Genomic DNA, 54,679 nt, shown 5'->3' on the forward strand with positions numbered 1-54,679 from the left:
AAGTTTTTGAACGTAATCGAACAGCGCTTCAAAATTGGACATCGCACAAGTACTAAATAAAATCAAAAATAAATCTTTTGATTTTATTTCTTTAGTCTGCAGTCACTATTAAAAACCCCGCGATTTTGGTGACGAATGGTAAATTAATAACTTTAACCAAATCTTTATTTATGAATAAAATATCGCCTCTCTTTTTGTCAATAGTATTTTTGATCGTGGGAATTGCGGCTCGTGGGCAGCAAAAAAGCTTTGTGGACGTGGCCGGTCTGGATCCGCAGACTAAACCCGGTGATAATTTCTTCCGGTATGTGAACGGACGCTGGTATGACACCGCCAAAATCGCGAATGATCAATCAGGTGTGGGCTCATACTCCTTTATGAACATCCCGCAAAAGAAGCTATTGCAAAATATATTGGATAGTGTTTCAAAGGCTAAAAATACAAAAGGTAGTATCGAGCAGCAGGTTGGTGACTTCTACGAATCCGGCATGGATTTAGCAACGATTGAAAAACGTGGCTATCAGCCCGTAAAACCGATACTGGACAGAATTAATGCGATAAACAGTACCGCGTCTTTGCTGGCGTTTGTGGCAACTGAATTCAAATCCGGAAACCGGTCTATTATCAGCTTCGGTGTTGGGCCTGATAACAAGAACAGCGCGATCAATATCGCTCATGTCTATCAGGCTGGCATTGGCTTACCGGACCGGGATTACTATTTCAAAACTGATTCGGCTACACTCCATGTCCAGCGGGCCTACCAGCAATATATTCGCACTTTGTTTCAACTAACCGGCAGCGGCAGTGCTACAGCAGCCAAAGAGGCAGCGACCGTTTACGGTATTGAAAAGCAGCTCGCCACGTCACATAAAACGAATATTGAGCTAAGAGATGTCGAGGCCAATTACCATAAGTTACCGGTTGTCTCGATCGGCAAGACGCAGCCGGAGTTAGGCTGGCAAACCGAGCTTTCTAATTTAGGTGCGGCCACGGATTCGATCGATATGGCGCAACCCGCCTATTATAATAAGCTAGATACGTTGTTAAAAACCATTAGCCTTGATCAATGGAAGACTTATTTAAAGGCAATTACGCTGGAGAATTATGCAGAAACGCTCAGTAAATCTTTTTTCGATGCCTCCTTTGAGTTTAATAAAGTCTTAACCGGGCAGGCTATGCAGAAACCGCGCAGGCAGATCATGACGGAACAGGTGGACAGTTACCTGGGCGAAGCTTTAGGGCAACTCTATGTCAAACGATATTTCAATGAAGATGCAAAAAAACGGGTGCTGACCCTGGTGAACAACCTTCAAAAATCGTTTGAAAACAGGATCAATCACCTGGACTGGATGTCTGATAGTACCAAACAAAAGGCGAAAGAAAAATTGTACGCAATCATAAAAAATATTGGTTATCCGGATAAATGGCGGGATTATTCTAAAGTACAAATTAACAGAACGGCCTATTTTGAGAACATCATTGCGCTCAATGAGAACGATTTCCGGTTTCAACTGGAACAATTGAACAAACCGGTTGATAAAACGCAATGGGGCTTAGACCCGGCAACAGTTACAGCTTATTATAACCCGTCGGTAAACAAAATTGTCTTCCCGGCCGGTATTTTGCAGTACCCTTACTTTGATTTTGCGGCAGACGATGCCATCATCTATGGCGGCATCGGGATGGTCATCGGTCATGAGATGACCCATGCTTTTGATGACCAGGGAGCCCGTTTTGATAAGGACGGGAACGTTAAAAACTGGTGGACGAAGGAAGATTTTGAAAAGTTCAAGGCGAAAACCACTCAGCTGGCAGCTTTGTATAGTTCATTTACGGTGTTGGATACGGTTCATGTAAAGGGGGCGCTGACGTTGGGCGAAAATACTGCCGATAATGGTGGTGTGGCGATTGCTTACGATGCGTTCAAGATGACGGAGCAAGGCAAGGGTTCTGAAAAAATCGATGGCTTTACGCCGGATCAGCGTTTCTTTCTTTCAGTTGCCAGGATATGGCGGGTAAAAACAAGGGATGCATTTTTACGCACTTATGTGAACACCAATCCGCATTCGCCTGCGATGTGGCGGGTAAACGGACCCTTGATGAATTTTGAACCGTTCTACCACGCCTTTGACGTGAAGCCTGGAGACAAAAATTATAAACCTGAGGACCAGCGAGTAAAGATCTGGTAAAAGCGCCTGTCCTCTCCGACTTTTATCAAGATATCAATAAAGAGTTAGATGGAAATAAAAAAGGACAAATCAGCAGTAAATCTGATTTGTCCTCTAAAAGTCGGGGTGGCAGGATTCGAACCTGCGGCCTCCACATCCCAAATGTGGCGCGATACCGGGCTACGCTACACCCCGTCGGGGCTGCAAAAGTAAGATTTAATCTTTTCTCCGCAAATATTTTTTAAAAAAAGAATAGCTGAATTTTATGTTAACAAACCCCTCATCCGTTTACATTCTGATCTTCATTTAGTTACACGGCCAATGCCAAACTGATCACCTGCTTTAACTGCTTTACCATTGTTAAAATCCACCTCAACCATCTTCTCGCTACCTACATTATTGTTAAACTCGTCTTTAAGCGTGGTCAATATTTTACGGCTTTTTACATCAATAACCTCGCCGCTTGATGGGTATGCGTATTTTCCATCCAGGCTAAAAGTTATCCAGCCAGGCATATCCTGCAGCAGAATAGTGGTTAATTGCTGATAAGGCGCTTTTGCGCTAAAAACGTGCATACGCATATTAAACCCATCGCAAAGCCATAATTCCTTTTCGTCAGGAGTCAGGCCGATACCATGGCTCGGATTACCGTGGCGGCGTACCGGACCGGTGCTCCAACCTTCAACCTCAACATGTGCAATCTTTTTGCGGGTTTTTAAATCCCCAACCTCAAAACCAAGCAGGCTATCTACTGTAACGAATGCTTTGGTATCTTTTCCGTTAATGGTAAATGGCCTGATAAAGTTGTTGAACGGTCCTATTTTTCCGGCTATCTCGTTTGTCTTCGTATCAACAACCGTCAGCCAGGGTGACCCGATATCATCCAGGTAAACATGGTCGCCGGACAAACTATACAGTGTATTATGCGATCTTTTAAATCCATCAATCTTTTTAATAATATCCCCGGTTTTGCAATCTACCACGTTCCATATCTTTCCTTCCAGGTAAGGCAGATACATCGTTTTACCATCAGGCGATATCGCCATCCTGTCACACCCACCCAAGATCATTTTCTCCCATATTATTTTGCCCGTAGAAAGATCTATGCGCTGTAATGATTCCAACGTACTTATATAAATACTATTCAATGGAACGCTGGCTGCTATCCCCTTCACATTAGAAGGTTTGCCATTAGGATGAAAACCGCGCGTTCCAATCCGTTTCACAAACCGGTGACCATGACCCATGTCAAACACCAACAACCCATGCCCGCCATAGCCCATATAGTCACGAACTCCGGGTACGGCTACAAATAGATAATGGCCTGATAAAGGCTGATCTTTTTTAGTTGAGCCCTTCATTGCCACGAAAAACAGGCCAAGAAGAGTTATTGACAATGCAAAAAAACAGGTTTTGATACGCATAGGTTCGATGAGATAACTGATAACCAAACTTAATAAACCCGCTTTAAATAATCCAGCTTAAAACAAATTGCTTTTGGCTATTTCCTTTTTCATTGCGTTAAATTAACGCAATGGATTTGGACTTTTAAGCATTATGATTATCTTGTTGCACCAAATTATAAACTAAACATGCAACATCACACGTTGGCCTCCAAGCCACACTATCCTATTCTAGACGGCTTGCGCGGTGTAGCGGCCGTTATGGTAGTCATCTTCCACACGCTTGAACCGCTTTCTACCAGTCACCTCGACCTCATGATGAACCACGGTTATCTTGCTGTGGATTTCTTTTTCCTGTTATCAGGTTATGTTATCGGGTATGCCTATGACGACCGCTGGGACAAGATGACCATATGGGGGTTCTTCAAACGGCGCCTTATCCGGTTACAGCCTATGATCATTATCGGTATGATCGTAGGAGCAATACTTTTTTATTACCAGGACTCACCCAACTGGCCACTTATTCATACCGTTCCGGTGAGTAAGTTATTGCTGGTAATGGCTATAGGATGTACCCTTATTCCGGTGCCGGTATCATTGGATATCCGGGGATGGCAGGAAATGCACCCACTTGACGGTCCGGGCTGGTCGCTCTTTTTTGAGTACATTGCTAATATACTATACGCCCTGGTGGTGCGCAGATTTTCCAAAACACTGCTGACGATACTTGTCGTTATATGTGGCATCGCGCTGATTCAATATACAGTTACCAGCCAAACCGGGGACGTTATCGGCGGATGGTCGCTTGATGGTTTGCAACTGCGCATAGGCTTTACCCGCATGATGTACCCTTTCTTTGCAGGCTTGCTATTGCGGCGTATTGTAAAGGCCGGAGACATAAAAAATGCCTTTTTCTGGTGTACGTTACTGCTTGTTGTATTTTTTTCCATCCCACGAGTAGGCGGGGCAAAAAATCTCTGGATGAATGGTCTTTATGAGTCGCTTACTATTATTTTTATATTCCCTCTCATAGTTTACATTGGCGCCAGTGGTAAACTGGCAGGCCGGTTTGCAACAAAATCATGCAAATTTTTAGGTGAAATTTCTTATCCGCTTTATATAACGCATTACCCGCTTGTTTATACTTACTGGGCCTGGATATCCAGAAATAAGGTTACTACCTTTCCGCAAGCCGCACTGTGGGCCGTAGTAGTTTGGATATCAGCTATTACATTGGCATATTGTTACCTTAAATTTTACGATGAACCGGTAAGGCGCTGGCTGACTAAAAGATTTGGGAATGCTTGATAAGCTAACTCATTATAATCTCTGGAGAAATTAGCGAGATTCTAAATATAAAAAGCCTTGCAATGCAAGGCTTTTTAATGATTTGCGGTGAGGGAGGTAACAGAACCTATCATCCTATATATCTGATAGTTAGCAATCTATAGTTTTAAAGGCAAGTTTACTCCATAGATCACTCACCCTGATTTTGACTATTGCAAATCGTATTTCAAATATAAAAAATCTTGCCCTGAAATCAAAAAATTGCGCCTATTTTTAATGCTTTACTTCTTTACCCAATTGTTGGCTGGAATTCCGAAATTAAGGTTAATAAAGCATCTGTCGTCGTATTTAACACTGCCGTTTGCTTGCCTGTAACAAGCCCCTGAGTCATCACGCTGGAACCTAATGGTGCGGTATAATTTGTGGGTGCTCCTATTATGTTACCAAAGTTGTAGTCATCATAATAGTTGACTGTTAGCACTGTGCTGGGCCTCGGGTAACTGTTTATCTTGTAGCTTGTAGCGGTGTTGGTATAATCCCATATATCCCATTAGCTATACGTATAAACATTGGTTTTCAGTACATCCGGCGTTGCACTGCTGTTTAACAAGCCCGTCATTACTACCGTCCCAAGGCGTCATACTTTGTCACCATCCACTGACTGCTTGCCCGCAGGTTTGCATAGTGAGTTAGCACAGGCTAATCCAGTTTGTTGTAAACAATGTATTCCCAATCTTTGCCCGGTATTCTCTTTTGCGTTAGCCGGTTTCTCTCGTCATAACGGTACTAGTAACACAAATTATTCAATGTAGATGCCGACGGAGTTGTATTGTCTGCATTCGATTGTGGGCTCAATACGAATGCCAGGTACCCAGGTCATCATATACATAGTAAGTGGACAATATCTGCAGTACTGTAGGCACTGCCGTAGGCAGATAATTAAAGGTTCGCTTTAATACCACATGCCCTTCTTTGTCTTTATATTTTTCCACTGTGCCTGATCTGCCGCCTGTCCGGTTCTCGTTGTATGTTATTGTTACGTACAGTTGATTGGCATCATGACGATTTGCAAAAAATTGTTCGTTTTTAAATATCTTATGAAAAACTTTTACTAATATAAATAATCAGCCTTCGCTATTTGCTCCTTATAAATACCAAACGTATGAATGGCTACATAAGCTTTACACGATGTAATCCTTAACCGATATTATATTTGATAGCATTTTAATGCCAATATTACCTATTTCAAAAACCGTATTTGCCACGCCTAAATCCGTATTTATCGCTAAAACTGCCTTTACAAGGACTTTGTTGTTCTCTTTAAATGATTAGTCATAGTGAGGATTGTTGATTATCAGTAGCAGGTCTGCCTATTGTTAGTTGGTTCGATCGTGCAGGCCTGCTTGATTTTATTCTGCTCCCGGACCAACTCTTTTTTCTTTTACACAATTGACTTATTACAACTAATAACACAATTTATTGTCATTAATTCTAAGATTATGTTTTCCCACGTCAAAGAATTACAATTTAATGCAAAGGTGCGTACAGAAATTGGTCAATTTGAAAGGGAAATTTAAATGATTATGCAATGGTCGAACTTTGGCTGTCTTAAGCAGTTTGTTTAATATGCAACGATATTCCCTTCATCTACTTAAGGCGGTTGTGATCTCAATGATCATAACCGCTTTTTCATGCCGGCAAAAAGAGCCGCCGCAAGCTGCAGTAAATACATGGTATAAAAATGCACTTATCTATAACCTTGATGTTAAAACTTTTAAAGACAGCGATGGGGATGGCCGTGGAGATTTTAAAGGACTTATAAGTAAGCTTGATTATTTAAAGGAGTTAGGCGTAGATATGATCTGGCTGGCACCGTTTCAACCCTCGCCAGGTGAAGATGATGGTTATGATGTCACTGATTATATAAATATTGATCCCCGCCTCGGCAATTTCACCGACTTTCAGAATTTCCTTAATGAAGCTAAAAAAAGACATATTAAGGTCATTATGGATATGATCCTCAATCATACTTCAATACAGCATCCCTGGTATATTGAAGCGAGCCATCACCCGTCCTCTCCTAAACACAATTGGTATGTCTGGTCAACCAATCGGCCAAGTGACTGGAACGAGGGCATGGGATTTCCCGGGGTAGAAAAAGAAACATGGCGTTATGATAGCTCTGCTCATGCTTATTATTTCCACCGCTTTTACCATTTTGAGCCTGACCTCAATTTTCAAAACCCGCAGGTTATTGCTGAGGCCGAAAAAACAATGGGCTTTTGGTTGGACAAGGGTATTGATGGATTCAGACTTGATGCTGTTCCTTTTATTATAGGCGACCCGCGCAAGAGCACCAAAAAACCCGAGCACGATTATTCGATCCTGCATAAGCTGGCGGGTTATGTAAAAGTTCATTACCCATCAGCTATACTGCTGGGTGAAGCCAACATTACAGCTGATGAAGACAAAAAATATTTTGAAGGAAAAGACTATGGTCTACAAATGATGTTTAATTTTTATGCCAATCAGCACTTGTTCAGCAGCCTTGCCTCCGGAGATGAAAGGTCTCTGCAAAAAGCACTTGACGAAACCCGGCCTAAGCCAGCAAAAGCGCAATGGGTGTATTTCCTCCGGAATCATGATGAAGTTGATTTGGGCAGGCTTAGTAAAAATGCCAGGGAGCAAATAAACAAGCAATTCGGTCCGGACAGTAGCATGCAATTGTATCAGCGCGGAATCCGGAGACGACTTGCACCCATGCTTGGCGATAATATGGAGCGTTTGAGAATGGCTTACAGCTTACTATTTTCATTACCTGGCACCCCCATGCTACGTTATGGAGAGGAAATAGGTATGGGTGATAATCTGGCACTTCCTGAACGGATCGCCGTGCGTACACCTATGCAATGGGATACTTCTGCAAATGCTGGATTTTCAACAGCGCTCAGTCCTGTCAGGGATATGGTACGCCGGGGTCAGTATAAATACAGGATAGTCAATGTACAAAAAGAAGAAAGCACCCCCGGATCGCTGCTCAACTTTATAAAAAAGCTTATCACACTTCATAAACAATGTCCTGAAATCGGTTATGCTAACTGGAACATCATCAAAGCAGGTTCTGATCATGTATTTGCTATCAGATATGAAGTTAACGGCAAGCAACTAATCATAATGCATAATTTCAGCAGTCAGCCACAAAATGTAAAAATTGATTTGGGTGATAAAAAACGTTACCTGCTAACCGACCTTATGACAAATCAAAGTTTTTCAAGCGAAAACATTAGTTTGTCAGGATATGGTTATAAATGGTGCAGGTCCACTAACGATTAATTTCCGTTTTCCCCGGTCCTTTTAACACTACATTCTCTATATCCATAAGCCCGGAATCTTCTATTTGCTTTCCAATCAATCGGACAAATTCATCTTCTAACTGATGATCCGTGTCGGTTTTCCATTCGTTCTCATCCTGGTAAATAATAATGTTTGGTTGCTCAACCTGGTACACTTTTCTGCCCAGGTACGATTCAGGGGTTATGCTTATAATTCGCGCCTCCCCTTCATAATTAATTGTAATATAAAATTTCATAAGCCGAATAAACGAACAACGAATTTACAGATAGCGATTTACCTCATGAGAGTATAAATACGCAATTATTGGGTGTTAAACACTCGTTTTCAGTAAAAAGAAATCTGTCTTTTAAGCGGCTTGTTGATAGTTTGAGTACTTCACTTATGGAAAAAGACGATATACATTTGAGCGATTGGAGACGCATCTTATTCGGCCAGGCGCCGCCGGAGTTTTTATTGGAAGTTTTTATCCGTACGGCGGTGATATATATCCTTTTGCTTATTGTTGTCAGATGGCTCGGTAAGCGTATGAGCGGGCAGCTTACCATACTTGAGCTGGCAGTGATGCTCACATTAGGCGCAGTAGTAAGTCCCCCGATGCAGGTTCCTGACAGGGGGCTGTCACAGGGCGTTATTTTACTAATATGTTTGCTCGCATTACAGCGGGGAATTTCGTTAATAGGTTATTTAAATACCAAGTTTGAAAACCTGACACAGGGAAAAGTGAACCTGCTTATTAAAGATGGCGTGTTACAACTGGAGGCCATGAAAAATGAACGCGTTTCGCGCGAACAGATCTTTGCGCAGTTACGGTTGCAAAAGATATATAACTTGGGCAATGTGCAACGTATGTACATCGAAGCGTGCGGAATATTCAGCATTTATAAATCACCAAAATCGCAACCAGGTCTGCCAATACTTCCCAAAGACGATCATGATATATCTGGAGAATTGACTCACAGAGCCGATGTATTCCAGGACCAGATCGTTATGGTTTGCACCAATTGCGGATTTATACGACAAAACCATGAGTTTCAAACCTGCCCGCACTGCAAGCAAATAAAATGGCAACCAGCAATAATTAATAATTGACGATGCAGCCGTGGGAAATACATTTAAAAGATTGGCCCCGAATATTAGTCGGTGAAGTGCCCGCAAGCTTTTATATCGAGCTGGTAATTCGTGCAGTAGCGGTCTACTTATTGTTGATGATATCGATGCGGCTGATGGGTAAGCGCATGAGCGGGTTACTAAACCGCAATGAACTCGCTGCCTTATCATCCCTTGCCGCGGCAGTCGGTGTTCCGCTTGGTGCTCCCGACCGTGGTATCCTTCCGGCCTTTATTATTGCATTTATTGTCATCTACGTAGAGCGATGGGTAACTTATATCGCGTTCAAAAACAACCGCTTTGAACGTCTCGCGCTGGGTAATATCGATATTCTTGTAAAAGACTCGGTAATTGATATGAAGGCACTCCGGAAAACAAGGATCACACCAGAAAGATTGAAAGCCCAGCTACGCTCCCAGGGCATTAAACATTTAGGCGCAGTAAAACGGATGTACATGGAAGCAAACGGATCATTTACGATTATAAAAGAAAAACAAGCTAAAGCAGGTCTTCAGATACTACCAGTGTGGGATAAGGATTTCTATGCAACAATGAAACAATGTGATGAATTGGCATGCGGCAATTGCGGTATGTTAAAAGAAGACCCTGATACAAACGCAGTATGTCCTAATTGCCGGGCCCGAGAATGGGAGCCCGCAGTGCTTTGAAACATAAAATTTTTAACCCTGATCTGAATCATCTTCAAGCTGATCATGAGAAAAGAACAGGTATTTACCTATCGAAATTCAAGAATATTATTACTCATGGAAGGCCATTTCCTTTTCCTGGAAAAGATGCTGGATACCAAGAATTAAGGGTTGAATTTCATCGGTCTTCTCAATAACCATATCGCAACCAAAACGCGATGGATAATGTGTTTCCAGCACATAGTCTGAAAGCAGTATTACCGGGAGATGCTGAGTTTCAGGATCGCTTTTTACCTGGTGACTTATGGCGCCGCCGTTATGGTCGTTAAGGATAAAATCAATGATCAAAAGATCGGGGGCAAAAAGTTGAATAAGCAGCGTGGTAGAATACGGATCATCAATAGTATCAATCGTGTAACCTCTAAACGACAATTCGTGTTTAAGCATTCCGAGCAGATGCCTGTCGGAACTAACGATCAATATTTTCTTCATACAAAGTAAAAGGTTTTCAATAAATGCATAATTGGTTAATAAATAACCAATCAAATGCTATTTTGTTTAGCATGCTATCAATTTTCGCAAAATATCATCTATTATATTCAATACTAAGGCTTTGCAGATATTTGACAATTTTCGGTTTAAGTGCATCGCCGGGCAATTGCCATGTCCAGTTGCCATTAGCCGAAGAAGGCACATTCATTCTCGCCGAACTATCAAGGCCCAATATATCTTGTATTGGAATGATCGCTGTTTTGGCTGTTGATGCATAACACATCCTGATCATAACTTTATGAATGTTCTTTGAACTGACTTTTATGCCTGCATATTGTTGAATACGCTCCCTGGTCTTATTATCGATGTCATCCTCGTACCAACCTTTGATGGTATTATTGTCATGCGTGCCAGTGTAGGCGATGCTATTCGGAGTGTAATTATGCGGAATATATTCCGACACAGGCATGGCTTCGTCAAAAGCAAATTGCAATATCCGCATTCCGGGTAAAGCAAATTTATCCCGAAGTTGATACACCTTATCGTCTATTTCCCCCAGGTCCTCAGCGATAAAAGGGAGATCGCCTAATTCATCTTTCAACTTATTAAAGAAATCGTCGTCAGGTCCCTTTTGCCATTTTCCTTTTATCGCATTTTTGCTGCCGCCTGGCACTTCCCAGTATTCCGAAAATGCCCTGAAGTGATCCAGCCGAATCAGGTCGAAAAATTGCATGTTTCGTTTGATACGCTTGATCCACCATTCATATCCATTTCTTTTCATCGTTTCCCAATTGAATACCGGCATGCCCCAAAGCTGGCCCGTTTCAGAAAAATAATCGGGTGGAACCCCTGCAATTCTTTTAATCTGTCCTGACTTATCTAATTTGAATAATTCGGGATTTGACCAAACATCTGCGGAGTCGTAACTGATATAAAAAGGCATATCGCCAATTATTGCAATATCCTTGTTTTTACAGCATTGTTTAAATAACTGCCACTGTTTAGTGAATACAAATTGCAGCCATTTGATCTTGTCAATGGCAATTTCTTTACTTACTTCTTGCAAAAAGCGCTTATGCCTTAACTTGTACTCTTTGGGCCATTCGTACCAGGGCTTGTCATTAAATCTTTCTTTCAGATATTGATATAGAGCGAAGTCATCCAGCCACCAGGCTTCCGACTGTTTATAATTCTCAAAAACTTCATTAAATGAGCTATTCAGCGACTTAATATAAGCCAAATCGAATAATGACTTCTTTATCTCAGCAGCTACCTTAAAGTCGACTCCGCTTTTGTTTGATTGATGTTGTTTTAATTCATCTTCAGTCAACAACCCATCTTTCAAAAGCAATTCCGGACTAATCAATAAAGCATTTCCAGCCATTGCAGATGTTGCACTATACGGAGAATATCCCGCGCTTTTATCAATCGGATTAACAGGTAACATTTGCCAGTATCTCTGGCGACTTTTATAAAGAAAATCTGCAAAACGATACGCCTCCGGGCCAATGTCGCCAATACCAAATTGCGACGGCAAGGACGTAATATGCATTAAAACACCTGCACTACGATCATTCTTTGATCGTTCCAGTTGAACTAAGGCAAGTGGAAGACCGCTCAATAACTCGTCGACCGTCAAACTATTCTCATTGTACCCTTTTTTGTTGTCTAACAAACTTCTCCACTTTAATGGAGCTGTTTCTGGTAATACAATCCGGGTATCACGCCAATCAAACTTCATTAAATTAGAAGCTTGCTTGCAAATACTTGCAGTATGTAAAGGCAAAATTATCAGGTACCAATTCAGCTCAAAATGTCGGGCGAAAGCCAATATGTTTTCTTTGTATTTTCCTTTTACTTTTAATGGAAAATATTGCCCTTTTTCAAATGTTTCCGGGCCTGTATTTCTTATTTGCAATAACTTAGTGATCAGTGTTTGTTTGATCTGACCATTGTAACGATCGTCCCATAATTCCTTCCAGCCGTTGTTATTATTTAAATATTTATTCCTAATCTCATAATCCACCGCCCTGCGGTTATCTGGGTCGACCATACTCAAATCCCATAATTCGCAACCCTGGTAAAGGTCGGGCATTCCGGGACAGGTATATTTTAATACGACTTGCGCAAGCGAATTAATAACACCGAAGTCTGATACCCGCTGATGAAATGCTTTGAAGCTTTTTGAAAAATCGCTTTTGGGTTTAAGCAATTCTGAAACGAACTTCTTTGTTGCCGACTCATATTTTTCGTTGGGGCTTGTCCAGTTGGAATTTCTTTTAGCCTCACGCAATGCTTTTATAAGGTACTCTTGCAGCCTTTTTTCAAAGTTATCTTTAGACTGATCGGGCATTGGTTTTGCTCCAGCAATGGTTTGATAAATGAAATACTCATCGTTGATATCCGGGACGTTGTCAGTTTTTAAGGAACTATTTATTTTCTGCCACTTTTCAACCTGATCTATCCAATCTTCAGCTATATCGGTCAGCACATTTAGCCTGGCTCGTACATCCTCGCCCCGCTTAGTGTCATGTGTAGAAGTAGCATTCATAGACAGCGGCCATAACTGCTGCCGTTGAAGCATGATTTCGTTAAATTCTTTTAACTTGATTCCAAAAGATCCCGGGGAATCCCCCACTTCATTATGATCAATAAACCGGTTATAGGTATACATTAGCGTATCCTCAACACCCTTGGCCATCAGTGGCCCGGTAAACTGCATTAGTCGCTGATAAAATTTTAAAGCCCGTCCGCAATAATCAGCACTTTCAACTTTGGGTTTCAGCAACAAACAATTCTCCAGTACATCATTCACGCTGCTTAACAATGGATCATTTTCGCTGAGCTCTCTTAGAGTTGCCTCCAGCACTGCTGAGTCCTCTTCGGCTAAAGGCATTGTATTACCATAAAATCTATAGACCGGGCAACGAACAAGTATTGCCGCTATTGACTTTTTAAATATCTCAGCACCGATATTGCTAGTTTCATTATCGTCAGCCAGTTTTAGATCGAAAAACAGCCGGCAAAGATTATCCAGCTCACCCTGCATGCTGCTATCCAGTATGAGTCGTTTTTTTTCATATACCTGCTCACTTACCGGTCTGTGTTCCGGATCAATTGAACTATAGAATTTTGAGAATACTTTTTTGCTTTGGCGACAGGTAAATAGGTTATTTATGGTTGCTAAAAAATCATACCCGGTGTTGCCTTGCACCGGCCAGTCTGCAGGGAACTGCTCACCTTCCTCTAATATTTTTTCAACTATGATATAAGTATCTTCACCAGCCAATTCCCGCAGCCACTGCAGGTATAGTTTTGGATCATAAAGACCATCGACATGATCAACGCGAAGTCCCTGGAAAATGTCTCCTTTTATCAATTTTTTAATCAGAACATGATAGCGATTGAACACGCTTCTATCCTGCATATTGAGGCAAATGAGACCATTGACTGTAAAGAACCTTCTGAAATTGATCTGTTTATCAGTCTCCTGCCAATAACATAATTGATAATGCTGGTCGTTCAGCAACTGCCTTAATAAATCAGGATCAGTATTTACCTTTTTAATAAAAGAAGCTGCCTTTAAGTTGCCTTTTGTAAATTGCTTAGACAATCTTTCAATCGATTGTCGATTGATCGGGTATTGCTGACCGAAATAATCGAAAACCAATTTCTGTTGTCCTGCAATCTTTATTTCTTTTGCAGTTATAACTTCATCCAAGGGCTTACCAAGAAATGGCACCATTAACTTACCATCATATAAGAGGATGTCCCATAAAATATCAAAAACATCGGCATAGTTAGAAGTACGTCCGTTTTCAAGCACATCCATCAGCCATTTATTATCAGGATGAAATGCCATGTGATTCGGCACAATATCCTGCAGCCATCCTATGCCTGCATTTTTTAATTTTTTGCTGATCGATCTTAATTGCTGCAATGTCCCGATCTCGGGATTAATATTAAGCGGATTGGTGACATCATAACCATGCATGCTGCCTGGCACTGCTTCAAAAATGGGAGAAGCATAAATTGTTTTGATACCTAATTTGGCAATGTAAGGAATGATCTTCTCAAAATCAGAGAAGGTAAAACCCTTATGGAATTGAATGCGATAGGTAGAAACAGGATTATACATTGTTATAGGTGTAAATAATGATCGATTCGGGCTGAACAATAAAATCTTCGCCAATTATCACTAATTCGGGGTCGGTTGTTGGACCACCCCAAATAGAGTCAGATGAGTCAATAAGTTTTTGCCAGGGCTTTTTAGCGTCTTTTATGATAGTGGTTTGTCGCTCAGAGGAAAAATTCATCAGGCACAAAACCTCCTTTTTTTTATCCCATCGGTGTAGAGTCAAAGTTTTCGATTGTTCATCAAAATCAACCTTCATATTTTTTCGATCGTTTGATTTTAAGGCAGGGTTACTTTTTCTCAGGCGGATAAGTTCTTTATAATAATTGAACATTACCTGGTGATCTTCTTTTCGCAGTTCTTCCCAATTTAGTTTTGATCTGTTAAAAGTCTCTAACGATTGCGGGTCGGGAGTCTCTCCTTCACCGTGAAAATCCTTAAACTCTTCCCTTCTACCCTTTTGCACTGCCTTGATCAATTCCTTATCGCTATGGCTGGCAAAGTACTGAAAGGGTGAGCTTGCCGACCACTCTTCTCCCATAAACAGCAGGGGAAGAAACGGGCTTACTATGACAGCGCCAGCCATTAGCTTTTGCATTTCAAAACTCGCTAACGTACTAGTTCGCTCACCAAGCATCCGGTTACCAACCTGGTCGTGGTTTTGAGAAAATACTACGAATTGGTTACCTGTATTATTGGTTTTAGTGCCAAAGTTTTTGCGCCGATGCCTGGAGAATTGGCCGGTATAGACATAAGCATTGCTATAAGCCTTTGCTAAATCTGCAAGGCCATTAAAATCTGAATAATAACCATTCCTTTCCTGCCCGGCCGCTACGCGCAGTGCATGATGAAACTCGTCAATCCATTGCGAATCCATACCGTAACCATCTTTCTTTATTGGGTGGATATATCTTTTATCATTCAGGTCACATTCTACAATCAGGTGATATTGCTTATCTGTCAATTTCATTAACTGATCGACATTTTCTTTGATCTCTTTCAGTATATGTTTGGGGCTGAAGTCCTTAATGGCATGCACAGCGTCCAGGCGAAGTGCATCAATATGAAAATCTCTGAACCACATCAGCGTATTCTCTATAAAGAATTTCCGGACACCATCGCACCATGCATCATCAAAATTGATAGCATTTCCCCAAGGCGTTTTGTATTTTTCGGTAAAATAGGGCCCGAATTGCGACAGGTAATTTCCCTCAGGGCCTAAGTGATTATAAACCACGTCCAGCACAACTGCCAGGCCCTTTTGATGACATGCATTTACTAGCGCCTGCAAACCACGCGCACAGCCATAACTATTTTGAACAGCAAAGGGAAAAACGCCATCATATCCCCAATTCCTTTCACCGGGAAACTGTGCTATTGGCATTACTTCAATTGCTGTAACTCCGAGTTCAATCAGGTGATCCAGTTTTGAAATGATCCCTTTGAAATTGCTTTCAGGTGAAAAAGTTCCGGTATGCAGCTCATAAAAAACATAATCACTAAGCGGCAGATTTTTCCATTTGTGATCGTTCCATTGAAAATCTGCAAGATCAATGTATTGCGATGGGCCATGTACGCCATCAGGCTGAGATAAAGAAGCTGGGTCGGCTAGTTTTTTGTTGCCATCCAGCACAAAAAGATAATTTTCTTCAGGCTTGATAGTGTCGGTTGCTCCAGTCCAATACCCATAATTATCCCGTTGTAATGGAATGATTTTACCGCGCTCAGTTTCCAGCGCCGCTGACTTAACAAAGGGCGCCCAAAGCCTGATGTTTACCTCTCCATTATCAGCCGTATTTAGCCCGATATTTCGTCTATTCATGCTTCTTGAATCCATTTTTGATTAACTGATGCTGAAGTAATATCACAGATCTGCCATCAATTTTTATCGTCTCGTTAGCATGATATAATTGCTGGCCCTCTTCCTGGCTGTACTTTGCCGTATCGAATATGATGCGCCAGTCTTTGGCATATTCTTCGCCCGGCAATTTGTATTCAATAGCTTCCCCGCTGGCATTGAAAATGATATAAAAATTGTCATCTACCATCTTCTCCCCTTCTGAATTGACAGCATGCAAGCCCTGTCCGTTAAGGAATACAGCTATAGACTTTGCAAAATCCTGGTTCCAATGCTCCGAGGTCATATTTGAACCATCCGGCTGAAACCATGCAATATCCTCGATGCCGTTGCCTTTTACAGGTTCACCCCTGAACCAGTTTTTTCGTGAAAAAGCAGCATGCTCACGTCGTAAATGAATCAGCTTGCTGGTAAAATCTAATAGTTCTTTATCTGCATTATTCCAGTCTATCCACGATATCTCATTATCCTGGCAGTATGAATTATTATTGCCTTGTTGGGTACGGCCTATCTCGTCTCCTGCCAACAACATTGGTACACCTTGCGAAAGGAATAATGTTGCTAAAAAATTCCTCTTTTGCCTCTTCCTCAGCTCATTAATCACCTGATCATCTGTAGGCCCCTCAGCCCCATAATTGCACGATCGGTTATGACTTTCCCCATCGTTGTTGTCCTCGCCATTGGCTTCGTTATGTTTTTCATTGTACGATACCAGGTCAGTTAGCGTAAACCCATCATGTGCGGTAATAAAATTGATACTGGCAGTCGGCCTGCGATAATCCTGGTACAGATCGGCGCTGCCTGTAATACGGTTGGCGAATTCCCCCAGCATACCTTCGGTGCCATTCCAGTAATCACGCACACTATCGCGGTACTTTCCGTTCCACTCACCCCAACCTGGCGGGAATTTGCCAACCTGGTATCCTCCCTCGCCAATATCCCATGGCTCTGCTATTAATTTTACCTGCGAGATAACGGGATCCTGGTGTATGATATCGAAAAATGCACTTAGCTGATTTACTTCGTGCAACTCGCGTGCAAGTGTAGCAGCCAGATCAAAACGAAAACCGTCCACATGCATTTCCAATATCCAATAGCGCAGGCTGTCCATCATCATCCTGAGCACATTTGGCAAATTAGCATTCAGCGTATTGCCTGTACCCGTATAATCCATGTAATAGCGTTTGTTATCCTCTGTCAACCGGTAATAGGCTGCATTATCTATGCCCTTAAACGACAGGGTTGGTCCCATCTGATTACCCTCAGCTGTGTGGTTATAAACTACGTCCAGTATCACTTCAATACCCGCTTTGTGTAGTTCCTTCACCATGTTTTTAAATTCGTTCACCTGATGATTGTCCAATGCTGATTTAGTAGAATAACCTGCATGTGGTGCAAAAAATCCAAGCGTATTGTAGCCCCAATAGTTGGATAAACCTTTCTCTTTCAGATTGCGGTCGTTCAAAAAATAATGAACAGGCATTAGCTCAACAGCCGTGACACCCAGATTTTTCAAATATTCAATCGTAGTTGGATGTGCCAACCCTGTATAAGTGCCACGCATTTCTTCAGGAACGTCGGAATTTAGCATCGTAAATCCTTTTACATGAACTTCATAAATAATGGTATTGTAATAGGCGATATTTGGACGTTGGTCCCCTTCCCAATCAAATTCCGGGTCGATCACGACCGACCTTGTCATAAACGGAGCGCTGTCAGTCTTACTAAAACTCAGATCGTCCTGCTCGTTTCCTACTTCATAGCCAAATAGGGAATCATTCCAATCTATGGTACCTGAAATAGCTTTAGCATAGGGATCAAGCAAGAGTTTATTGGGGTTAAAGCGAAGTCCATTTTCGGGCTCATACGGGCCAGATACACGATAACCGTACAATTGAGCTGGTTCAAGATCAGGAACATAAACATGCCAAATGTGACCTGTGCGCTCAGTAAGTTCTATTTTCTCCAATTCGAGCTCATCAGCCGGAGTATGGAAAAGGCATAACTCCACCTTTTCGGCGTTCTCCGAAAAGATGGCAAAGTTCACACCCTTGCCGTCCCAGGTTGCACCTATCGGAAAGGGCTTGCCCGGATAGTAGATTTTTTTCATAGGTAGATTTTGATGTTATTCTTATTAGCAAATCAATTACCCGCGTGAATGTTTGAAACCATTTTTAAAAATTGCATTTAAAACATTCTGAAATCTAATAGGTTAAAAACAAGAAAGCCTTTTGTTAAAGGCTTCTTGTTAAATAGAATATGTCTTATTATTCAGCAGCGGCTTGCTCATTTATAGAACTCTCAGCCGCCTGGGTAAGCGCCTGGTCTGTAGCCTTTTCGTTTTCAAGCGTTTGGTTCAACAAATCAGCTACGTCTGTATGGCCCATGCACTCAGCGAATGTTCGCAAACTACCATAGGTTGCAATTTCGTAATGCTCAACTTTTTGGGCAGCAAGGATCAGCCCTGCATCACGGATCATAGTTCCCTTTTCTGTATCTTCCATAATTGAACCGGCCTCTTCGATCAGGCCTTTCATTGCCTCACAAGTTTTAGCTGCGGGTTTTTCACCCAGTAATTCAAACACCTGCTCAAGTCTAGCTACATGTTCCTGCGTTTCATTGCGATGCTTTTCGAAAGAAGCTGCAAGGTCGGGACTTGTTGCCGCTTTTTGCATTTTTTGCAGTGCTGGCACAAGGTGCTTTTCTGCCCAATAGATATCTTTTAATTCATCAACAAAAAATTCATGAAATTCTGAATCCTGCATTTTTCCGGTATTGCCGGTTTTTTTGTTTTGTGTTGCCATAGTAGTAGTAATTGTTTAAAAAATAATTGACTGTTAGTTTTATTAAAAATGGGGACCCGCAATTAAGCAAATCCCCTCCTCACTTTGAACGAACCGAACCGCTTACTTATGACTTTTTGAAGTCGAGCTGTTTGACTTTGACGAACCGCCTTTAGCGTTTTCTGATTTATTGCTAGCCTTTTTTGGAGACTCATTCTCCTTGCTGTGACTGTTTGATTTTGTAGTAGGCATAACTTTAAAATTTAATGTTTAACATTTGTTAGATAACTAGAAACATTAAAAACTATGCCGAAAGCAGATTAAAAATATATTAGAACTTAAATTTTTTAATAATTAATTATTTTTTATAGTCGATTGTATCTTTTTGAATTCGTGCGACTGGACAGTTGTACAGATAACATTACAAATAATTTTTTCTCAAACATTGGCAAGATCGGCTGTGTTTCTTATTTATGATCAATGAGATACAAATTAAAGGGAACGATATTTTTCCCGGCAACAAACTACCCGTAGTGCTATATAAGGGAATATTGAGTATTCCGGTATTATTTCCCGGAATACACGTGAAAAATATTTTCGAACGTAATAACTGGACAAATTCATGGGATTCGGGAATCTTTACCTACCATCATTATCACAGTACAACGCACGAAGTACTCGGTATTTACTCTGGCAGTGCGACAATTCAATTAGGTGGCGATGAAGGGCCGAAATTACTTTTAGAAAAAGGAGATGTATTAGTTATCCCTGCTGGCGTTGCACATAAAAACCTGGATGAAGAGGATGCTGTAGGTGTAATTGGCGCTTATCCAAATGGAAGAGATTACGATATGAATTATGGCAAACCAGGCGAACGGCCACAAACTGATGAAAACATCGCCGCATTACCAATTCCGGATACTGATCCCTTAGAAGGTGCTACAGGCGATTTGCCAAAAATCTGGCAGCGGAATAATGAATCAACGCAGGATAATAATGATCTGCGAAAAATTTATTCGGCTTCTGCCGGAAATCCGGGAGCAGATGATTATATAGATTCTGAGTAAAATAGAACGATGGATAAATTCCCGATAACTATAAAGAAAGAGGACGAGGTTTATCACTTCGATGTAGTTGACTATGTTCATCACACAGGAGAACACTGCCAGTTCGAAGTTTACCAAAACGGGCAGTTGGTAGCTTCATTTGAACCGGATGCACAGGACCATCTGCAGGTTTGCAAAAACAGCGGAAACCTTGACGAAACGCTGCTGCACCTGGTGGCCGATGAGATTGAAACTTATGATTGGTAAAGCTATGCCAATGCGCGCAATATGGACAGGGACAATTGGATTTGGACTGGTGAGTATACCAGTCAAGCTGTATTCTGCCGTTGAATCGAGCGAGCTAAGCTTTGATATGCTTGACAGCAGGGACCATTCGCGTATTCGGTTTTCGCGGATTAATGAGCGTACAAATAAAGAAGTTCCTTTTGACCAGATTGTGAAAGGATACAAACTAAACGACGAATATATTATCGTAGAAAAGAGTGACCTTGAAAAAGTTGCGCCCGAAAAGACCAAGGAGATCAATATTGAAGGGTTCATCGATCTACCGGACGTCAACCCGATGTATTTTGAAAAGTCATATTATACGGCTCCACAAACCAAAAACAATAAATCTTACGCACTATTGCTCGAATCTTTAAAAAAATCAAAGAAAGCCGGCCTGGCGAAATTTGTGTTGCGCAACCTGGAATCCCTTGTTGTAGTCTATCCGGTTAAAGATGTTATTGTAGTCAATACCATTCGTTTTGAACAAGAAATACGCGACACCTCTGATCTGAGTATCGATACCGATGTAAAACTTGCAAAGAAAGAGTTGGATATGGGTATTGCACTGGTCAATAGCTACGTTGCACCGTTCGACGTTTCGCAGTTTAAAAATGAATATCCCGCTGAGTTAATGAAGATCATCGAAGCTAAAGCCCGCGGTGAAAGGCCAAAGATCAAAAAGTTCAAACCCAAGAAACCAACCGGCGATTTGTATGATCAATTGATGAGCAGCCTTCAGATGCGGAAGGGTGCGTAGTAGATAATTAAATCAGTTTAATTTGTGCGTGATTAAGCTCTTCAATTAGTTTTCTGAAGAACTGGCTTTTGAAATCGGGTTCTACATAAATACTTTCAATCCAGATCAGGAGGCGCAATTCGACTGCGTTGGCAGATATGGAATTAATAAAGATTTCCTTTTCCCGCTGTTTAATCACATTTTCTGAACCATTGACAGCGTCGTCAATAATTTTGTACACCGCATTTAAATCTGAGGTCATGTCGACTTTAAACAATATTTCTGATTGAACCCATGCCGAATTAATCGTCCAGTTGGTGAAACGGTTAGATATCAGGTCACCGTTAGGAATGATCACTTCGGATCCTTGTTGTGTTAGCATTTTGCTGGCTCGTATGCCGATATCCTGAATTCTTCCCTTTTTATCAGCAAGCTCTACGAAATCACCGATTTGGAAGGGCTTTTCAAAAATCAGAATGATGCCGGAAACAAAATTATTAACGATGTTCTGCATACCTAAACCAATGCCAACGCTGAGCGCGCCAAGTACTACCGTCAATTTATCGATCGGAATTCCTGATGCAGTTACTGCAAGCAGTATGCCTATAACTGCTACGAGAAGACGCAGCAAGGTTAGTTTGGATCCCTTGTGCTCAACATGATCACTAAATGTTATAGACTTTTCGCCGAAAACGATTCCAATGTGTTTCTGCAGTAAATTTGATATATACAAGATCACTGCAAAAAACAACACATTTCCTAATGTAAAGCTTACACTGCCAAAACTGTGACGTTTGACAAGAACCTGGTGAATGAATTCAAATACGCCGCCAGCGATACTTAGATTGATCAGGAAGACCAGAAGCCAAAGTATTACAGAAACAACAGATAAGGCCCTGCGAAAAGAAACCCTTGTTTTGTTTACACTGATCCGTGAGAAAAAACCTTTTGTACATGCACTGACTTTGATCTGAAGTTCGAGTGCATCACTAAAAACTTGTATAAAAACAGCAAGTCCAATGATTTGCGTAAGCCCAACTATTGCGGCAAGACTGTAAATTTTTGCCAGGCTTACACGGCCGAATATGTTCAATAATATTGCCACCGCATTCAGCAATTCATAAATAAAAACAACCGGTCGTACAAACTTGCCAGCAATGCGTGCTTTTTTTATTTGGACAGTTAGGCGTAAGCCAAGATATAAGGATACTACGTTCATGGCTATCAAAAGCAACCGCATAAACACTGCTTCGTGAACGGCGGCGCCCGCAACAACGATCAGCAGGTATAGTATTACAATAAACAGCCAATAACGAAACTGCTTAGGCAACAGCTTCCGGCTAAACAAGATTGTAAGCACAGCCACTGACAAAAACTGGATGAGCTCGATATAAGGTGAAGGGGCATCCGGCTCGAATATAGGCACAACGTTCAATAATACGACTATTGCCGGAATGACCGGAACGCGATCCAGGTATACAAATTCAGGTGGACTCAGCTTTCCCCGTGCGGTTAGTTTATCGGCCTTTCGGAAATTGAAATATACCCAAAGAAAAAAGAGGGTGCCGAACATAAAAAGCAATATGCGATTTTCCCAACTAGAGCTTAAAAAATACCCAAGAATCTTTTGTTGACCCGCGTAGGATGATTCAAGCAGCGTACCAACGCTTTCCTGGCGACTTACCTGAGGCGCATCCCAGATGTAAGGCGATTCTTTTCCGATAATACTTTTACCGGATGCTTCAAGACGTTCGCTTATGTTAGCTTCTAAACCAGTCACGTCAAGATATACCGCTGAAACTGCCGCCAGCAAACGACTTACCGTATTCAAACTCGCGGAGTTAGCTTTACCTGCGGCCTGCAGCTTTAATTTGGTATCGATGAGTTGCCCTGTATAAAGCTGCTTCCCGGTGGTGTCGTGGACGTTAACAGATAACACAGATAACAATGTATCGTTACTTAACGCAACCACCTCTTTTGACAGGCGCTGCAAATCATTACTGACTTTGCTTAATGATTTTTGCCAGTTAAGTAATTTCTCCTCAGAATTATTGAGTATCAGGTTGTAGCTAACCAACGTCTTCGGATCAATAGTTTTTTGTGGGAAACGAACGTCCGCTTTAATCGGCGCAATATCATTACGGATATCAGCAAGATCGGCGCGGACCTCAGCAGATCCATACCCCCTTTGGTTCGATGCATTGATCTCTGTGATAGCAGCCTGTGCTTTCTGAAGCTTGAACAAGAGCGTATCAGGAATACTTTGTCCCGAGTCGTTCTTCAAGGTCACCTTGCCAGGCGTTTGTGTAAAGGCACGCCTAACACCGCCTGTTATAAACAAGCCGGTCAATATTAAAACGAAAGTAAATTTGCGCATATAAGCCTAACAAACAAGCTTAATTTCTGTTGCCAATCTTCGCGAACACTGTGTTAACATGGTTGGTAATCAATCTTCCAATATGTCTTCAAAATAATAACGTATAGCTGGAAAATATTTACCGAGCAACTTCCAGCCAAAATGTAAAATCCAAACAAGTAAACCGATAATAGCCGCAATGATCAGTGCCATTATAAAGCCTGTTTTGAAGGAAAGCTCCATCAGTCCGCAGCCGGAAAGTGAAAAGAATGCAATAAAGCCTGCAAGGATTAATAATTGTTTTTTCATAGTCAGGTGATTTCCTGAATAACAACATGCAACCAAAATGGTTGATGCGGAAAATACCTGGAATTTCATCAGATATAAGACAACCACCAGTAGGAATGCGACCTTTTATAATTACCATACCATTTACATGGATAATACAAAAGGACAATCACCAGCCACCAAAACAAGTATACTGCCCATAACGGAAATCCGAATCCGGCAGCCTGCCAAACTAACGGGTTTCCGTCAGATTTAAAACGGAGACCTGAAAAAATAATGAGCAAAAAGTTCAGCAAGCGGAGCAGGCAAATATGAACGATGAAATAGAAGTAAGGTACATTACCATATACGCGGCATATATCGCTTAATCGGTTATTCCACTTTTCAGCAAGAGAAAGAAAGATCATGACCGGACCTAGTGTCATACAAAAAAACAGCAAAGAAGGCGGTTGTTTAGAGGCATTTAGAAAAGACAAAAACGTGTGAGCAGCATTCCTTTGCGTAGACCATGGCTGTGGATCGCCATAACTATTAATGAGCCTGAGGACAATGAATAATATACAAACTGCCACGCCTGTCCGAAGCAAAAATGTTTGTCTTTTCTTACTGTCATAGCCTGTCCGGTACAATGCCCCAAAAACATAGCCCAAAAGCACAGCACCTGACCAGGGAATAAAAGCATATAATTGAACGATGGCGTGGTTACCGCCAAGTGGAATAACTGAACCGACAGCAGTAAATAGCATCGTGATTGGAACCCCAATGCCTGTTTGGGGCAACGGAATATAATCCAGTACATTGTGCCCGAAAATAATGATCAGTGAGATTGCCGCAATAACCCTGGCATTGAGCTTTAATAACAACGCAAGTAATATCATACCAAAGCCAATGGCTGATAACACTTCGAGCACGAACATATGATACAATGGATCAAATGAAAACAACAAGCTTATCAGAACCAGGTCGGAAAGTATAAGCCAGGTACCGCGTGTAAACAAAAATCGTCGTAACTCAGCAGGTGTTCGTTTTTGTCCCGCAAGAAAAACTGACACACCGCTAAGGAATACGAATGTCGGCGCACAAAAATGGGTTGTCCACCGCGTGAAAAACAAGATAACCGTTGTAGTTTGCATGTTCAGTGGCGATGGACCGGGAAAATGTAAGAAATCCCGTGAATGATCAAGCGTCATGATGATCATGATCAGCCCCCGTACGATGTCAATAGAATGAATGCGTTGTTTCATGCTGCAATGTGATTTGACTGGTTCAAGTCGTCGTCCCTCTTTACGTCTACAATATACAACAAGTGATGCTTTAGTAGTAAATGATATAATAACAACTCACAGGCAGAAAAATAGCTATGCATATAATTATCAGAACTTTTTGATTGTACAACTTGTTCATTCGACAATGAAGCCTTTGAAGCTCATTTATCAAACCATGGTAGACACGCTCAATCAGTCCCAGCTCATAAGCTATTTTGTGGACCATCTTAACCGCATTTATTGCGCAAAGGAGCATATCGTCGCGCGGTTTCCTGTGTTTGCGAAGCATGCCAGCTTCAAAGACATCCGTTATGCAATTGAAGAGACTGTAGAGGATATAGAAAAGCAAATCGAACGGATGCGACACATCTACAAATTACTGTCCGTTCAGCCTGAAACAGGGCCTTGCCTTGGCCTTACAGCTTTGCTGGATGAAGCCGCGGCAGCTATTAAACAAGAGACAGATGACATTATGTTGCGTGATATGGCCATTTTATTTTATCTGCAAAATATCGAAAGTACCGAAGTAGGATCATTCCAGGTGTTAAAGATGGTGGCCAGAAAAATCGGTAATGAAGAGATCAATCAGCTATTATTGGAAAATTTTGATGAATCCCGGGACGACCGTAACTTACTTTTGCAGTTGACTGACAAATATTTGCCGAAAGGAATTTGAGCGCCCCGCTTAGTTCTCCATTTATGGGTCTATGGATGTAGACGGACTATTTATTTATATGATCCTTACGTATTTATCTCATATCATTCAGGTATTTTACGCACAAACATCTGCTGCCGGGTTCGCGTTCCTTCTTAATAGTCAGTTTACAATAAACCTTTATGAAACCACGTAGAAATTTAAGCAGCAAGGAGGCGGGCATCAGGTGAATTCATTCGCTGTTTCGCCTTGGGCCGTCGCAGTTCAGTCCTTTGTAGATAATACAGATAATTGTTTATATCGTAAAAGCTGCAAAGATTATCAATTTGACATTTTTTGTACTCCCGATGTGTTATGCATCGCGGTGAGGGGGCCTAGAACTATCCAAATGTTGTTGACGCCAGTTTATTCGCCAGACAGCGGATTGGTTCTCAAAATATTAAAGGAGGATAAGGGCGCATTGCATGTAAAGCTTCAATCAGCCATTGGAAAATTTGACGTCACGATCAACTGGCCCGACCAGGATTTTAGATCATTGCGCTACACTACCTTGTTTACACCAGCATCAGATCTGTTCATCCCTTTCTGGCCAAAAGACATCGTTGTGAAAGGCGAAGGTTCAGTTCCCAAAGGCGAGATATTGGTTCAACAAGTTGGTACGCGATCAGGTATGCTGTATTGTACTTTTACAAAGCCGCGCGGTGGCTCCTTCCTATATCTTCAGAATCTCACCGCGCTGGCAGATTATTGCCAGTTAACAGAGACATCTGTTGCCGCTTCGGTAACCGGACGGTGGCCTGAGATGGGATTTTCGTTACCTCCCGCGAACAAAAAACCGTTGCCGTCCGGGAAAAAAATAACAATATCTGATGCAATTGTAGTTTTCGATCCGAAGACCCCAACGGATGAAGGAACGATGACCCGGCAGTTCCTTGACCTGCTTGCAAATGCTTATCTCCTATTGCCAAAACCGGAAACCAAATTTCACGATTGGCCTGACATACTCGGCAAGGGGCTTAAAGATTTGCTCGATAATTCAGGATGCTGGTCCCACGTAAAAGGCAGGGAATATTTTAACGCATACGTATCAGATTACAAGACTCCCCCCGAAATTATGGTACAGTTGGCGGTTATCCTGCCGTTATTAGATTACCAGGAATGGAATGGACAAAAGATACCGGTGATAAATGAGGTAAAAAATAACCTGTCGGAATTTTATAACCCGAAGCTAAAAACGGTGACTCGCTGGCTTCCAGCTGCTAAGGAAATGCTGGACGGCGGGGAAGAACAGAAGAACCCCAATGTCATGGATTCCTGGTACCTGCATCACCCGCTGCTTAACTTATCGCGGCTTGCCATTAAAGCAGATGAGACAGCAAAGAATCTATTTTTCGACTCGATTGATTACGCGATTAAAGTTGCCAGGAAATTTAATTATCAATGGCCGGTGTTTTACCAGATGGAAACTCTGGAAGTGATAAAGCCGGAAACCGTTCCGGGAAAAGGCGGCGAAAAGGACGTGCCAGGGGCTTACGCGCATGTCATGTTACAAGCGTACGAGCTCACGAAAGACAAGCAGTACCTCGAGGAAGCTGAAAAAGCGGCACAAACATTAAAAGGCATGGGCTTCGAATTATTCTACCAGGCCAATAATACCGCATTTTCAGCGGGTGCTATGATCAGATTATACAAGCTAACCGGCAAACAAGATTACCTCGATCTTAGCTACTTATGCCTTGTTAATCTGTTTCGTAACTGCAGATTATGGGATTGTAACTATGGTTATGGAAAGCATTTTCCTTCATTCTTTACATTGTTTCCGTTAAACGATGCGCCTTATACTGCGGTATATGAGGAGCAAGAGGTTTTCTGTGCGCTTTACGATTATCTCGAGCACGCTGAAGGTGTCGACCTGCTGCCATCAGCGATGTTACTAATCTGCGAATATGTTCGTTACCTGGTAAGTCGAGCGGTGTACTATTATCCAACAATGCTGCCAAAGGAAATGTTGGCTAACAAACAGCAAACCGGCGAATTAGACCCCAAACTCTGGATCGCTTTGGAGGATTTGCACGATGGCTGGGAAAAATGCGGACAGGTGGGACAGGAAGTTTACGGTGCCGGCAATGCATTTGGGATTCTTCCGAGATTATACTATCGGATCAGCGGTGACGATTGGCTGATTTGTTGCGACTATCCTCTTGCACAATATAAATGCAAAGGCAAAAAGGCAACGTTCCACATTCATGGAGACAGCCGGCTCACTTGCCGCCTGTCTATCGTTCCAAATAAACAACAGCAATTGCCTGAAATTACGATCAAGTCAACTAGCCAAGAACTACCATTAGAAGGTAATTTATTTAAAGACGGTCATCTGGAATACATTATTCCCGGGAATCAGGATGTTGAAATAACCTGGAAGAGTTAGTTTATAATAACAAGAAATTACAACTATTTCTTGCGCATATTGGCCTTTTCCTTCCCGGTGTCCATTTTGTCGGTGTCGGCAGGTTTACCTCTGTCGAGCAAGGTGTCCTTATTACTGGCATCACCGCCGAGGGTTGTAGTTGTGTCTCTTTTACTGTTAGCATTATTTCCGGTACAAGCTGACATTCCAGCGGTGACCAGTAATGATATGATCAGGATATAAATTTGCTTTTTCATGCAGACAGGTATTTAGTTAATCGTTTATATATTAACCCTTATCATGAGCAAACAGTTCCCCGTATAAACACCTGTTTTTAAGAGAAAAATACTGCTTTTTCGACTTATCAACCTGTCTTTTTTGATTCAGGCTCTACGCATACCCATTCCTTTGCCGTGTGGAATTCTGAGATAGAATAACTTGATATTTGCCCATGAAATAAAGGCCTTAATACTTCATAAGCACGTCTCACCCATTTTTCATTTGACACAATCGCCATGCGTTCGCATTTATAACTTGTTTTCATACAGTCAAGTAAAGCTTCAACGGCCATCAGTCGGCAGGGATGTCTCTACCAATACCAGGAAGTTAACGCATTGAAATTCCCTGGTAACTTCATCCGCACGTGTTATCACTATCTCCTCATATTGTTTCCTGCTTACATCACCCTGGGCTTTATAAGCAGCAACATAGGGCGGAAATCCTTTCAATAATTCAATCATAATATTTAACTAACAACCGCGATTTTGTTTAGGTTTTAGCCGTTGCGAATAGCATAGAATCAAAATTGAAATCAATAATGTAAATAGAAACAGTATAAGATTATTATGGTTAATTTAATTAAAGGTGTGCTTGTAAAAAATCACCATAATATTAAAAACCTTAATTTATGATACAATCGCGGGATAGTGTAAAAGATATATGGGGTGAGCGAAAGCCTTATTACGGAGAGTGGCCGGAAAGAGTCGATCAAAATCTTGATGCAGAGCCCGATAATTGGGTTAAATCTGCCTGCGTATTGTGCTCCAATGGCTGCGGTTTGGATATCGCTGTTAAAGACGGCTGTATTGTAGGTGTAAGAGGCCGGGCTGAAGACAGGGTTAATCATGGCAGGCTCGGGCCAAAGGGGCTTCATAGCTGGGTGGCTAACAATAGTCAGGAACGACTTACCAAACCATTAATCAGAAAAGAGGGTAAGTTGGTAGAAACCACGTGGGAAGAAGCGATGAACCTGATCGTCGCAAAGTCCAAAGAAATTATAGCCAAACAGACCGGCCTCGGCATTGGATTTTACACATCAGGGCAGTTATTCCTGGAGGAATATTACACATTGGGTGTTATCGGAAAGGCAGGCATAGGAACCCCGCATATGGACGGTAATACCCGTCTTTGCACCGCCACCTCTGCAGCAGCGCTGAAGGAGTCATTTGGCTCAGATGGCCAGCCCGGATCGTACACGGACCTTGATACTGCGGATACCATCCTTAATTGCGGGCATAATATAGCATCACAGCAAACGGTATTATGGAGCAGAATATTGGATCGATTAGCTGGCCCGAATCCTCCGAAGATTATCGTCATTGATCCCAGGACTACTTTTACGGCCGAAAAAGCGACGGTCCATCTTGCTCCGCGTGTAGGTACGAATATCCCGGTTTTAAACGGGCTGCTGAATTTGATTATTCAATCAGGCAATATTGATCAGGATTATATAGATCAGCATACTGTTGGCTATGATGAACTGGTTAAAGTTGTTTCAAAATGGACGCCTCAGCGCGTAGAAGAAGTAAGCGGTGTACCTCAATCTAAATTAAAAGAAGCTGCTGCCCTGCTTGCGCAAACAAAGACTTTAGTTTCGACCGTATTGCAGGGATTCTACCAGTCAATGCAGGCGACTGCCGCCTCTGTACAGGTTAATAACCTGCATTTGATCAGGGGATTGATCGGCCGCGACGGCTGTGGAATTTATCAAATGAATGGCCAGCCCACCGCGCAGAATACGCGCGAGTGCGGAGCGGATGGTGATTTGCCTGCCTTTAGAAACTGGAGCAATCAGCAACACGTTTCAGACCTTGCCAGGATATGGAATGTGGAGGTAGATAAAATTCCGCACTGGGCGCCGCCAACACATGCCATGCAAATATGGCGCTATGCTGAACAGGGGTCGATAAAATTATTATGGATCAGCGGGACAAACCCGGCGGTATCGATGCCGGAACTGGCACGCATAAGAAAAATACTGAACAAGGACGATTTATTTGTTATTGTACAGGACGCTTTTATGACCGAGACCTGTGAACATGCCGATATTGTATTACCCGCCGCCATTTGGGGCGAAAAAACCGGTTGTTTTACCAACGTTGACCGCACCGTTCATATATCGCATAAAGCGGTGGATCCGCCGGGTGACGCAAGGTCTGATCTTGATATTTTTATAGAGTATGCACGAAGGATGGATTTCAGAGATAAGGACAATAAACCCTTGATAAAATGGACCGATGCCGAGGGTGCATTCGAAGGTTGGAAAGCATGCAGCAAGGGACGCCCCTGTGACTACAGTGGAATGAGTTACGAAAAATTAAGCGGGGGGAGTGGTATACAATGGCCCTGTAATGAAAAATATCCAAACGGGCTAAGGCATTTATACATTGACGGCACTTTTAACACCAATATCGATTATTGTGAAAGTTATGGGCACGACCTGGAAACCGGGGCCGCTGTTACAGAACAAGAATATAAATTACAAAATCCTAACGGGAAAGCGTTTATTAAAGCAGCTGATTATAAACCACCCCATGAACTGCCTGACGACGACTACCCTTTCATGCTGACGACGGGCAGAGTAGTATACCATTTTCATACACGCACTAAAACGGGACGGTCAAAAGAACTGAATGAAGCGGCGCCGGACGCCTTTGTACAAATATCGGAAGCAGATGCTGCCGGCCTGGGTATTGCAGATGGCGACATGATAGAAATAGAATCGCGCCGTGGAAAAGTCATTGAACCCGCAAGGATCGGGGATATAGAACCGGGCCTGGTATTTATCCCATTTCATTATGGCTATTGGGACAAGCCAGGGCGTTTGCGGGCAGCGAATGAACTTACTATTACTGAATGGGACCCTGTGAGTAAACAACCTCATTTTAAATATTCTGCAGTAAAAATCAGAAAAGCCGGACAGGGAATTTTAAATAAGATAGAAAATGTAATTGAAGATGTCGCAACAGCAGTCAACTTAAAATTGTAATTATAATGCATATAGGTACCTACATACAATTAGTTCATCAAAGTGAAAAGGATTTGGCAAAGGCTTTTCATTACGTTGCTGAAGCTCATAAGGCGGAGCCTGACATCTTTGGAATGTCTAACACATTGGCAGGATGGTCAGAGGAATTATATAACAAATTACAGCCTATGACGGAAAAATATGGAAAAGAGGATGATTCCGAAGCCGACCGTCTTCTTCACGCTTTTTTCGATCAAAAGCGAAAAGGTTCACTTTCGCTTTTACAAGACCTTCAGGATCTTTGGTTAATGGCCAATGAAGCTAATGTTTCCGCCATCATTCTCGGGCAGGCCGCCTTTGGTTTAAGGGATGAAAACTTAATCGCGTTATGTGAAGAAATTGAGCAAAAATCAAAACGACAGGCTGCCTGGCTGCTGACCAGGATCAAATCGTCTGCGCCCCAAACATTGATTGCGGCCAGTTGAATGAGGACTAGTACTAAGCGACTTTATTATTTCTGAAAAAATTGTTATTTAGTCGTCGATTCATCCAATAAAATTTGCTGTAGCTTTTTAGTAGCCGGACCGGTAAGCACTATTCCGTCAATATCGTAACGGGCTCCATGACAGGGGCAATCCCATGTTTTTTCTGCATTGTTCCAGGCTATGATACAACCGGCATGGGTGCACACCGGATTTAGTGTATGAAGAAGGCTATTCTTATCTCTATATACAGCGATCTTTTTGCCATCCACTTCAAGCACTTTCCCACTATTAGGAGCAACTTCCGCCAATGAGTCCACAGATTCTATAGCTAAACGGTCAGCGACGAAATGATAGGCTACATCCGCATTTTCTGAAACGAATTCGCTAAAACCAGCAATCGGCTTTATCCTGGAAGGACTAAACAGATCTGCATATGGGTTTTCTCGCCCTGATATAAGATCAGCCAGAATTTTTGCTGACACAGTTCCCAGCATCATACCATTCCCATTGTAGCCCGTGGCACAATAAATACCTTCGTCTGAAAATGGAATTTGGCCCACATAAGGCAACCCGTCGGCAGGTATGTAGTATTGAGATGACCATTTGTATTCGACTGACAACACATCATAATATTGACGTACATATTTTTCCAATTCCTCGAAACACTTTTCCGGCTGTTCGTGACCTGTTTTATGATCGTTACCGCCGACAAGCAGCAGAGGCTGACCATCTATCACATGCGTTCTTACATAATGGTAAGGTTCCTGCATATCGTAAATCAACGCATCGGGATAAGCGCCATTAAGTTTTACAGCAATCACGTAACTTCTGTATGGGGCGCATTCAAAGTTGAATACGTTGATATTCGGCGGCAGATGAGTAGCATAAATGACATTCCGGGCACGAATATTTATAGGAGCAGCAATGTGCATATTGCCTTCCTCTGTCAATTTATCAATCGGTGTATTCTCTAAAATTATACCGCCTGCTGCCTCATAAGCTTTTTGCAATCCCTGCAGATATTTCAAGGGATGGAATTGTGCTTGCCCGTCAAACAGCAATGCCCGTTGGTATGCAACCGTGTCGGGACATTTTGACTATAGACCACTCTTACATCAGCCTTCAGCGAAGATTTATATATACCATCTAACTGCTTGGTTTGATCGTCATTCTCCGAATAAATGTACCCGGGCTTTTCTTCATAATCGCACTCAATTTGATACGACTTTATATTTTCCCTGATCAGGTCGATCCCTTCCTGGACTGCTTGCGCAAACAATTTGGCTTCTGCTTCTCCGAAATCGCTTTCGACATCTTTATAAGTAGCATCTGCAAAAGTGTTAATATGTGCGCTTGTTCCACCGGTAGTACCAAAACCAACCGAATGCGCTTCGGCTATTATCGTTTTTTTGCCTTCGGTTTGCAGGAGCAATGCGGCTGTCAGGCCTGTGATCCCGGCGCCAATAATAAGACAATCATAATCTGCGGTTTGAGGTAATTGATCAACAACGTTTAAACCTTCATCGATCTGCTGCCATGGGCTTTTGCAGTTCCCATCTCTTGTATTAATATTTATCATATTAATTGGACAGATAAGAATGGCTTTTAGTTTTCCAGCACTTGCTTTTTAATGAATGTAATAGTCGATTCGGGCAGCGTATCTCCTGACAACTGTCGGATGTTACCACCATCTTCGATTTTTAGTCGGGCATCAAACATTTCATCGATTGTAACATCCAGTAAAGCGCCTCTTCTTCTGACGTAGCATTATAATTCACGTCCGGCGTAGCTTATCGAAAATAAGTGAGCACTTATTTTATTTGTGTTGATTGAAGTGTCCATAATTGAGATCTATTTAAGTTCTGTTACTGTGCTGGCCGCGATACGCAGCCGGCAAAGCGCCATTATTTTTACCATCTGGTGTTTCAAGTGGAGCGTGGGGAGCAGATTGTTCTTCGACAGTGTTTATACCAGCCTGCATATCTGCCTGAGACAATTCATCTTTAGAGATTTGTGTATGCTTAGTCGTATTTTTATTGTTGTGTCTTTTCATTTAATTAAAATTAAATAAGTTAGTTACTGCAACCGAGTGCCATAGTCTGAATTTAGCACGCTGCAAGTCCGAGACAGTTATATAATACTGAAACTCCGTTTGCAGTACGTGACTATATTTTTCTGCTATAGTTGTACTTTCTTCCGCCGATATCTTCTCCCCTGTTCATTGAACAGACGTGAATTAAAGCAGTTTAACAGATAAATACGTATTTTAATTGCGTATTATACTGTGTTTGAAATGCTCACTTACCCGAAAAAGACTATTAGCAGCATAACAGGCTCGGCTGGCTTGTTGCATCATGCGTAAGATATGTGAGGTAATTCATCAAGACATTAAAATAACGGTCAGAACATCTCGATGTCAAGGTTGTTGAATCTTTCATGGAGCGTTATTTTTCAGGCACCAGCAATCTTGTCCTGCCAGTTAAGAATAAAAGTTATTTTCCCCCAGAGTTTCAAAATCAAACACGGCTAACTTATTATGCCTCGTTGTTCAATTCCATCGAGATCAATGCCAGCTTTTACCGAATGCCCATTGCCCGTACCGTAATCAAATGGTCAAATGAAGTTCAAAATAACTTTAGGTTCTCCTTTAAACTTATACAACATGTAACACATATGCAAAAACAGCAATTAGATATGCGGCCTATTACCGCATTCATGACTGCTATCAGCGCAATCCACAAAAGAGGCTGTTTACTTATTCAGCTACCTCCAAAATTTGGACCGGATATTATGCAATTGACAAATTTATTGGCTGAATTACAGCATTATGATTGGCCGATTGCAATTGAGTTTCGTCATCCAGGTTGGTATAATACGCAGGTTTTTGATCTGCTTACTCAATTTAATGCTGCAATGGTATTGCACGACATGCGTAAATCAGCCGCACCGATGATAAATACTTCTGAAACACATGTCTATATTAGATTTCATGGCCCGGAAGGTGGTTATCGGGGAAGTTATCCCGATGATTATCTCTATGAATATGCAGGTTATATTCATGACTGGGTTTCTGAAGGTAAAGACGTCTACTGTTATTTTAATAACACACTGGGAGCGGCAGTCCAAAACCTGCAAACCCTTGATCATTTTGTCGAAATCCTTTAAACCAGACAAATGTACGCCCGAATACACGCAGGGAGATGCCTGTCCCGGTTCATCCGGATGTGGCACGATATTCGTATTTCGCATAATCTATCAAAAAGAAAAACATTATGTCAACAACAACCCATGCAATAGGCGTATTGAACGACCTGATCGAATTAAACAATGACCGTGTAGCCGGTTTTGAAAAAGCAATTGCAGACATTAAAGATGAGAACATTGACCTGAAGGAGCTTTTTCAGCGATATGCTGAACAAAGCCGCCGGAATGGGCAGGAATTAGCGGCGCTCGTTGGCGATGCAGATGAAGTTGAAACCGGAAACAGCGTAAGCGGCACCTTACACCGCGCCTGGATCGATGTTAAATCTTTATTTGGTGGGAGTACCCGCGAAAGTATTCTTTCAGAAGCAGAACGCGGCGAGGACGCAATTAAAAAAGCTTACCAGGATGCCCTGCGTGATGGCGAACTGCCTCGTGATGCTTATGAAACGGTTAGAAATCAATCGATAGAGATCAATTCAGCACACGATCAGATCAAGGCCTTGCGCGACAGCGCAAGCATTTAAAACAACTAAGTGTTTCCAAAAAGCCGCATTTAAAATGCGGCTTTTTACTTTCTTTTCAGTTTTGTGCCGTTAGGCTTAGTTACCTTACTTAGTCTGCCGGCTGCATACGATTTACGGGCATTGAATGCTATTAGTTTGGCTTGCTGATTCTCTTCCGCTGCGTCGATCGAATGGGTGCAGGTGATATCGTCTTCTTTTTCAGCAAGGTCTGAGAGCTGGATATAAAAGCGATAAAGCTGATCCAGTTCTGCCTCACTCAAATCCTCGATGTTAACCATACGGTTACTAGTGCCTTGATGTGAAGCTATCAATTCATTGAGTTTTAGATGTATTGCTTTGGAATCCTTATTCTGTGCTTTCTGGATAAGGAATACCATCAGGAAAGTAATGATGGTTGTACCGGTATTGATCACCAGTTGCCAGGTTTCCGAGTAATGAAATACCGGCCCGGTCACAGCCCAAAGAATCACTGTTGCAGCAGCAAGAATGAAAGCCGCTGAACTACCTGTAGCTGTTGTGGCCCAATCGGAGAAACGTTCAAAATAATTCTTTTTCTTTTTCATACTCACTATCAATTATCGTTCACTATTGCTTTTCGTTTACGTTGCTTATTTACACTGTGGCTTTTTAAAAAATTGTAGGTTAGGCTAAAGCCCATATATTGAGCGCTCCGACTATCGTTTGTCCCATCGACAAACATATAGCCCTGCGTGACAGCAATAGCGACATTTGCGCTGATATTAAAATTGATGCTATTGCATATCTCGGTCATCAAGCCTTGTTTGGCGTTGATAACATAACCGCCTCCAAGGCATAGCGCTTCCGCGAAACGCCCTTTTGAGAAAACATTGATTGTCGGGCGGAACTCAATATAGTGACAAGTATCCTGGTATTTGGACGAAAGCAACCCGGTAGAAATGCCGATGTCAAATATGCCATAAGTGCGCCCAAATTCTATGGCCGGTGCAAAGCGTTTTGCAAAGCCACCTTTGGCATTGACAAATACATTCGTGTTGAAAGAAGCATAATAATATCTGGGCTCCTTGTTTTCCTTCGATGTATCTGATTCGATAGTCGTGTCTTTCTTAGCCACATGGCCGACCAGCACGGGCTTTGCAGTTGCCGGGATATTTTGCGCTGCTACAGAAAGCCCTAATAAAATAATTAATAAAGTAAGGTATATTCTCATTCCGGGTGATTTTCGTCTATATGGCGGTGTAATTGTTGTATATCAGTCGTTTCCTTCATTTCTTCCAATTCAGGATCCTTTTTATCAATGCCCATCTTTTTTTGTATCTCATGCAGCATCTCCAGCATTTTTGTGATCTCGGTCTCTGCTTTTATATTGATCTCAAATTCTACTTGTTCTCTTACTTTTTCAATCCTGCGCTGCCGCTTTTGGCTGATCAAAACACAAACGGAAAGGATGATAGCAAAGATGGATAATACGCTATCAAGTCCATTGAATGGAAAAGGGTCAAAAGGCCGTAGTATTGGTAACCAGCCAAGATTCCAGGCAAGATAAAAAATAAGGAACAGCAGGCTAAAAACAAGGAATCCAACACTTCCGAAAAAATCAGTAATAGTAATAGCTGCCCTTTCGAGCCAGGTTTGCCTGGTTTCAAGAGATGATCTGATCTTTTCGCTACTGGTTTTTCTTCGCATAAAAAGAATATTTTTATCAAATCAGGTACTTTCCTGAGTATTTATACTAAAGCCTTTGTCTATTGATATCCTTAAGTTTGTTAGTGATTTTGCGTTTTAAAATTTTTAAGATTTGGTTAAGAGCCCCGATACGCGAGATAGAAGGGCTTAGTTTTATCTGGTTAATTCACTACTTACTTTTACCGATCTCATGCTTTGGCGGTACTAAGCTTACATTCTGAGCTTCTTCTTTTTGCTCGATATGCACTGCAAATTCTGCCGGTTCAATACGCACGCCGTAAAAGTCTGCATAAGCCCTGGTAAACTCAGCGCCGAAGTAAAGTATGGCCGATGTATAATAGATCCATAAAAGAATTACGATCAGAGATCCAGCAGCGCTATAAGTTGAACTTGTTCCTGATTTGGCAATATAGATACCAATCACCAACCTGCCAATCATAAACAATATTGCCGTAAAAATTGCGCCAGGCCGAACGTCCTTCCATTTCATTTTAGCATCAGGAAGTACCTTGAAAATCACTGCGAATAGTATAGTTATTACCACGAAACTTACTATCAAATTCACAAGGTTGAAAATGACCACTGTAATATTCGGCAGAAATGTTTTTAATTTATCACTTAGAGCAAGTAATGCTCCATTCAAAATCAGCGAAACCAATAACAAAAACCCCAGCGTAACAATCATCGAACCTGATAACAGGCGGTTCTTAATCAGCTTGACCCAAGCCGCTTTCGGTTTAGGCTTTACCTGCCAGATCAAGTTAATGGACTCCTGTATTTCACCGAATACGGTTGTTGCCCCGACCAGCAGGGTAATGACGCCTATGATAACTGACAATGTTGATTTGCCCGAGAGTTCAATATGGGTGATCATATCCTGGATCTGTTTGGCCGAATCAGCACCAACGATACCGTTAATCTCCTCAAATAATCTTCCCTGAATTGCATCCCGACCAAGGAAAATTCCTGCCAGTGAGATTATCAGCAATAATAGCGGCGCCAATGAAAATATAGTATAATAAGCTAGTGATGCACTATATTTTAAAGCCAGGTCATCAATAAACCCATTCATCGCCGCCTTCAATATGGTAAAGCCGTTTTTGAAAGCTGACTTTGTAAAATAAGTCTTGATTGCATCCATGACTATCGTTTAAAGGTAATTCTGCTTTAATCACTCGGAAGAAATGACAGAGGCTGCATCTTCAGATTGCCCTGTTGAACTTGAATCATTTATTGTGATGCCGGGCAACTGTATGCGAATTTTTCCATTTGAAAACTCTGGGGCAAATTGTTTCCTGAGTTGTCCCTCGATTTCTTCTTTAAAATAAGGGCAACAAACTTTAACAATGGCTGTTTCGTCCGCCATAGACGTAGAAATACCCATATGGTGAATAAAACAAAATTCGCCGGACAGTTTTTGGCTGATTTGGAAAGATAGTAGCATAAATAAATGTTTTTTAACTGCCTATTCAACAGGCTTATCCAGCTTTTGTTTAAAGCCAAGAGGAGATTTTATCTTTTTATGAAAATAACTTAACTACAAATATTATGCTTTAACCCCATTAGCTAACGGCAGACTAAACCAAAATGTACTGCCCTTGCCCAACTCGCTTTCGACACCCATTCGGCCGCCATGTCTGCGTACAATTTCAGCACTGATAAACAAACCTAAGCCAAGACCAGGGCTGTTGAAGGGTGATTTTTCCGCCTGATAATAACGTTCGAAAATACGGTGCAGTTTGTCCGGTGGGATGCCCGGACCACAGTCGGTCACACTGATCTTAGCCGTTCGTCCTTGCCTCTGGATACGCAACTTAATGTCCTTAGAATCCGGTGCATATTTTACCGCATTATTCACCAGGTTAACGATTACGCGGTCAATCGCGGCTTCATCGGCGAACACATTTAAGTCTTTATCGCCTGTAATAACTAAATTGTGTTTTGTAGTAATACTGATATGATTACAGCAACCATTGATCAGCTCAAAAACCTTCACACTTTTTTGATTCAACGGAAGCTGCGCCTCGTTGATCCGCCTGACATTGAGCAGGTCATCCACAAGTGTGCTCACCTTATGCATGCTTTTGTTAGCCTGCCGGATAAAATGGTGAAATTTTTCGCTGGTGCGATCATCCTTTGTACGATCAATAAGTTGGAGAGATGCCTTCAAGGCAGTGAGCGGGCTCTTAAGTTCGTGGCTTGCAATACTAATAAAATCGTCTTTTTCCTGTTGTAATTTTTTTAAGTTGTCAATTCCGGCAGCTATTACTGCCCAAAGGTCTGCTTTATTACTATCGCTGTAAAGTGGTTGCAGCCTGACCAAAAACCATCGGTAGGTATTATCTTTTGCCCTTAGCCGCGTTTCAAGCTCTCCGGGTTGATTACCGGCAAGTATTTCGGTAAGGCAGTTTAACATTTGCTGAAGATCATCCGGATGAACTACATCCTGCCAATCTAAAAGTCTGCTTTCAGAATTGGGCAAGCCTGTATAGTCGCACCAGCGTTTGTTATAAAATTCCGTTCTTCCGTCACGGGCCATCGTCCAGGTAATTTCAGGCAAAGCATTTAATATTGACTTAAAGCGCTGCTCGCTGGCCTTTATTTCCCTGGTACGTAAGAGCACCTTCATCTCGAGCTTTTCGTTCATTTCCCGCAGGCGCAACTGAGATTCAGTCAGCCGCTGATGAGCTTGCTTAAGTTCTTCATGGAGCCTTATTTCCTCCTCTCTTGCGGCTTCAGCATCTTTCCTCATTCTTTCATTTTCAGTCACATTTAGCAAAGTGCATAATAGTAAGGCGACGCGTGAGGCACCGACAATAGGGGTAACAGTTATTTGCCATGATGATCGCTCCGGCTCTCCGGCTGGGCCAGAGCTCTGAAAGTGAAGAAGCGGCAGGTCTACGTAACTGCGTGTTTTCACCGCTTTATTAAGACTGTTCTTTAACACGCCAAACTGCGCATCGCTTTGTTGGTCAAAAGGTTGAAAAATATCGAATATGCTACGACCAACAGTACCGGAAAGATCTCTTCCGGTAACTTTTTCAAATTGCTGATTAAATTCAATAAGCGTATAAGCAGGAGAATCAGCCCGAAGAATGCAAAGCGGAGTGTTCGCCTGTTGAAAAACAGTGAAAAACAGCGTGTCGCTCAAAGCACCGTCAGTCTCCACAATAACACCTTTATATAAAGAAACATATGAGCCCTGTTAAGGTTTTTTCAGGACATGAATGATTGTTCCCATTATCGTACAAATAATCTAAGTGTACTTATGGTTTTAAAGTATTGTCTTCTATTACATCCGCTTTTGGTGTACGCAAAATGCGAAGAAGCAACCACGCGAGGCTTGAAAATAATATGGCTGTGAACACACTCTTTGGCTTTTGAATATCGTTCAGATTCATTATCGTTCCTTTATAGTGCAACAAGCCACACTTTACCTGGTTCTCAAAAGATCATTACGTCAAATACGGGTTTTCAACGTTTGAAATACGTGTTATTCAGAAAAGCTGATTGGGATATACCCGCATTGAAACCAGTACTCTCAAATACTTGTTAATCTAACATGAAAATACAATCACAAACTCTTCAAATCCGAAACTGTAATTGCCTATCCTATCAGAAAAAGAGGGTTCATATTTGTCTGATTTTGTTATGGCAACGTTGATTGAACGCTTACAAACATTCAATGCACCATTATTGCCTGATATGGTGCAGCGAAAATACGATGCCCTGGCAGAAAACCCGTTCCGTTTCTTCAGAGGCACATGCCATTTGTTTTATGAAGATCTGGCCGCGGCTTCTCCTCTGCCCCTTTCGCCACACGCATGGATCTGCGGTGACCTTCACATTGAAAATTTTGGCAGTTATAAGGGTGATAATCATCTGGTTTATTTCGATCTCAATGATTTTGATGAAGCCGTGCTCGCACCTGCTGCCTGGGAACTGGCAAGAATGGTAACCAGCATCTGCGTAGCTTTCGATACCCTGAACATTGATGCAGAAGTGTCGAGGCGAATGATGAACTTATACCTCGACAGTTACGCACGTACACTGGCTGAAGGTAAAGCACGCAGTATAGAGCCCCGCACCGCTAAAGGTATTGTTTGCGATTTCCTTGAAGCGGCAGCTGCAACGGGTTACAGGCACTTATTAAAAAAACGAACAGTGAGTAAGAAAAAGACCTTATTATTGTCATTAGAGGATGAACGGCATTTCAAACTGGATAAAGATCTGCGCCGCGAGCTTGCCGCACACCTTCAGGAATGGGTGGCTGAAAGCAGTGACGGCCCTTATCATTACAAAGTAAAAAGCGCTGTATTCAGGCTTGCAGGGACCGGTAGCCTCGGCGTTAAACGTTATCTTTTCTTGCTCAAAAGCACTAACACTAAAAATCATTACTTACTTCTTGACATGAAAGAATGCAGGCCACCTTCACTACTGCCTTATCTTCCGGTTCAGCAGTTGCAATGGAAGGACGATGCCGAACGGGTAACACAAATTCAAAAAAGGATGCAATATGCACCTGCCGCTCTGCTCAGTACGACAGTATTCCGCGATACGCCATTTTTGATCCAGGAACTTCAGCCAGTTAAGGACACAATAAAGTTCAAGCTTCTAAAGGATGAATACCGCAATCTTTACCAGGTTATTGACGATATGGGCATGCTGACGGCCTCGACCCAGCTGCGTAGCGGTGGTATGCAGGGCTCGTCAAACATTGATGAATTTATGGCCTTTGGCAAAGACCGTGGTTGGCAACAGGCGGTAATTGATTACGCATTTAGCTATTGTGAACAAGTAAAATCCGACTACGACGAATTTTGTAAATCGAAAGAGTTGCTTCAAAATAGTTGAAGCAACTATATTAATTTCCAGCATTTGCCTTATCATGCACAATACGTGGTCCTTTATTACTGTTTGCTGTTTCGTCAAGTGCTATACGCTCGTGTTGGTATGGAATCTCAATGTTCCGAAAGCCCACCTGTGTTAGCTTATCAGCAAAATGCTGCTGGACGGGATATTCCCCATGTACCAGGAATATTTTTTTCACTTGTGCAGGATCCTGACAAGATAAAAATTCCAACAGGTCTTCGTAATCACCATGCGCGCTCATGGATTTGATTGACCTGACCTCGCAATCCACGTTATAAGTCCGGTCAAAAATATGCACCGTTCTATCCCCTCTTAATAACTGACCACCCAGAGATGAAGGCTCGCAATAGCCGACTATTAATATCGTATTTCTGCTGTTTTCAATATTGTAACGGATATGATGTCGTACACGGCCTGCTTCTGCCATACCCGACGCCGAAATAATAACGCAAGGTCTTGGATCCGTGTTTAAAGCTACTGACTCGGCAGTTGAAGCAACGAAGCGCAAGCCTTTAAAGCTGAAAGGATCCGCATCTATCTTCATTGTTTCGCCAACGGCACGATTAAATTCCTCCGGATGTTCCTTTAGTATTTGGGTTGCCTGGTCTGCCAGCGGACTATCGACATAGTATGGTACATCCGGAAGCCTGCCCTGCAATTCAAGTGAGTTTAAAGCATATAATATTTCCTGTGTGCGTCCTACACTGAAAGCCGGGATAATAACCTTACCATGCCGTATTGTACAGGTGTGCTGAATGATATCATGAAGTGCATTTTCTATTGGCTTTAAATCTTTGTGCAGACTATCACCATAAGTAGACTCCATGATAATATAGTCGGCCTGCAAAAATTTCTGAGGATTCTTTAAAAGGATGTCGCCATATCTGCCGACATCCCCGCTATATGTTATTCGTGTCTCTTTTCCGTCTTCAATAATTGAAAGATGTATCGCAGCGCTTCCCAGCAGATGGCCGGCATCAGTAAAAAGCACCTTAACATCATTTGTAAGGTTGTATTGCTCCTTGTACTCTAATATCTTAAAAAGCCGTAATGCAGCCATGGCGTCATCTTCCGTGTAAAGCGGCTCAACACCAGCCTCCTTTGCATCCGACTCCTGGATCCTTGCCGCATCTGCCATCAGAATGCGCGCAAGATTCATCGTCGAAGGTGTGCAAACTATATGCCCGTTAAAACCCTCGGCAACCAGCCTTGGAATCAAGCCGCAGTGATCGATATGTGCATGTGAAAGAAGAAGATGGTCCACCTTTTTTGGATTGAATCCAAAATGACCATTAAGATCATCAGCATCCCGAACGCCCTGGAAAAGCCCGCAATCAAGAAGAATATTTGTACCGTTTTTTAGCTGAATGAGGTGTTTGCTTCCCGTAACCTGTCGGGCAGCTCCGTGAAAAGTGATATACATATGTAAGATTTATAACATCCGTATCGATAAAAAGTTCAGGCGACAAGCACGAATCTGCCATTAAAAAATATCCTCTTCGCGAAACGGGATAGGGATACGTTTATTGCAATTTTTTTTCTTTTTTGAATTAAGCAACAGAACTCATTACTACTATGAATAAGTGGTGTTTTGAAACGCGGTTCTATCACCTTCTGAACATTTTGTTGCTGTCTTTGTTATTATCCATTCATGACCCTCTCAAACGATTCATCAAATACTTCAAAACAAGCCATTAAGGAACAGGAAGGCCGGTTCCGCGCATTGGTTACTGCCACATCTGACATCGTTTACGTAATGAGTCCCGATTGGACAATCATGCAACAATTGGATGGCCGCGGTTTTTTGTCGGACACTTCTGAGCCGATCACGAACTGGCTGGATAAATACATTTATCCAGCGGATCGGCCAATAGTAAATGCTGCCATTACGGAAGCGATAAAGGCAAAAAAAATATTTCAGTTAGAGCATCGTGTAATGCGCGCTGATGGCACACCGGGCTGGACACTGTCGCGGGCTGTACCTATCATGAACGAACATGGTGAAATCACCGAATGGTTCGGTGCAGCAAGTGACATTACTGAGCAGCGGCGAACCCAGGAGGCTCTGCGCCAAAGCACAGAGCAGGCCGAACAGCAAAAACGATTATACGAAACAATCACTGATAGCACACCGGACCTCATCTATGTATTCGATTTAAATTACCGGTTTACGTATGCTAATAAATCGCTTTTGGCGATGTGGGGAAAAACCTGGGATACAGCTATTGGTAAGGGATTGCGGGAAAATGGTTATGAAGAGTGGCACGCGCAGATGCATGAACGCGAGATAGACCAAGTGCGTACAACGAAAAGCCCGATACGCGGGGAGGTATCTTTTCCGCATGCTAAGCTTGGCCGGCGCATTTATGACTACATCTTCACCCCGGTGTTGAATGAGCAGGGCGATGTGGAGGCGGTTGCCGGTACAACACGTGATATTACCGAAATACGGATTGCAGAAAAGGCCATCTCTGAAAGTGAGCAGCGGTTCCGGACATTGGCAGAGGGTACAGATATTCTCATCGCCGTTGGAGACGAAAACGGGGCAGCCAGTTATTTCAATTCGGCCTGGGTAAATGCCACCGGCCGCTCAGTGTCGGAACTGGTTAAATCGGGATGGACGGACTTGATCCATCCTGATGATAAGAAGCAGGCACTGGCAAGTTTCCGGGCAGCACTTCAAAAGACCAATTCATTTGGCTGGGAGTTCCGCATGGCCGACCCATCGGGGCAGTATCGCTGGTGGATGCTCAAAGGGGTCCCCCGTTTCCATAACGACGGAACTTTTGCGGGCTACATCAGTTCGTGTGTTGATATAGACGCTAGAAAAACCACGGAGCGCAAATTGTACGAGCTGAACGATGAGTTGGCAGCAATGAATGAGGAAATATCATCTACGAATGAGGAATTAAGGGCAACCAATGAAGAATTGGCTGAGAGTGAGCGTAAGCTACAGCAGCTGTTGGATGAGCTGCGATTGGGTTATGAACACGGCGCCAAGCTGGTGGCGATAGTCGAGTCATCAGACGATGCGATCATTGGCAAAAATTTGGAAGGAATTGTGACCAGCTGGAACCGGGGAGCTGAACAGGTCTTTGGGTATACTGAAGCAGAGATGATCGGAAAATCGATCCTGACGGTAATCCCTGAAGACCGGCAGCACGAGGAGCCTATGATCCTTGGGCGACTTCGTAATGGTGAGAAGATCGATCATTATGAGACTATTCGACAAAGGGCAGACGGCAGCCTCATTAATGTGTCGCTGACTATCTCTCCGATAAAAGATAAAGAAGGCCGCGTGATCGGGGTTTCTAAAATCGCCAGGGATATTACAGAACAGAAGCGCAATGAGCAGCGCAAAAATGACTTTATAGCCATGGCCAGTCATGAGCTTAAAACGCCGCTTACCTCTTTAACAGCTTTGATACAGATGGTGCAACAAAAACTCAGAGATAGTGCTGAGCCTTTCGTGTCACAGGCGTTGGCGAGAGCTAACATGCAAGCAAAGCGAATGACCAGCCTTATCAATGGTTTTCTCAACGTTTCGAGGTTGGAATCGGGTAAACTGGATATTAAAAAGCAAACATTTGATCTTTCCGAATTGGTTGCGAGCGAAGTGGAAGAAGTGCGGCTGACGGCTTCAAATTATGTTTTTACATTGGTAGCCGACGAGGCGTTAACCGTGTTGGCTGACAAGGAAAAGATCGCTTCTGTAATCACCAATCTTCTCACAAATGCGGTAAAGTATTCGTTGAAAAATAAAATCATTACGGTGCGGTGCGTTGCTCACAATGGGGAAGCCCTTGTAAGTGTTGAGGATAAAGGGGTTGGCATAAAGGCGACCGATCTGCCACGTGTATTTGACCGTTATTATCGGGCAGAAGGCGAACACATGAAACAAGTGTCGGGGTTCGGTGTAGGTTTATATCTGAGTGCAGAGGTTATCAGGCATCACGGCGGTCAAATCTGGGCAGAAAGCGAGGCCGATCAGGGCTCAACCTTTTACTTTACATTGCCTTTGCAAGATAAGTAGTAAGTGGATGTTTGGATTTCCCTCATTTATTGCTGAATCAATTAATTTTCTGACTAAATTCTTATTTTAAATCAGGAACAAACCTCTTTACTACCATTTCCAAAATCATTCAAATCAAACGGTTTTGCGATATAGGCATCGGCACATGCGTACTGAGAAAGTTCACTTAATGCGTTCATTGCAGACACCAAAACTACAGGGATATGACTGGTCGATGGATCGGCTTTTAAGTTCCTGCAATAATTAATACCATAGCTTTACCTGCTTATTCTGTAAAAGAATGTCATCCGATAAAACATGCTGTAAATCAATTTACTACATTATTTCCTGTGAGTCATTTTTCGGAAAAAAACTCAATGAATTACTCACTACTTTTTTTCCAACTACGCACATATTTTGAGTAATTTCTGAAATGAAAAAGCAGGTCTATTTTATAAAAAACTGATTACCAATGAATTATAAACAATGCTAGTTTCAGGTTCGAGTGAAATGAGGGCGTAAAAACACCAAACTAAAAACCCTGTAAATCAACGATCTACAGGGTTAAAAACTCTTCGGCGGTGAGGGAGGGATTCGAACCCTCGGTACAGTTTCCCGTACGTCAGTTTAGCAAACTGATCCTTTCGGCCTCTCAGGCACCTCACCTTTTAAACAAGAAATCCCCGTTTTTGGGACTGCAAATATAGCGATTCGTCTAAATCGGCAAAAAATATTTTCGGTAATAGTTGAATAAGTTGATTGAGTTGGATTAAGTTGACTGAGTTATAATAACTTGTGTTAATCAAAATAAATTAATTTGCTGATTAATAGTTTAACTTAATCAACCAATCAATTCAATCAACTACTTAACTAACACACTAATAATCCATACGAACGTGGTAAATACTGCCCAGCATCCGCTTGAAGATAGTCTTGATAGTCTCAATATCTTTTAAGGTGATATTACTGTCTTTCAGCTGATCCTGGTTCAGTTTATATTTTACAATACGGTCAACCAGGTCGCTGATCGATTTTTCGTCTGGTTCACGCAAGGAACGTGAGGCGGCTTCAACCGAATCGGCCAGCATCAAAACACCGGTTTCTTTTGAATAGGGAATTGGTCCCGGGTAGCGGAAAATATTTTCATTAACGAACTTTTCAGGGAAGTTTTTCAAAAACGACTGGTAAAAATAGTCGACCCGCGTATTACCGTGGTGCGTGCGGATGAAGTCAATGACAATTTCTGGCAGGTTGGCTTTTCGTGCCATCTCAATTCCCTTACTTACGTGGCGAATGATGATCTGCGCACTCTCTTCGTAAGATAATTTATCATGCGGATTAAAACCCGGGCTCTGGTTCTCAATAAAGTACAATGGGTTTTCGATCTTGCCAATATCATGATATAATGCTCCTGCCCTAACCAGCAATGCGTTACCGCCTATAGAGAAAATCGCGTTCTCAGCCAGGTTGGCTACTTGTAGCGAATGCTGGAATGTTCCCGGAGCTGTGAAAGCAAGCTCGCGTAATAACGGTGCATTCGTATTGGTCAGTTCGATCAGTGTAATATCGGATGTAATAGCGAATACCTTTTCAAAGGCGTAAATTAATGGATAAGCTAACAATGTAAGTAAAACGCTCACAACAAATGGTACAAAATCTGTCCAGTCGATGGTGCTGAAACTACCTTCGCGAATAAATGATATGCCCAAAAATGCCAGGAAATAGCCAAAAGTGATGATCACTGCCGAAATCAGGAATTGCTCGCGGCGTATCAGGTTTTTGATGCTATAGATCGATACCATACCTGCTGTGATCTCGAAATAGGCAAACTCGAAGCTGTTGGGCACAAAGAAACCTGCTACCAGAATTACCAGGATATGTATATTGAGTGCCAAACGTGTATCAAACAATATCCTGATGATGATAGGTACAATACAATAAGGGATGTAATACAGGTTAGGTAATTGCAGCCTTATAGCCAAGGACAGAGAAGCAAGCATCGCTGTAACAACCAATAAGATCAGGCATACCAAACGGTTATCTTCATAAATATCACGGCGGAACAAATATAGGAACACTACCAGCAAACAAATAACGATCGACACCAACAGAAATTGGCCCAATAGTACCAAGCGGCGATCCCCATTCACACGTGCATTATCCTCAAACGCTTTTTTAAATGATTCCAGCTTTTGATAGATAACATCATTGATCACCGATCCTTTGCCTACAATCACCTCCCCCTTTTGCACCATACCGCGCGTCTGAGAAAGTCCTTCGAGGGCTTCTTTTTCAAGTCGTGCAGTAAGTTTATCATCATATTTGAGGTTGTTTTGTAAGCGATCCTGTATCAGATCGAGTAAAAAAGTTTTATCAATATCCTTACGCCTGCTCAATTGCTGATCACAATAAGCCAGAGCTTTTTCTTTGGTGTACAGGTCGGCAGTATTTTTATCTGTAGCAACGTTTTTGTTCAGTATCGTTATCGGGTAATTCTGTTGAGTTTGCTGATATTTCGGGTTCAGGCTTAAAATTCCTTTATCATATATCTCTTTCAGGATATCTCCGCCAAGGTTTAAATAAGTTTGCTTCTTTTTATCATTAATACCCGAATCATGCCATTTTATTTCGAGGTCATTTTTGAAGCCGTCTAGTTGCGCCTGTTCCAGATCGCCATCATATTGGTAAATCGGGGTTATGCTGTGTAATGCTGCACGCTGGTCATTCTCAATTTCCTGCTGTGTTTTAAGGATGGCAAAATTATAAGGAGAAATCAGGTCCTTTTGTGTCCAGATGCGGCCTCGGTCATATTCATACCTGAATTTGGCCTGCTTTGGGAGGGTAAAAACAATAAGGCAAATACTGGCGGCCATCATCAAATACTTTACATTATCCGAGTATTTGCGCAGGAACGCCTTCTGGCGGGTATTCGATAGTTTAGCCATTGAATGAATTAACCGTTCAAAAATACGTTTTTTGGTTGATTGGTTGGTAATGGTTGAAGTAGTTGTAGAAGTTGTATTGGTTGTAATAGTTGATTGAATTGATCGAACAACTTAACTTTAATCAACCACTTAACTCAATCAACTACTTAACCACCCAACCAAAACATTATGCATGCATAGCATTTCCTTCAGGTAAAAAGCCTAACTTTGCGTCCACCAATTCAGGAACAATCTATGAAAGAAGTATATATCATATCGGCTACCCGTACCGCTATTGGCAGTTTTGGCGGTGCTTTATCGGCATTATCAGCTACTCAGCTTGGCGCAACAGTTATTAAATCGGCAGTTGAAAAAGCAGGCTTAAAACCAGATCAAATACAGGAAGTTTACATGGGTAACGTAATGTCGGCCAACATTGGCCAGGCACCTGCTACTCAAGCAACCATATTTGCCGGACTCCCTTATTTACCTGCTACAACCGTGAACAAAGTATGCGCATCAGGCATGAAGGCCATTATGCTGGCTGCGCAAAGTATACAATTGGGTCAGAATGATATTGTGGTTGCAGGTGGTATGGAAAGTATGAGCAATGTACCCTACTATCTCGACAAAGCGCGTAATGGCTACCGTTTAGGGAATGGTCAGATAATCGATGGCTTGGTAAAAGACGGCCTTTGGGATGTATACAATGATTATCATATGGGCTCGGCAGCGGAGTTATGTGCTGAAGAATGCAAAATAAGCCGTGAAGACCAGGATGCTTTTGCTATCGAATCGTACAAAAGGGCACAAAAAGCACAGGCCGAGGGTAAATTTAAGGATGAGATCACCCCTGTCGAAGTAAAAGATAAAAAAGGTGAGGTTACTTTATTTGCAATTGATGAAGAACCTGCAACTGTAAAGTTTGATAAAATACCTACCCTTAAACCTGTTTTCAAAAAAGAGGGTACCGTAACCGCAGCCAATGCATCAACCTTAAATGATGGTGCAGCAGCCGTAGTATTGATGAGTAAAGAGAAAGCTGATGAATTAGGCATCAAACCTTTAGCACGAATTATCTCTTATGCGGATGCGCAACAAGCTCCTGAATGGTTTACTACCGCGCCATCTAAAGCTATTCCATTAGCATTGCATCGGGCAGGCCTATCTTCTGATCAGATAGATTATTTCGAGATCAATGAGGCTTTCTCCGTTGTGTCCATAGCCAATAACCAGAAATTAAAACTTGATCCTGCTAAAGTGAATGTAAATGGCGGCGCAGTTTCAATTGGTCACCCGCTGGGTGCCTCGGGTGCGCGAATTATTGTAACTTTATTGCACGTATTGCAACAAAACGGCGGTAAATTTGGTGCAGCCGGAATTTGTAACGGCGGCGGTGGCGCCAGTGCAATGGTTATAGAAAATTTGCGTTAATAAAAATAATGAAGAAAATACTGATAGTTTGTTTAATAGCGGCGCTTATGCCGCTATGTGTTTTTGCGCAGCATTCTGACGACAGTGGTAACGTCAAACAATTAATGGCGTTGCAAGATAGACTGAACCAATTGGGTAAGAAGGTGATCAATGATGATACGGAGATGGAGCGCCTGAACTCTAATGCCGAGTTTATACAGACCCTGGTTCAGGCGCTTAAAATCCCCCACTCTTTTAATTTCCCTTTTGATTCTGTAAAAGCAGTGACCATAGTAAATTCACCAGATAGTCGCTACCGTATCATTTCCTGGCATGTGGCTTTTGATGATGGCAGTTATCGTTTTTATGGTACCATACAAATGAACACCGGCGAGAACCTGAAGATGTATCCGCTGACAGATTATTCCCCTTACATTAAAAATGCGGAAGATACTGTAACCAATAACATCCAATGGTTTGGGGCGCAGTACTACAAAATTATCCCGGTGTTTTCAGGACCAAATCCTTACTATGTATTATTAGGATGGAAAGGCAACACGGTAAAAACTACCAAAAAGGTAATCGAGGTGCTTTCATTTAATCATGAAGGCAAACCTGTATTTGGTATGCCTGTATTTATAGGCAATGGTAAAACACGTAAAAGAGTGGTATTTGAGTATGCAAGGCAAACCTCTATGCTATTAAAGTATGATGAAAATCAACACCTTATCGTATTTGATAATTTGGCACCACCTGATAAAAAACAAGTTGGAAAATTTGAATTGTATGGCCCTGATTTAAGTTATAACGGCTATCGTTTTAAAGACGGGCACTGGATATATATGGACAATATCGACATGAGGAATGCTCCAAGCAATCAGGACAATGACTATATCGACCCCAAAAAACAAGCGGAAATTGATCGCTCTACAGCAGCGCCTAATAATTAGTTATGATTGGTTAAAGTGGTTGTAGTAGTTGTAATGGTTGTAGGGGTTAAAAAAACCAATACAACCAATCTCTAAAATCTCTAACCAATACAACCAGCACAACTAATTGTTAATCAACCAAATTTTCACTATCTTCACTGTAATAGTTCCGATATAAAATTTTGATTTGCCGGAATTATACTATTTTAGCCCAATTTTCAATAATTTAACATGACTCAAAATCTGGCAGAAGCTCCTGTAGCTAAAAAATCGAGATTTCCTAAAAGTGTGCCTTTTATTATAGGCAACGAAGCTGCAGAACGCTTCAGTTATTATGGCCTGCGTTCCATACTCGCCACCTTCTTAGTGGCTCAATTTTATAACCCGACAGGTAATGCTGCTTTAACCACCGTAGCCGAAGCAAGGGCAAATGAAAGTACCCACCTGTTTGTAACATTATCCTATTTCATGCCATTAGTCGGTGGTATACTGGCCGACTGGTTCCTGGGTAAATACCGGGTAATATTATGGATATCCATGATATACTGCTTAGGTAACGTGTTTACTTCTTCATTTACAACTAATGTAAGCCTGTTTTCTACCGGATTGGTGTTGATCGCCATCGGTGCCGGCGGTATCAAGTCGTGCGTTTCTGCCAATGTGGGCGACCAGTTCGATAAATCAAATCAGGACTTGTTATCAAAAGTTTATGGCTGGTTCTATTTCAGTATAAATGCTGGCTCAATGGTGTCCACTGTGCTTATACCATGGTTGTATGCACATTATGGTCCGCGTATTGCGTTTGGCATACCAGGGATTTTGATGGCCTTAGCTACAATTATCTTCTACTCAGGCCGCAAAATGTATGTAAAAGTTCCTCCTGCTGGCGTCAACAAAAATAATTTTGTATTCATTTCGGCTTATGCATTAGGCAACATTAGCAGAAAACAGAAAGGGCAATCATGGCTTGATGTCGCAAAAGGCAAATTCGACCCTGAAAAAGTAGAAGGCATTAAAGCTGTATACCGTGTAATGACCGTATTTTTCTTTGCACTGGCATTTTGGATCGTATGGGATCAAAACCTTTCTGAATGGGTGTTGCAGGCCGCTAAAATGGACCGCACCATCAATCTTGGATTCTTTAAATTTGAGATACTCGCAGGACAGGTGCAGACTTTTAACCCCGTTTTCCTGTTGATATTCATTCCGTTGTTCAACTATGTGGTTTATCCCTGGTTTGACAAGATCGGACTTAAAACTACGCCTCTTCGTCGCCTTGGCGTTGGCCTTATATTGACGGCTTTATCATTTGTCATTATTGCAATTGCTCAAACCAGTATTGATAATGGCGGACATCCGACTATCTGGTGGCAGGTATTTGCTTATGTGATCTTATCAGCTGCCGAAGTATTGGTGTCTATTACCGGATTGGAATACGCCTACACCCACTCACCTAAAACAATGAAAAGCACCATGACTGCAGTATGGCTGTTAGTAGTTGCTGCAGGCAATTTGGTGACCGCTATGGTGAACGGCAATATTGCTGATGGCGGCATTTTGGCAAAACATCTGGTTGGTGCAAATTATTACTGGTATTTTGATGTGGCAATGATCATGGCTTTTGTGGTTGTATTCCTTATTGTTTCACCACACATTAAAGAACATAATTATATTGAGAATCCTGAACCAGATGATAAAAACCAGGTAATTGCCGATACTAACAATTTGTAAGATTTGGGAATGATTCCTTGGTCACGATTTTTAAGCAATTAATAATTACCTTTGCCTGCTTATAACTTAACATCCGACTGTGCCTGATAGCATTGTTATTATACCAACCTATAACGAAATAGAAAATATCGAGCGGATCATCCGCAAGGTATTTTCTTTGCCTCACGATTTCCATGTTCTAATCATCGACGATGGTTCGCCCGATGGCACCCCTCTGATCGTCAAACAACTACAAAAAGAATACCCTGAACGCCTGTTTATTGAAGAACGGGCAGGCAAACAAGGCTTAGGCACAGCTTATATTCATGGCTTTAAGTGGTCTATCGCAAATCAGTACGATTTCATCTTCGAGATGGATGCCGATTTTTCACATAATCCCGATGATCTGCTGCGTTTGCGCCAGGCTTGTATCGATGGAGCAGACGCTTCTATTGGTTCACGATATATTAAAGGAGTCAATGTAGTTAACTGGCCGATGAGCCGTGTGTTGATGAGCTATTTCGCATCAGTATATGTTCGGTTCATTACAGGTATCAACATACAGGATTCTACCGCAGGCTTTATGTGCTACAAACGTAAGGTGTTGGAAACAGTACAATTGAATAAGATCAAATTCGTCGGCTACGCTTTCCAGATCGAAATGAAATATACCGCCATCAAGCACGGTTTCAAAGTCGTAGAAGTCCCCATCATCTTTACCGACCGTACAGAAGGCACCTCTAAAATGTCCACTAAAATATTCCGCGAAGCGATATTTGGCGTGATCCAGATGAAGATCAATAGTATTTTCAGGAAGTATCCGGAGGGATAGTGATTAGTTAACCAGTTATCAGTTAATCAGGAATTGCATGCAAAGAACAAGAATCATCCCGATAACTGATTAACTGGTCACTGATTAACCGATAACCGATTAACCGATCACTGATAACTATTCACTAACTTAGCGGCAATGAATGAGCATCTTGATCCGGAACGCGAACGCCTCTCTCCTGCCGAAAGGGATATTGAAAAAGTGTTGCGTCCGCAGGCTTTTGAGGATTTTACCGGTCAGCATAAAATTTTAACCAACTTAAAAGTATTTGTTCAGGCTGCCCGCCAGCGCGGCGAGGCGCTTGACCATGTGCTGCTGCACGGCCCACCGGGATTGGGCAAGACTACCCTTTCGCACATCATCGCAAACGAGATGGGCGTAGGAATAAAAATCACCTCCGGCCCGGTACTGGATAAACCCGGAGACCTTGCCGGCCTGCTCACCAACCTCGAAACAGGCGATATTCTGTTTATTGACGAAATACACCGCCTTAGCCCGCTGGTTGAGGAATACCTGTATTCGGCGATGGAAGATTTCAAGATCGATATCATGCTCGAAAGCGGCCCCAACGCACGTTCGGTACAGAT

The 54,679-nt window shown here is 42.2% G+C and carries 48 protein-coding genes and 2 tRNA genes; 21 read left to right on the forward strand and 29 right to left on the reverse strand.

Going from position 1 to position 54,679, the window contains the following annotated elements; genetic code table 11:
- Window positions 1-170 precede the first annotated feature (170 nt).
- Window positions 171-2,189: a M13 family metallopeptidase gene (locus VIM89_RS09400; RefSeq protein ID WP_488155901.1), complete on the forward strand. Its 2,019-nt coding sequence runs from the start codon at window positions 171-173 to the stop codon at window positions 2,187-2,189.
- Between the two features lie 100 nt (window positions 2,190-2,289).
- On the opposite strand, the gene VIM89_RS09405 is transcribed toward VIM89_RS09400, so the two are convergent.
- Together VIM89_RS09405 and VIM89_RS09410 are read right to left on the reverse strand one after the other, a co-directional pair.
- Window positions 2,290-2,363: transfer RNA gene (locus tag VIM89_RS09405), tRNA-Pro, on the reverse strand.
- 107 nt (window positions 2,364-2,470) lie between these two features.
- The gene (locus VIM89_RS09410; protein WP_488155902.1) at window positions 2,471-3,592 is read right to left on the reverse strand and encodes a YncE family protein; all 1,122 of its coding nucleotides are present in this window, start codon (window positions 3,590-3,592) and stop codon (window positions 2,471-2,473) included.
- A gap of 168 nt (window positions 3,593-3,760) precedes the next feature.
- Between VIM89_RS09410 and VIM89_RS09415 the strand changes: the two genes are divergently transcribed.
- The gene (locus VIM89_RS09415) at window positions 3,761-4,879 is read left to right on the forward strand and encodes an acyltransferase family protein (protein ID WP_488155903.1); all 1,119 of its coding nucleotides are present in this window, start codon (window positions 3,761-3,763) and stop codon (window positions 4,877-4,879) included.
- 830 nt (window positions 4,880-5,709) lie between these two features.
- On the opposite strand, the gene VIM89_RS09420 is transcribed toward VIM89_RS09415, so the two are convergent.
- Window positions 5,710-5,850: a hypothetical protein gene (locus VIM89_RS09420; protein WP_488155904.1), complete on the reverse strand. Its 141-nt coding sequence runs from the start codon at window positions 5,848-5,850 to the stop codon at window positions 5,710-5,712.
- A 679-nt stretch (window positions 5,851-6,529) separates the two neighbouring features.
- Between VIM89_RS09420 and VIM89_RS09425 the strand changes: the two genes are divergently transcribed.
- Window positions 6,530-8,191 (forward strand): alpha-amylase family protein, encoded by a 1,662-nt coding sequence (locus tag VIM89_RS09425; protein WP_488155905.1) that lies wholly within the window; start codon window positions 6,530-6,532, stop codon window positions 8,189-8,191.
- On the opposite strand, the gene VIM89_RS09430 is transcribed toward VIM89_RS09425, so the two are convergent.
- On the reverse strand, window positions 8,181-8,447 hold the full coding sequence (locus tag VIM89_RS09430; RefSeq protein WP_488155906.1) for a hypothetical protein: 267 nt from the start codon (window positions 8,445-8,447) through the stop codon (window positions 8,181-8,183). The genes VIM89_RS09425 and VIM89_RS09430 overlap by 11 nt on opposite strands.
- 146 nt (window positions 8,448-8,593) lie before the next feature.
- Here VIM89_RS09430 and VIM89_RS09435 point away from each other — a divergent pair, with 146 nt between their 5' ends.
- Window positions 8,594-9,301 (forward strand): DUF421 domain-containing protein, encoded by a 708-nt coding sequence (locus VIM89_RS09435; RefSeq protein ID WP_488155907.1) that lies wholly within the window; start codon window positions 8,594-8,596, stop codon window positions 9,299-9,301.
- A gap of 2 nt (window positions 9,302-9,303) precedes the next feature.
- Window positions 9,304-9,987: a DUF421 domain-containing protein gene (locus VIM89_RS09440; RefSeq protein WP_488155908.1), complete on the forward strand. Its 684-nt coding sequence runs from the start codon at window positions 9,304-9,306 to the stop codon at window positions 9,985-9,987.
- 90 nt (window positions 9,988-10,077) lie between these two features.
- Here the strand turns inward: VIM89_RS09440 and VIM89_RS09445 are convergent, their stop codons facing one another.
- From VIM89_RS09445 to VIM89_RS09470, 6 genes are all read right to left on the reverse strand, one after another.
- Window positions 10,078-10,458, reverse strand: a complete 381-nt coding sequence (locus VIM89_RS09445; RefSeq protein WP_488155909.1) for a response regulator — start codon at window positions 10,456-10,458, stop codon at window positions 10,078-10,080.
- Between the two features lie 94 nt (window positions 10,459-10,552).
- A complete protein-coding gene (gene treY, locus VIM89_RS09450) occupies window positions 10,553-14,596 on the reverse strand; it encodes a malto-oligosyltrehalose synthase (RefSeq protein ID WP_488155910.1) in 4,044 nt (1,347 codons plus the stop codon).
- Window positions 14,589-16,430: a malto-oligosyltrehalose trehalohydrolase gene (treZ, locus tag VIM89_RS09455; RefSeq protein ID WP_488155911.1), complete on the reverse strand. Its 1,842-nt coding sequence runs from the start codon at window positions 16,428-16,430 to the stop codon at window positions 14,589-14,591. Before treZ ends, treY begins: the two co-directional genes overlap by 8 nt.
- Window positions 16,408-18,561, reverse strand: coding sequence for a glycogen debranching protein GlgX (gene glgX / locus VIM89_RS09460; protein WP_488155912.1), 2,154 nt, complete (start codon window positions 18,559-18,561; stop codon window positions 16,408-16,410). Before glgX ends, treZ begins: the two co-directional genes overlap by 23 nt.
- 157 nt (window positions 18,562-18,718) lie before the next feature.
- On the reverse strand, window positions 18,719-19,255 hold the full coding sequence (locus tag VIM89_RS09465) for a YciE/YciF ferroxidase family protein (RefSeq protein ID WP_488155913.1): 537 nt from the start codon (window positions 19,253-19,255) through the stop codon (window positions 18,719-18,721).
- A 102-nt stretch (window positions 19,256-19,357) separates the two neighbouring features.
- Complete coding sequence (locus VIM89_RS09470) at window positions 19,358-19,486, reverse strand: hypothetical protein (protein ID WP_488155914.1); 129 nt, start codon at window positions 19,484-19,486, stop codon at window positions 19,358-19,360.
- A 221-nt stretch (window positions 19,487-19,707) separates the two neighbouring features.
- Between VIM89_RS09470 and VIM89_RS09475 the strand changes: the two genes are divergently transcribed.
- From VIM89_RS09475 to ku, 3 genes are read left to right on the forward strand one after another with little or no spacing between them, the layout of a single operon-like run.
- Window positions 19,708-20,301 carry a hypothetical protein gene (locus VIM89_RS09475; protein ID WP_488155915.1) on the forward strand — a complete coding sequence of 198 codons (594 nt, stop codon included), beginning with the start codon at window positions 19,708-19,710 and terminating at the stop codon, window positions 20,299-20,301.
- 9 nt (window positions 20,302-20,310) lie between these two features.
- Entirely contained in the window at window positions 20,311-20,547 is a 237-nt protein-coding gene (locus VIM89_RS09480) for a hypothetical protein (RefSeq protein WP_488155916.1), read from the forward strand.
- Window positions 20,522-21,325 carry a non-homologous end joining protein Ku gene (gene ku, locus VIM89_RS09485; protein ID WP_488155917.1) on the forward strand — a complete coding sequence of 268 codons (804 nt, stop codon included), beginning with the start codon at window positions 20,522-20,524 and terminating at the stop codon, window positions 21,323-21,325. The genes VIM89_RS09480 and ku overlap by 26 nt, the downstream gene beginning before the upstream one ends.
- A 7-nt stretch (window positions 21,326-21,332) precedes the next feature.
- Here the strand turns inward: ku and VIM89_RS09490 are convergent, their stop codons facing one another.
- From VIM89_RS09490 to VIM89_RS09500, 3 genes are all read right to left on the reverse strand, one after another.
- A complete protein-coding gene (locus VIM89_RS09490) occupies window positions 21,333-23,681 on the reverse strand; it encodes a mechanosensitive ion channel family protein (RefSeq protein ID WP_488155918.1) in 2,349 nt (782 codons plus the stop codon).
- Between the two features lie 69 nt (window positions 23,682-23,750).
- Complete coding sequence (locus VIM89_RS09495; RefSeq protein ID WP_488155919.1) at window positions 23,751-23,969, reverse strand: lipoprotein; 219 nt, start codon at window positions 23,967-23,969, stop codon at window positions 23,751-23,753.
- Window positions 23,970-24,037: 68 nt separating this feature from the next.
- The gene (locus VIM89_RS09500) at window positions 24,038-25,192 is read right to left on the reverse strand and encodes an acetyltransferase domain-containing protein (RefSeq protein WP_488155920.1); all 1,155 of its coding nucleotides are present in this window, start codon (window positions 25,190-25,192) and stop codon (window positions 24,038-24,040) included.
- A 166-nt stretch (window positions 25,193-25,358) separates the two neighbouring features.
- Here VIM89_RS09500 and VIM89_RS09505 point away from each other — a divergent pair, with 166 nt between their 5' ends.
- Together VIM89_RS09505 and VIM89_RS09510 are read left to right on the forward strand one after the other, a co-directional pair.
- Window positions 25,359-25,889, forward strand: a complete 531-nt coding sequence (locus VIM89_RS09505) for a DUF892 family protein (protein ID WP_488155921.1) — start codon at window positions 25,359-25,361, stop codon at window positions 25,887-25,889.
- 367 nt (window positions 25,890-26,256) lie between these two features.
- Window positions 26,257-28,296 (forward strand): hypothetical protein, encoded by a 2,040-nt coding sequence (locus tag VIM89_RS09510; protein ID WP_488155922.1) that lies wholly within the window; start codon window positions 26,257-26,259, stop codon window positions 28,294-28,296.
- A gap of 23 nt (window positions 28,297-28,319) precedes the next feature.
- Here VIM89_RS09510 and VIM89_RS09515 read toward each other — a convergent pair whose 3' ends face one another.
- The 3 genes from VIM89_RS09515 to VIM89_RS09525 all read right to left on the reverse strand — a co-directional run bounded on the left by VIM89_RS09515 (window position 28,320) and on the right by VIM89_RS09525 (window position 29,015).
- Window positions 28,320-28,532 carry a hypothetical protein gene (locus VIM89_RS09515; RefSeq protein ID WP_488155923.1) on the reverse strand — a complete coding sequence of 71 codons (213 nt, stop codon included), beginning with the start codon at window positions 28,530-28,532 and terminating at the stop codon, window positions 28,320-28,322.
- Between the two features lie 107 nt (window positions 28,533-28,639).
- Window positions 28,640-28,819: a SpoIIAA family protein gene (locus VIM89_RS09520; RefSeq protein WP_488155924.1), complete on the reverse strand. Its 180-nt coding sequence runs from the start codon at window positions 28,817-28,819 to the stop codon at window positions 28,640-28,642.
- Window positions 28,820-28,835: 16 nt separating this feature from the next.
- On the reverse strand, window positions 28,836-29,015 hold the full coding sequence (locus tag VIM89_RS09525) for a hypothetical protein (protein WP_488155925.1): 180 nt from the start codon (window positions 29,013-29,015) through the stop codon (window positions 28,836-28,838).
- 167 nt (window positions 29,016-29,182) lie between these two features.
- Here VIM89_RS09525 and VIM89_RS09530 point away from each other — a divergent pair, with 167 nt between their 5' ends.
- Together VIM89_RS09530 and VIM89_RS09535 are read left to right on the forward strand one after the other, a co-directional pair.
- Entirely contained in the window at window positions 29,183-31,543 is a 2,361-nt protein-coding gene (locus VIM89_RS09530; protein ID WP_488155926.1) for a molybdopterin oxidoreductase family protein, read from the forward strand.
- A 5-nt stretch (window positions 31,544-31,548) separates the two neighbouring features.
- Window positions 31,549-32,007 carry a hypothetical protein gene (locus VIM89_RS09535; protein WP_488155927.1) on the forward strand — a complete coding sequence of 153 codons (459 nt, stop codon included), beginning with the start codon at window positions 31,549-31,551 and terminating at the stop codon, window positions 32,005-32,007.
- A 44-nt stretch (window positions 32,008-32,051) separates the two neighbouring features.
- Here the strand turns inward: VIM89_RS09535 and VIM89_RS09540 are convergent, their stop codons facing one another.
- The 3 genes from VIM89_RS09540 to VIM89_RS09550 all read right to left on the reverse strand — a co-directional run bounded on the left by VIM89_RS09540 (window position 32,052) and on the right by VIM89_RS09550 (window position 34,060).
- The gene (locus tag VIM89_RS09540) at window positions 32,052-33,035 is read right to left on the reverse strand and encodes an FAD-dependent oxidoreductase (protein WP_488155928.1); all 984 of its coding nucleotides are present in this window, start codon (window positions 33,033-33,035) and stop codon (window positions 32,052-32,054) included.
- Window positions 33,032-33,586: an NAD(P)/FAD-dependent oxidoreductase gene (locus VIM89_RS09545; RefSeq protein ID WP_488155929.1), complete on the reverse strand. Its 555-nt coding sequence runs from the start codon at window positions 33,584-33,586 to the stop codon at window positions 33,032-33,034. Before VIM89_RS09545 ends, VIM89_RS09540 begins: the two co-directional genes overlap by 4 nt.
- A 276-nt stretch (window positions 33,587-33,862) precedes the next feature.
- A complete protein-coding gene (locus tag VIM89_RS09550; protein WP_488155930.1) occupies window positions 33,863-34,060 on the reverse strand; it encodes a hypothetical protein in 198 nt (65 codons plus the stop codon).
- A 383-nt stretch (window positions 34,061-34,443) separates the two neighbouring features.
- Here VIM89_RS09550 and VIM89_RS09555 point away from each other — a divergent pair, with 383 nt between their 5' ends.
- On the forward strand, window positions 34,444-35,172 hold the full coding sequence (locus tag VIM89_RS09555) for a DUF72 domain-containing protein (protein WP_488155931.1): 729 nt from the start codon (window positions 34,444-34,446) through the stop codon (window positions 35,170-35,172).
- 107 nt (window positions 35,173-35,279) lie between these two features.
- Window positions 35,280-35,735, forward strand: coding sequence for a ferritin-like domain-containing protein (locus tag VIM89_RS09560; protein WP_488155932.1), 456 nt, complete (start codon window positions 35,280-35,282; stop codon window positions 35,733-35,735).
- Between the two features lie 44 nt (window positions 35,736-35,779).
- On the opposite strand, the gene VIM89_RS09565 is transcribed toward VIM89_RS09560, so the two are convergent.
- The 7 genes from VIM89_RS09565 to VIM89_RS09595 all read right to left on the reverse strand — a co-directional run bounded on the left by VIM89_RS09565 (window position 35,780) and on the right by VIM89_RS09595 (window position 40,801).
- The gene (locus tag VIM89_RS09565) at window positions 35,780-36,298 is read right to left on the reverse strand and encodes a low affinity iron permease family protein (RefSeq protein WP_488155933.1); all 519 of its coding nucleotides are present in this window, start codon (window positions 36,296-36,298) and stop codon (window positions 35,780-35,782) included.
- Window positions 36,299-36,306: 8 nt separating this feature from the next.
- Window positions 36,307-36,924 carry a hypothetical protein gene (locus VIM89_RS09570; protein WP_488155934.1) on the reverse strand — a complete coding sequence of 206 codons (618 nt, stop codon included), beginning with the start codon at window positions 36,922-36,924 and terminating at the stop codon, window positions 36,307-36,309.
- Window positions 36,921-37,400 carry a DUF1003 domain-containing protein gene (locus VIM89_RS09575; protein ID WP_488155935.1) on the reverse strand — a complete coding sequence of 160 codons (480 nt, stop codon included), beginning with the start codon at window positions 37,398-37,400 and terminating at the stop codon, window positions 36,921-36,923. The genes VIM89_RS09570 and VIM89_RS09575 overlap by 4 nt, the downstream gene beginning before the upstream one ends.
- A 169-nt stretch (window positions 37,401-37,569) precedes the next feature.
- Window positions 37,570-38,541 (reverse strand): YihY/virulence factor BrkB family protein, encoded by a 972-nt coding sequence (locus VIM89_RS09580; RefSeq protein WP_488155936.1) that lies wholly within the window; start codon window positions 38,539-38,541, stop codon window positions 37,570-37,572.
- 30 nt (window positions 38,542-38,571) lie between these two features.
- Complete coding sequence (locus tag VIM89_RS09585; protein ID WP_488155937.1) at window positions 38,572-38,844, reverse strand: hypothetical protein; 273 nt, start codon at window positions 38,842-38,844, stop codon at window positions 38,572-38,574.
- A 102-nt stretch (window positions 38,845-38,946) separates the two neighbouring features.
- Entirely contained in the window at window positions 38,947-40,569 is a 1,623-nt protein-coding gene (locus VIM89_RS09590; protein ID WP_488155938.1) for a PAS domain-containing sensor histidine kinase, read from the reverse strand.
- Window positions 40,570-40,666: 97 nt separating this feature from the next.
- A complete protein-coding gene (locus VIM89_RS09595; protein WP_488155939.1) occupies window positions 40,667-40,801 on the reverse strand; it encodes a hypothetical protein in 135 nt (44 codons plus the stop codon).
- 250 nt (window positions 40,802-41,051) lie between these two features.
- On the opposite strand from VIM89_RS09595, the gene VIM89_RS09600 reads away from it, so the two are divergent.
- On the forward strand, window positions 41,052-42,254 hold the full coding sequence (locus tag VIM89_RS09600; protein ID WP_488155940.1) for a DUF2252 domain-containing protein: 1,203 nt from the start codon (window positions 41,052-41,054) through the stop codon (window positions 42,252-42,254).
- A gap of 10 nt (window positions 42,255-42,264) precedes the next feature.
- On the opposite strand, the gene VIM89_RS09605 is transcribed toward VIM89_RS09600, so the two are convergent.
- The gene (locus VIM89_RS09605; RefSeq protein WP_488155941.1) at window positions 42,265-43,695 is read right to left on the reverse strand and encodes an MBL fold metallo-hydrolase RNA specificity domain-containing protein; all 1,431 of its coding nucleotides are present in this window, start codon (window positions 43,693-43,695) and stop codon (window positions 42,265-42,267) included.
- A 228-nt stretch (window positions 43,696-43,923) separates the two neighbouring features.
- Here VIM89_RS09605 and VIM89_RS09610 point away from each other — a divergent pair, with 228 nt between their 5' ends.
- Entirely contained in the window at window positions 43,924-46,305 is a 2,382-nt protein-coding gene (locus tag VIM89_RS09610; protein WP_488155942.1) for a PAS domain S-box protein, read from the forward strand.
- Between the two features lie 558 nt (window positions 46,306-46,863).
- Here the strand turns inward: VIM89_RS09610 and VIM89_RS09615 are convergent.
- Together VIM89_RS09615 and VIM89_RS09620 are read right to left on the reverse strand one after the other, a co-directional pair.
- Window positions 46,864-46,950: transfer RNA gene (locus tag VIM89_RS09615), tRNA-Ser, on the reverse strand.
- 212 nt (window positions 46,951-47,162) lie between these two features.
- On the reverse strand, window positions 47,163-49,229 hold the full coding sequence (locus VIM89_RS09620; RefSeq protein ID WP_488155943.1) for an HD family phosphohydrolase: 2,067 nt from the start codon (window positions 49,227-49,229) through the stop codon (window positions 47,163-47,165).
- 234 nt (window positions 49,230-49,463) lie between these two features.
- Here VIM89_RS09620 and VIM89_RS09625 point away from each other — a divergent pair, with 234 nt between their 5' ends.
- The 5 genes from VIM89_RS09625 to VIM89_RS09645 form a co-directional block, all read left to right on the forward strand.
- Window positions 49,464-50,642, forward strand: a complete 1,179-nt coding sequence (locus VIM89_RS09625; RefSeq protein WP_488155944.1) for an acetyl-CoA C-acyltransferase — start codon at window positions 49,464-49,466, stop codon at window positions 50,640-50,642.
- A gap of 8 nt (window positions 50,643-50,650) precedes the next feature.
- On the forward strand, window positions 50,651-51,571 hold the full coding sequence (locus VIM89_RS09630) for a hypothetical protein (protein WP_488155945.1): 921 nt from the start codon (window positions 50,651-50,653) through the stop codon (window positions 51,569-51,571).
- Window positions 51,572-51,781: 210 nt separating this feature from the next.
- Entirely contained in the window at window positions 51,782-53,281 is a 1,500-nt protein-coding gene (locus VIM89_RS09635) for a POT family MFS transporter (RefSeq protein ID WP_488155946.1), read from the forward strand.
- Window positions 53,282-53,360: 79 nt separating this feature from the next.
- Window positions 53,361-54,092, forward strand: coding sequence for a polyprenol monophosphomannose synthase (locus tag VIM89_RS09640; protein WP_488155947.1), 732 nt, complete (start codon window positions 53,361-53,363; stop codon window positions 54,090-54,092).
- Between the two features lie 138 nt (window positions 54,093-54,230).
- Window positions 54,231-54,679: AAA family ATPase (locus tag VIM89_RS09645; RefSeq protein WP_488155948.1), on the forward strand; the 449-nt coding region annotated here is incomplete at its 3' end.

This window comes from Mucilaginibacter sp. (genome assembly GCF_036568825.1).
Lineage (GTDB): Bacteria > Bacteroidota > Bacteroidia > Sphingobacteriales > Sphingobacteriaceae > Mucilaginibacter.

Excerpts from the sequence above, each read along its gene's own strand:
- VIM89_RS09570 (WP_488155934.1), bottom strand. The coding sequence starts at position 36,924 with ATGAGAATATACCTTACTTTATTAATTATTTTATTAGGGCTTTCTGTA.
- VIM89_RS09515 (WP_488155923.1), bottom strand. The coding sequence starts at position 28,532 with ATGAAAAAGCAAATTTATATCCTGATCATATCATTACTGGTCACCGCT.
- VIM89_RS09560 (WP_488155932.1), top strand. The coding sequence starts at position 35,280 with ATGTCAACAACAACCCATGCAATAGGCGTATTGAACGACCTGATCGAA.
- VIM89_RS09575 (WP_488155935.1), bottom strand. The coding sequence starts at position 37,400 with ATGCGAAGAAAAACCAGTAGCGAAAAGATCAGATCATCTCTTGAAACC.
- VIM89_RS09465 (WP_488155913.1), bottom strand. The coding sequence starts at position 19,255 with ATGGCAACACAAAACAAAAAAACCGGCAATACCGGAAAAATGCAGGAT.
- VIM89_RS09430 (WP_488155906.1), bottom strand. The coding sequence starts at position 8,447 with ATGAAATTTTATATTACAATTAATTATGAAGGGGAGGCGCGAATTATA.
- VIM89_RS09440 (WP_488155908.1), top strand. The coding sequence starts at position 9,304 with ATGCAGCCGTGGGAAATACATTTAAAAGATTGGCCCCGAATATTAGTC.
- VIM89_RS09475 (WP_488155915.1), top strand. The coding sequence starts at position 19,708 with ATGATCAATGAGATACAAATTAAAGGGAACGATATTTTTCCCGGCAAC.
- VIM89_RS09470 (WP_488155914.1), bottom strand. The coding sequence starts at position 19,486 with ATGCCTACTACAAAATCAAACAGTCACAGCAAGGAGAATGAGTCTCCA.
- VIM89_RS09545 (WP_488155929.1), bottom strand. The coding sequence starts at position 33,586 with ATGATAAATATTAATACAAGAGATGGGAACTGCAAAAGCCCATGGCAG.
- VIM89_RS09520 (WP_488155924.1), bottom strand. The coding sequence starts at position 28,819 with ATGAAAACAAGTTATAAATGCGAACGCATGGCGATTGTGTCAAATGAA.
- VIM89_RS09620 (WP_488155943.1), bottom strand. The coding sequence starts at position 49,229 with ATGGCTAAACTATCGAATACCCGCCAGAAGGCGTTCCTGCGCAAATAC.
- VIM89_RS09635 (WP_488155946.1), top strand. The coding sequence starts at position 51,782 with ATGACTCAAAATCTGGCAGAAGCTCCTGTAGCTAAAAAATCGAGATTT.
- VIM89_RS09435 (WP_488155907.1), top strand. The coding sequence starts at position 8,594 with ATGGAAAAAGACGATATACATTTGAGCGATTGGAGACGCATCTTATTC.
- VIM89_RS09500 (WP_488155920.1), bottom strand. The coding sequence starts at position 25,192 with ATGAAACAACGCATTCATTCTATTGACATCGTACGGGGGCTGATCATG.
- VIM89_RS09550 (WP_488155930.1), bottom strand. The coding sequence starts at position 34,060 with ATGAAAAGACACAACAATAAAAATACGACTAAGCATACACAAATCTCT.
- VIM89_RS09565 (WP_488155933.1), bottom strand. The coding sequence starts at position 36,298 with ATGAAAAAGAAAAAGAATTATTTTGAACGTTTCTCCGATTGGGCCACA.
- VIM89_RS09555 (WP_488155931.1), top strand. The coding sequence starts at position 34,444 with ATGGAGCGTTATTTTTCAGGCACCAGCAATCTTGTCCTGCCAGTTAAG.
- VIM89_RS09595 (WP_488155939.1), bottom strand. The coding sequence starts at position 40,801 with ATGAATCTGAACGATATTCAAAAGCCAAAGAGTGTGTTCACAGCCATA.
- VIM89_RS09530 (WP_488155926.1), top strand. The coding sequence starts at position 29,183 with ATGATACAATCGCGGGATAGTGTAAAAGATATATGGGGTGAGCGAAAG.
- VIM89_RS09480 (WP_488155916.1), top strand. The coding sequence starts at position 20,311 with ATGGATAAATTCCCGATAACTATAAAGAAAGAGGACGAGGTTTATCAC.
- VIM89_RS09505 (WP_488155921.1), top strand. The coding sequence starts at position 25,359 with ATGAAGCCTTTGAAGCTCATTTATCAAACCATGGTAGACACGCTCAAT.
- treY (WP_488155910.1), bottom strand. The coding sequence starts at position 14,596 with ATGTATAATCCTGTTTCTACCTATCGCATTCAATTCCATAAGGGTTTT.
- VIM89_RS09630 (WP_488155945.1), top strand. The coding sequence starts at position 50,651 with ATGAAGAAAATACTGATAGTTTGTTTAATAGCGGCGCTTATGCCGCTA.
- VIM89_RS09605 (WP_488155941.1), bottom strand. The coding sequence starts at position 43,695 with ATGTATATCACTTTTCACGGAGCTGCCCGACAGGTTACGGGAAGCAAA.
- VIM89_RS09580 (WP_488155936.1), bottom strand. The coding sequence starts at position 38,541 with ATGGATGCAATCAAGACTTATTTTACAAAGTCAGCTTTCAAAAACGGC.
- VIM89_RS09490 (WP_488155918.1), bottom strand. The coding sequence starts at position 23,681 with ATGCGCAAATTTACTTTCGTTTTAATATTGACCGGCTTGTTTATAACA.
- treZ (WP_488155911.1), bottom strand. The coding sequence starts at position 16,430 with ATGGATTCAAGAAGCATGAATAGACGAAATATCGGGCTAAATACGGCT.
- VIM89_RS09495 (WP_488155919.1), bottom strand. The coding sequence starts at position 23,969 with ATGAAAAAACAATTATTAATCCTTGCAGGCTTTATTGCATTCTTTTCA.
- VIM89_RS09535 (WP_488155927.1), top strand. The coding sequence starts at position 31,549 with ATGCATATAGGTACCTACATACAATTAGTTCATCAAAGTGAAAAGGAT.
- VIM89_RS09625 (WP_488155944.1), top strand. The coding sequence starts at position 49,464 with ATGAAAGAAGTATATATCATATCGGCTACCCGTACCGCTATTGGCAGT.
- VIM89_RS09525 (WP_488155925.1), bottom strand. The coding sequence starts at position 29,015 with ATGATTGAATTATTGAAAGGATTTCCGCCCTATGTTGCTGCTTATAAA.
- VIM89_RS09415 (WP_488155903.1), top strand. The coding sequence starts at position 3,761 with ATGCAACATCACACGTTGGCCTCCAAGCCACACTATCCTATTCTAGAC.
- VIM89_RS09410 (WP_488155902.1), bottom strand. The coding sequence starts at position 3,592 with ATGCGTATCAAAACCTGTTTTTTTGCATTGTCAATAACTCTTCTTGGC.
- glgX (WP_488155912.1), bottom strand. The coding sequence starts at position 18,561 with ATGAAAAAAATCTACTATCCGGGCAAGCCCTTTCCGATAGGTGCAACC.
- VIM89_RS09400 (WP_488155901.1), top strand. The coding sequence starts at position 171 with ATGAATAAAATATCGCCTCTCTTTTTGTCAATAGTATTTTTGATCGTG.
- VIM89_RS09445 (WP_488155909.1), bottom strand. The coding sequence starts at position 10,458 with ATGAAGAAAATATTGATCGTTAGTTCCGACAGGCATCTGCTCGGAATG.
- VIM89_RS09425 (WP_488155905.1), top strand. The coding sequence starts at position 6,530 with ATGATCATAACCGCTTTTTCATGCCGGCAAAAAGAGCCGCCGCAAGCT.
- VIM89_RS09610 (WP_488155942.1), top strand. The coding sequence starts at position 43,924 with ATGACCCTCTCAAACGATTCATCAAATACTTCAAAACAAGCCATTAAG.
- ku (WP_488155917.1), top strand. The coding sequence starts at position 20,522 with ATGAGATTGAAACTTATGATTGGTAAAGCTATGCCAATGCGCGCAATA.
- VIM89_RS09585 (WP_488155937.1), bottom strand. The coding sequence starts at position 38,844 with ATGCTACTATCTTTCCAAATCAGCCAAAAACTGTCCGGCGAATTTTGT.
- VIM89_RS09510 (WP_488155922.1), top strand. The coding sequence starts at position 26,257 with ATGTTGTTGACGCCAGTTTATTCGCCAGACAGCGGATTGGTTCTCAAA.
- VIM89_RS09600 (WP_488155940.1), top strand. The coding sequence starts at position 41,052 with ATGGCAACGTTGATTGAACGCTTACAAACATTCAATGCACCATTATTG.